The organism is Bacillus cereus group sp. N24 (assembly GCF_016483345.1).
GTDB lineage: Bacteria > Bacillota > Bacilli > Bacillales > Bacillaceae_G > Bacillus_A > Bacillus_A toyonensis.
The window spans coordinates 172,662-230,332 of the sequence record NZ_JAEHCA010000005.1; the positions used below are offsets into that span (position 1 = coordinate 172,662).

Below are 57,671 nucleotides of genomic sequence, written 5' to 3' on the forward strand. Positions count from 1 at the left end.
AAGATGCAATAACGTGACAAGAATAAGTAAAAAAGAGTTGGTGTTATACCAACTCTTTTTGTATATGTATGCTTCGTTACTACTCTGTAAATTTAGAGTGTTTGCTTAAATACTCTTGCACTCTTGGAGAAATGTTAAAGTTATTAGGACTTTTATATTCGATAGTAAACTCTCCGTCGGTACTTGTTTCAAAGGAGATTGCATAGCTATTCATTTTAGCATCGTAAGAAGTATTTTTGACTTCTGCATCTAGATTAAAATATTTTGTAATATATTCTTTTGATTCCGTAATTGCTGCTTGTTTTCCCCAAGGGGTACCATAATAGGTGAAATAAAGAGATACACTAATCACTCCAATAATAGAAGTTAGTAAAATAGTTCCCATAGCTATTTTTTTATTTTTTGTATTCAATTTGGTTACTCCTCTTCGTAATATGTATTCATTTTAACCTATCTTTTCCATAAAACAACCATTTAGAAAAAATAGTTTCACATGAAACAAGTTACAGAAAAAGACAAGATGTGTAAACACCTTGTCTTTTTTTGTTTTTACATTTTAGGAACTTCCATTCCAGCGGCAGCCCATTCTTCTTTTGCAGGACCATATACGCCAGGAACTGTTAAGCCAGCTTGCCTCATTAAAACCGTCATTTGTCCGCGGTGGTGATTTTGATGATTAATAAGTGTCATTAAAAATATAGAATTCGGCATAGGACGACCAAAGAAATCATTAATAGTTGCTAAATCTTTATCATCCCATTCGCTTTGAAGTGCTTCAACGAAAGCTGCATTCACTTTATGGTATTCATCTGCAATTTTTTTTGCAGAAGTTGGAACAGGATAATCTTTCGTTTCTCCTTCAAACTTTAGGCCTGTGCCAGATAGTATAACAGGAATTGCCGTTACGATATGCCAAGCAACTCTTCCTAATGTCCAATGCCCAGGCGCAATTTCTTGTGATAAAGATGCATCGGTTAATGAATTAAGCATTTTCTGAGTAGACTCTGTTTCGTATGTCCATGATTGAAAGAAGCCTTCAATTGTTTGGTACATTGTTATCCCTCCTATTTTTGTTCATAGATTAAATTCGTGAGAGATAATATAATCCCTGTTCCACAAGAAATAATTCATTAAGTATTTGCTACAATATGGAAACAATTAGAAAATATTTGTAAAAGTGTCAGGAAACGAATGTGTTCATTCGTATATATAATGAATAAAGAATGGGATAAAGAGTGGTGATAAGGGTGAAGGATATAGAAATAGTAGAAGGTCTTCGAAAACAAGACATGTTAGCATTACATACAGCAATTGATCGATATGGGGATTTAATTTATAAGGTGGTTCATAGTGTTTTAGATACGGCACAGAGCAAGGTATTAGTGGACGAATGTGTTGACGATATTTTATTAATCGTTTGGTACAACATTAGTAGTTATGATGAAAATCGTGGGAAGTTTAGAAACTGGCTTATATCTGTCGCTAAGTTTAAAGCTATTGATTATAAACGAAAAAGTAATAAGGCTTATCAATTACAAGAGCTTCAGCAAGAAATATATGAAGATAGAAAAAATGTCAATTTAACAAAAGAAGAGCGAGATTATAATTTTTACGTTTTAATTAAAGAATTGAATGAAGAAGATAAGAAAATTTTTATAAAAAGGTATTTAGATGAATATAGCGTACAAGAAATAGCGCTTGAATTCGGTATGACACGAGATACGGTATATAGCAGGCTTTCAAGAGGGAGAAAGAAATTGAAGAAGCTGTTGGGGGGGAAAGAAATGAATAAAGAAAAGTTACTTCAGGAATTAAATAACTTGCAGTATAGCGATAATTTTGTAGATGATTATAGAAATGATGAGAAAATAGATAAAAAGAAAATAAATCGTACAAAAGAAGTTGTAACAAAAACTATTTTAATGAAACGCTGTTATGAGGTTGTGCAAGAAGGATTGCAGGGAAGTGAAGAGGTTTTATATAGTATGTTTGCTGAAAATCCTCACGTGAAAAATTGGCAGACAGGCACAGCGATGACGTTAGGGATAGGGGTTCTTGCGATGAACTTCGGTATTAATAATGTGCTAATCGTTACAAATAAACGGTTGTATGTATTTTTTGTGGATCGTTATTATAATGAAGTTGATATAAAAGTATGTGTATTAAATGAAATAGCTTCTATGAGAACAATATCAGACCGTAAAGGTGGGAGTGAATTTCTACATATAAAGTATAAAAATGATAAGGAGTACGTATTATTGGGAAATGCTGATGATTACAGAGAGTTATTTCAAATAGTAGGTAGACTGAAAGTAGCAAATGGAATAGAACTAAAATTACAGGATAAGAAATTAAAGAGAAAGTTAACTTTAAAACGAAGTGTATTCAATATAATCATGTATGCACTTGTTATATATATTCTGTACAAAGCTTATATTAATTTTATGCCATAATAGGAAAAGACGGCTTCATATATATGAAGCCGTCTTTTAATTAACTTTCTTCCCACTCTTCCTCATCAACCATAAGAAATAAGGTGCCCCAAGTACAGCAACGACAAGGCCAGAGGGAATTTCTTTCGGATATGCGATTGTACGTCCAAGTAAGTCAGCAACAGAAAGAAGGATTGCTCCAAACAGAGCGGAACAAACGAATAATCTTTGATGATTCATACCAACAACAATTCTTGCTAAGTGAGGAGCGACAAGGCCTAAAAAGGCGATTGTACCGACAGCCGCGATATTTATAGATGCAAGAAGTGTCGCTAGTACAATTAGAGCAAGACGCGTTTTATTTACAGGCTGTCCGAGTCCAGTTGCTAAATCGTCTCCAAGTACAAGGACATCAAGTTGTTTCATTAAGAAAAAGATAATTGGTATAAGAATAAGTGATGGATATAGAATGATATTTTCTAAGTGATTCCATCCTCTTGCATACGTACTGCCTGATAGCCATGTTAAAGCAGCAGCAACATTCAAATTCGCTCTAACGATAAAGATTTGAATAATTGCTGAGCCGAGAGCCGAAATACCAATCCCTATTAAAGCAAGAGCTGTTGGACTAAATCCTGCTTTCCATGAGAAGAAGAGGACAATTCCAACTGCAAGTAGTCCGCCGATAAATGCACCAATTGGTAGGAAGAAACCTGGAAGTGCAGGGAAAACATACATAATAGTTAAAGCACCGACACCTGCTCCAGACGAAATACCAATAATCGAAGGGTCGGCAAGTGGGTTTCGTAATATTCCTTGGAAGACAAGCCCACTTATTGCAAGGCATGCGCCAGCAATAGCGGCAACGAGCATTCTTGGTAAACGAAGGTTCATCATCATATTTTTATCAAATTGCGTTAATTGCCCTGTTATAACATTTGTAATGCTTTCGATATAAGCATTACTACCGATTGTAACACCAAGGGCAATCGTCACAATACAAAGCGTGATAGATATGATGATTACCTTTTTATAAGAGTAATAGCGGGAACTAGCTCCAGCTGCATTCGCACCGTTATCATTCATATATTGTTTCGACTTCATCATACGATACACTAAATAAATAAGCCAAGGTGACCCAATCATTGCTGTGACTGCTCCAACAGGAAGTTCTGCACCAGTTGGATCTATTAATCTACCGACGGCATCTGCCCCAAGTAATAATACTGCTCCCCATAAGAATGAGGAAAGAAGAAGAGTAAAGTGTTGCCGGTAACCAATAAGGCGCATTAAGTGTGGTGCAACTAAGCCAACAAACCCAATCGGTCCAACGACAGTGACAATTACTGCTGTTAAAAAGATTGCAGCAATGAAGGCGATAAGACGTGTTACTGCTGTTTTTTCACCAAGAGAAACAGCAACATCGTCACCAAGTAAGAGGATGTTGAGTTTACGAGACATAAATAGTAAAACTAGGAAAGAAATAATGATAAATGGAAAAGCAAATTGAACGCCATCCCAGTTATTTTGGATAAGAGAGCCAGCTCCCCATAAAAATAAACCAGCCGTTTCATTTTCATAGAAAAGCTGCATCGTTCCAGTAAAAGCAGAAAGCATTAATGTAACGACCATCCCAGCTAGTGCCATTCTAAGTGGGGTTCCCTTTTTCCCACCAGAAATACGGTATACAAATAAAGCAGTAATAGCACCACCGATAAATGTGAAAAGAAGTGAGTTAATTTGCAGACCTTTCGGTAAGAAAATTGTAGCCGCTACTAGAAAGAAATATGCGCCAGAGTGAATTCCCATTGTACTTGATTCAGCAAGTGGGTTTTTTGTTAATGTTTGCAAAATGACCCCAGATGCAGCAAGAGCACCTCCAGCTAAAATAGCAATTACGGCTCTAGGTAATCGAAGCATGATTAAAGTTTGATGCTCTAGTGATTGGTTCGGTGAGATAAGAGCATCGATAATCATACTATAAGAAATGTTTGCTTGACCTTGTCCGATATGAATAAAGAAAAGGAGGAGCAAGAGAGCTGCTCCTCCTCCGAATACAAGACTTGCTCGAAGTGTATGTTGTAAGCTATTCATCGTGTAATCACTTCTTCGCTGTCATTACATCTGCTACTTGTGTTGCTAAAGATGTTGCAGACTCAGGACCACCGAAAATCCAAGTGTCGCCTTTTAATTTATACATTTTGTTTTCTTTTTTGAACTTTAATTCTTCCCAAGCAGGGTTGCCTTTTAGTTGCGTGTCAAAAATGTTATCTTCATCCGCTACAATGTAAATGAAGTTTGAATCTTGTACACTTTGTAATGATTCTACAGTTGTTTGTTTGAAACCATCTGGCTCAGATTTTCCTGCTTCAAAAGTATTTGTTAAACCTAATTTTTTTGTAACTTGTAAAGCTAAAGAATTGTCAGTTAAGATACGGAATGTTGGTACGTTTTTAGCAGTAAATGCTTGTGCCATTGCGATGTTTTTATCTTTTAAGTCTGCTTTCTCAATTTTTGCTTTTGCATCAGCGAATGCTTTATCCATATCAGCTAATACTTTTTTACCTTCTTCTTCTTTTCCAACTGCTTTTGCAATTTGTTTAAATGTTTCTGTCATTTCAGCAAAGTGATCGTTGTTGCTAGTTGATGGATCAAACATAACTGTAGGAGCAATTTGCTCTAATTCGTTTTTAATTGCCTTACCACGGAATGATGCTGTGATAATTAAATCTGGTTTTAGACGGCTAATTTCTTCTAAGTTTGGTTGTTGACGTGTCCCTACATCTACAACATCTTTACTCGGTTTTGTTTTTGTATTTACCCATTTATTATAATTCTTAATGTCTGCCATCCCTACTGGCTGAACACCAAGTGCTAATAAGTCTTCTGAATATACCCACTCAAGTACAACAACTTTTTTTGCTGGTCTATCTAACTTCGTTTCCCCTTCAGCGTGTTTAATTGTTATAGTTTGATTTTTATTGTCCGCTTTTGTTTCCTTTTTCTCCTCTGTTTGCTGTCCGCATCCAACAGCGAATAGAAGAATTACTATGAAAATACTGAGAATTTTCTTCATCTTCTGCCCCCAAATAAATTATTTAATTTGCAATGTACGATATTGAAAATCGTTATCAATTACAACATCCAAATCATACTATGATGATATTTTAAGTGTCAATATATTTTTAAAATTTTGACGAAAAATAACAAATTATACAGATTTCAATATATGAAATTGAAATCTACATGTATATGAAAATGCAGAAAAGGAATTTCGTTTAAGCAGGAAGGCGAATGTACAAGCAAAAGGGAAGGGTGTCGCATGTAATAATTATTAGAATGTACGGAATAAAGTATTTCTTTATTATTGGATAGTTGTTTTATAATTCGTTGTTTGTACTGAAAAGATTGAATTTGAAGGAAGGGATCAACATGTCTTCATGGAGCAATAACATAAATGGATATTGTGGGTGTAATAATCAAAATGGTGTACATGTTGATTCATGCTGTTTTAGTTGCGATGGGACAGTTCCTAAGGTTGGTCCAACAGGCCCAACGGGGGCGACAGGAGTAACAGGCGACACAGGTCCGACGGGGGCAACAGGAGCAACAGGTGGCACAGGCCCAACGGGGGCGACAGGAGTAACAGGCGACACAGGTCCAACGGGGGCGACAGGAATAACAGGCGACACAGGTCCAACGGGAGCGACAGGAATAACAGGAGCAACGGGTCCGACGGGAGCAACCGGTGATACAGGCCCAACAGGAGCAACGGGAGCGACAGGGATAACAGGAGCAACGGGTCCAACAGGAGCGACAGGAATAACAGGAGCGACGGGAGCAACAGGAGCAACAGGAGCAACAGGAGCAACAGGAGCAACAGGAGCAACAGGAGCAACAGGAGCAACAGGTCCAACGGGGGCAACCGGTGATACAGGCCCAACAGGAGCAACCGGCACAAGTATAACGGCAACATACGCATTTGCAAATAATACGTCGGGTACAGCAATATCGGTACTACTTGGTGGAACAAATGTCCCGCTTCCAAACAATCAGAATATCGGCCCAGGTATTACAGTGTCTGGGGGGAACACAGTATTTACGGCTGCAAATGCAGGGAATTATTATATTTCATATTCGATTAATATAACGGCTTCATTATTAGTCAGTTCGCGAATTACAATTAATGGTGCACCGCTTGCTGGGACGATCAATTCCCCTGCAGTAGCAACCACATCGTTTAGTGCAACAATTATTACGACTCTTGCGGCGGGGAGTGCAATTAGTTTGCAATTATTTGGCTTGTTAGCTGTTGCGACGTTATCAACGACTACTCCAGGAGCGGTATTAACAATTATAAGACTAAGTTAAATAATAACTCTCTTACTCTTTTAAGAGTAAGAGAGTTTGTACATATAATAAGAAGTTAATGAGGTAAAGCATAGTTGTATAAAAGTCAGAATATTATGATTGTAACGTTGTTATGACTATAATATAATGAAAACAACCATCATGAATGAACATTCATTTATTTTTTATGTATTTGAAGGGGGAATGAAGGTGGAAAAACCTTGGTTAAAAAGTTATCCAGAGGAAATTCCTAGTACTATTTCTTATGATATTCAGCCACTTCATGGATATTTAGAGAAAATAGCTTCTCGTTATCCAGAAAAGAAAGCGCTTCATTTTTTAGGTAAAGATGTTACATTTTCAGATTTCCATGACAAGGTAAAGAAGTTTGCGAATTATCTGCAAAGGCTTGGTGTTGAAAAGGGAGATAGAGTTGCGATTATGTTGCCGAATTGTCCGCAATCTGTAATCGGTTATTATGGTACTTTGCTTGCGGGGGGGATTGTCGTACAAACGAATCCTCTTTATACAGAAAGAGAGCTTGAGTACCAACTTCATGACTCTGGGGCAAAAGTCATTCTTTGCCTTGATTTAGTGTTTCCGAGAGTTACTAATGTTCAAAATGCCACAAAGCTGGAGCACATTATCGTAACTCGTATTGCAGATTTCTTACCATTCCCTAAAAATTTACTTTATCCATTTGTACAAAAAAAGCAGGCGAATCTTGTTGTGAATGTGTCGGAAAGCGAAACGATTCATCTATGGAAATCAGTAGAAAGGGAAAGTACTGCTGATGTTGAGGTTCCCTGTGATCCTGAAAATGATCTAGCTCTTTTGCAGTATACGGGGGGAACGACAGGATTTCCAAAAGGGGTTATGCTGACGCATAAAAACCTTGTTTCGAACACTTTAATGGGAGCACATTGGTTATATAATTGTAAAGAGGGAGAAGAAGTGATCCTTGGTGTCCTTCCGTTTTTTCATGTATACGGAATGACAGCTGTAATGAATTTAAGTATTATGCAAGGGTATAAAATGGTGCTTATTCCGAAGTTTGATATGAAAATGGTTTTTGAAGCAATTAAAAAACATAAAGTTACACTATTTCCAGGAGCGCCGACCATTTATATTGCTCTATTAAATAGCCCTCTTTTAAAAGAATATGATATTTCTTCTATTCAGGCTTGTATTAGTGGCTCTGCACCGCTTCCTGTAGAAGTACAGGAGGAGTTTGAGAGCGTTACAGGTGGTAAACTGGTAGAAGGTTATGGATTAACGGAGTCATCACCCGTTACACATGGGAATTTCTTGTGGGAAAAACGTGTGCCAGGAAGTATTGGGGTACCGTGGCCAGATACGGAGTCAATCATCATGTCACTTGAAACAGGAGAGGCATTACCTCCAGGTGAAATCGGTGAAATAGTTGTTAAAGGCCCACAAATTATGAAAGGGTATTGGAATAAGCCAGAAGAAACGGCGGCTGTATTGCAAGATGGCTGGCTTCATACAGGTGATGTAGGATACATGGATGAGGATGGCTTTTTCTATGTGAAAGATCGTAAGAAAGATATGATTGTTGCTAGCGGTTTTAACGTATATCCTCGGGAAGTAGAAGAAGTATTATATGAACACGAAAAGGTGCAAGAGGTAGTGACGATCGGTGTTCCTGATCCGTACAGAGGAGAAACTGTAAAAGCATTTGTTGTTTTGAAAGAAGGCGCTGAATGTTCTGAAGAGGAATTAGATCAGTTTGCACGTAAATATTTAGCGGCTTATAAAGTACCAAAAGTATACGAGTTCAGAGATGAATTGCCGAAAACGACAGTAGGGAAAATTTTGCGCCGCGTCCTAATAGATGAAGAGAAGAGAAAGAATGAGGATGAGCAAACGGGCTAAGGCCCTTTCTTTTTGAAAAAATAGGATTGACACTTTTCTAAATAGTCAGTATTATAAGAATATGAATGACTATTCATTCAGTCATCTTCTTGAAGGGGACAGTAAAGTGAAGAAAAATAGACCGAAATACAATCAAATTATTGATGCGGCAGTCATTGTGATTGCAGAGAATGGATACCATCAAGCGCAAGTTTCTAAAATTGCAAAGCAAGCTGGGGTAGCAGATGGCACGATTTATTTATATTTTAAAAATAAAGAAGATATATTAATATCCTTATTCCAAGAGAAGATGGGAGAATTTGTTGAAACAATTCGTCAAAAAACAGCAGGAATTGAAAGCGCTGTAGCGAAGTTATTCATGTTGGTAGAAACGCACTTCTTGCTGTTATCACAAAATGATCCTCTTGCTATCGTTACGCAATTAGAGCTAAGACAGTCCAATCAAGACTTGCGCCTTAAAATAAATGAAGTATTAAAAGGCTACTTACAAGTTATGGATGAAATTTTAGAGACAGGTATAAAGCAAGGTGAGTTTCAGGCGGACTTAAATGTTCGTGTGGCAAGACAAATGATCTTTGGAACAGTAGATGAAGTTGTGACCAATTGGGTAATGAGCGATCATAAGTATGATCTGGTCGCACTTTCAAAAACGGTACATGGGCTACTTATTGCAGCTTGTGGTTATCGTCAATAATGGGAGGGATCATGTTGAAATTCCTATCTGTAAGAGTTGAAGACCATATTGCGGTGGCGACGTTAAATCACGGGCCAGCGAATGCGATGTCTTCACAAGTTATGCATGACGTTACTGAGTTGATTGATCAAGTGGAGAAGGATGATAACATTCGTGTTGTTGTTATTCACGGTGAAGGGCGATTCTTCTCAGCAGGAGCAGATATTAAAGAATTTACATCTGTTACTGAAGCGAAGCAAGCGACAGAATTAGCACAGCTTGGACAAGTTACATTTGAGCGTGTTGAAAAATGTTCAAAACCAGTTATCGCGGCAATTCATGGAGCGGCACTTGGCGGCGGCCTTGAGTTTGCTATGTCTTGCCACATGCGCTTTGTAACTGAAAGTGCAAAACTTGGTTTACCTGAATTAACACTTGGATTAATTCCTGGTTTTGCAGGTACACAGCGCTTACCACGTTATGTTGGGAAAGCGAAAGCTTGTGAAATGATGTTAACGAGTACACCAATTACTGGTGCAGAAGCATTAAAATGGGGACTTGTTAACGGGGTGTTTTCTGAAGAAACACTTTTAGACGATACACTTAAAGTTGCAAAACAAATTGCTGGAAAAAGTCTAGCAACAACTCGTGCTGTGTTAGAGTTATTGCAAACGACAAAATCGTCTCATTATTACGAAGGTGTACAGCGCGAAGCTCAAATCTTCGGTGAAGTATTTACGAGTGAAGATGGAAGAGAAGGTGTAGCAGCGTTTTTAGAAAAACGTAAGCCTTCGTTTAGTGGTAGGTAGTTCAATTATTTTTTTAATATAAATTAACAGAATTTTAAAATTGATAGAATCTTTCTGAAAAATAAGGGGGTAAATGGAATGAACATCTACGTACTCATGAAACGAACATTTGATACAGAAGAAAAAATCGTAATTAAAAACGGTGCAATTTACGATGGCGAAGCGGAATTCATCATCAACCCTTACGATGAATATGCGATTGAAGAAGCAATTCAAGTAAGAGACGCACAAGGTGGAGAAGTTACTGTCGTAACAGTTGGTGGCGAAGATAGTGAGAAAGAACTTCGTACAGCATTAGCGATGGGCTGTGATAAAGCGGTATTAATTAATATTGAAGATGATGTTGAAAATGGCGATCAGTTTACAACAGCAAAAGTACTTGCTGAATATTTAAAAGATAAAGATGCAGATTTAATTTTAGGCGGAAACGTTGCGATTGACGGTGCATCTGGACAAGTTGGTCCACGCGTAGCTGAAGCGCTAAATATTCCGTACGTAACGACAATTACAAAACTTGAGATTGATGGTACAAACGTGAAGATTGAGCGTGACGTTGAAGGTGATACAGAAGTTATTGAAACGTCATTACCAGTTTTAGTAACAGCACAACAAGGTTTAAACGAACCGCGTTATCCATCGCTTCCAGGTATTATGAAAGCGAAGAAAAAGCCACTGGAAGAAGTAGAATTAGATGATTTAGATTTAGAAGAAGATGATGTGGAAGCAAAGACAAAAACAATTGAAATCTATTTGCCTCCTAAGAAAGATGCAGGAAAAGTGTTACAAGGCGAGCTGCAAGATCAAGTAAAAGAACTTGTATCGTTGCTCCATACAGAAGCGAAAGTAATCTAATAAAATACGAAATTATATATGCAGGAGGGAAAATCTATGGCTCGTAAAGTATTAGTAATGGGTGAAGTTCGTGACGGATCGCTACGTAACGTTTCGTTTGAAGCGGTAGCAGCAGCAAAAACAATTGCAGAAGGCGGTGAAGTGGTAGGTCTTCTAGTTGGAGACAGCGTTGCCTCTTTTGCAAATGAATTGATTCATTACGGTGCAGATCGCGTTGTGACAGTTGAAAATGATAAATTAAAATCATATACATCTGATGGTTACGCACAAGCGTTTTTAGCTGTATACGCTGAAGAAAAGCCAGAAGGTATCGTATTTGGACATACAGCACTTGGTAAAGATTTATCACCAAAATTAGCAGCGAAACTTGAAGCTGGTCTAATTTCTGATGTAACTGCTTTAGAAGTTGAAGGTGGAAATGTTATCTTCACTCGCCCGATTTACTCTGGTAAAGCGTTTGAGAAGAAGATTGTAACAGATGGTATCTTATTTGCGACAGTGCGTCCAAATAACATTGCAACTCTTGAAAAAGACGAGTCTCGCACAGGTGACGTGTCTTCTATTACAGTAGATGTGAAAGATTTACGTACAATTATTCAAGATGTTGTCCGTAAAACTGCAGAAGGCGTTGATCTTTCAGAAGCAAAAGTTATTATCGCTGGCGGACGTGGTGTGAAGAGTGAAGATGGATTTAAGCCATTAAAAGAGTTAGCTGATGTACTAGGCGGCGCTGTTGGAGCATCTCGTGGTGCTTGTGACGCTGAGTATTGCGATTACTCATTACAAATTGGTCAAACGGGTAAAGTCGTTACGCCAGATCTATACATTGCATGCGGTATTTCTGGTGCGATTCAGCATTTAGCTGGTATGTCTAACTCAAAAATAATCGTTGCAATTAATAAAGATCCAGAAGCAAGTATTTTCAAAGTAGCTGACTATGGTATTGTTGGTGACTTATTCGAAGTTTTACCTCTTTTAACAGAAGAGTTTAAAAAGTTAAAAGTACATTCATGATTTGAGTACCCTTGAGTTCCAAGTGAAGTACCCCTATATATAGAAAAAGGTGAGGGATCCCCTGTCCCTCACCTTTTTAGTATTTCATCCATATTTTTATATAGTATAAAGGAACATTTTTTTGTTACAATACATAACGATACATATTATTCGCCACGTATATAAGTTAATGATATACTCTTGGTAGAATATACTTGAAGGAGGAAATAAAATGGCAATTATAAACGCAAATGACCAAAGCTTCGCAGCTGAAACTAGCGAAGGTGTTGTATTATTAGATTTCTGGGCACCTTGGTGTGGACCTTGTAAAATGATCGCTCCTGTATTAGAGGAAATCGATTCAGAACTAGGTGAAAAAGTAAAAGTAGTAAAAGTAGACGTTGATGAAAACCAAGAAACTGCTCGTCAATTTGAAGTAATGAGCATTCCAGCTCTTTTCGTATTAAAAGACGGTAAAGTAGTTGATCAAGCGTTAGGTTACAAACCGAAAGAAGCGTTAGTAGAATTAGTTTCTAAACACTTCTAAAAGAAAGAAGCTACCATTTGGTAGCTTTTTTTATTTTCCTTTTTTAAACCTTTCCGTTACAATAAAAGAACGTATGTTGGGTGTTTTGTCATTGTATGTTTTTATTTTGAATTTGCAATGATAAGCATGTAGAAATGGAGGTAGGCGAGTGCACGAACATTTGAAAGAGAAATTAGCTATTTTACCAGATCAACCTGGTTGTTATTTAATGAAAGATAAGCAAGGAACGGTTATATATGTCGGGAAGGCAAAAGTGTTAAAAAATCGTGTGCGCTCGTACTTTACTGGTTCGCATGATGGGAAAACACTTCGGCTTGTAGGAAAAATTGTAGATTTTGAATATATCGTAACCTCTTCAAATTTGGAGGCTCTTATTTTAGAGTTAAATTTAATAAAAAAGTATGATCCAAAATATAATATTCAATTAAAAGATGATAAAACATATCCTTTTATTAAAATTACCGCTGAAAAACAGCCGCGCTTACTCATTACGCGTAACGTAAAAAAGGATAAAGGAAAGTATTTTGGCCCTTATCCGAATGCACAATCAGCTCATGAAACGAAAAAACTATTAGATCGCATGTATCCGCTTCGCAAATGCTCAAACATGCCCGATAAAGTGTGTTTATATTATCATATGGGCCAATGTTTAGCACCTTGTGTGAAAGAAGTGACGGAAGAACAAAATAAAGAAATTGTGGATGAAATTATTAAGTTTTTAAATGGTGGACATAAAGAAATTCGTTCAGAATTAGAAACAAAGATGTATGAGGCTTCAGAGAAACTAGAATTTGAACGTGCGAAAGAATTGCGAGATCAAATTGCTCATATAGATGCAATTATGGAAAAACAAAAGATGATTATGAGTGACTTAGTGGACCGTGATGTATTTGGATATGCAGTTGATAAAGGATGGATGTGCGTTCAAGTTTTCTTCGTTCGAAAAGGAAAGCTAATTGAACGTGATGTTTCTATGTTTCCAATCTATGATGAACCAGAAGAGGGATTTTTAACGTTTATCGGTCAATTTTATGAAAACAGCAGTCATTTTAAACCGAAAGAAATTGTTGTTCCAGGAAGTATAGACTCAGAATTAGTAGAGCGCTTTTTAGAAGTTGAAGCGACGCAGCCGAAACGTGGTAAGAAAAAAGATCTTGTAGAATTAGCAAATAAAAATGCGAAAATTGCACTTGAAGAGAAATTCTACTTAATTGAACGTGATGAAGAGCGAACGATTAAAGCTGTAGATCAGTTAGGAAAGCAGCTCGGGATTGAAACACCGTATCGTATTGAAGCGTTTGATAACTCAAATATTCAAGGAACAAATCCCGTTTCTGCAATGATTGCTTTTATCGATGGGAAACCAGCGAAGAAAGAGTACAGGAAATATAAAATTAAAACGGTTCAAGGACCAGATGATTATGAGTCTATGAGAGAAGTTGTGAGGCGCCGTTATACAAGGGCGCTTAAAGAGAATTTACCATTACCAGATTTAATCATTATTGACGGGGGAAAAGGTCATCTGGCAGCTGTAAGTGATGTTCTAGAAAATGAGCTTGGGTTATATATTCCGATGGCAGGCCTTGTAAAAGATGACAAACATAAAACATCCCATTTAATTATTGGGGATCCACCTGAACCGGTGATACTTGAGAGGAATAGCCAAGAATTTTATTTATTGCAGCGCATTCAAGATGAAGTGCATCGATTTGCGATTACATTCCATCGTCAATTACACGGGAAATCTGTCATTCAATCAGCACTGGACGATATTCCAGGAATCGGTGATAAACGGAAAAAGGTATTGTTAAAACATTTTGGTTCATTAAAGAAGATGAAAGAAGCTTCTGTAGCAGAATTTGTCGAAGCGGGTATGCCGAAAAATGTCGCGGAAACAATTTATACGTATTTAACAGATAAGAAGACGTTGTAGTTTACAACGTCTTCTGTTTTTTGGTATAATTTCTGAAGATTTAAAATAAACTCATCTGAATGAAAATACAAAAAAGTCAACTAAACTTATATGTCTAGTTGACTGTAGGTAAGGCTACACTTCAATGAGATCTTTTATATCCCATTTCACAAGAAATGTAATAGAGTCTGAACGTTTTTTCTTTTCTTCGTATGACTCTGCTACGACGTTTCGTTGCTTCTGAATTTGCTCAGCAATGAATCCAGCTTCTAATTGATAAGAAGAATGTCTGTTTTGTTTTTGACGTTCAGCAATGAGAGTGCCTTTAAGTTGGAACTGCATTTCACGACGTTTATGTTCAATAATACTTAAAGTGCCCCAACCAGCTTTTTCAAAGAACTGAATGACTTCTTCAATTGTTTCTAGCGGATATTTTCTTGCAAGGTTTCTACCGGACCAGTATAAAATACCATCTAAATCGTTACCAATTAAATCAGGTAGTAATTCTTCACGTAGCAATTCATAAGCGAAGGCGTTCAACGAAACATCTTCTAAAGATGTTATATCGATTGTATTTTTGCTCACAATATTCCCCTCTTTCTATAGGGCTTATTATATAACATTTCTCATTTATAAAAACAGATTTTTCTTTAGGAAAATCTGAATATATAAGAAGAAAAAAAGAATTGGCAAATTATATGCAAATTATGTATACGTTTTCTTGACGCTTCGACAAAAATAGGAGTAAAATGAACTTGGTATCAAATTATGCTGAAATATTTCGAATAATTTTTTCAGTTTTTCTTATGCCAATAGTGAAAAAACATTATTGTTGTAAATTAATCTGAAAACAGCAGTCAAACATTCAAGGGGGTAATGGGGACATGAAAGGCCGCGAGTATACGTTTCGTAAGTGGCACTCATTAATGGGGGTCATCCCGGTTGGTGTCTTTTTGACGCAACATCTAATTGTAAACAACTTTGCAACAAGAGGAGCAGAGGCTTTTAACAAAGCTGCAGGCTTTATGGAGCTCCTTCCATTCCGGTATGCGCTAGAAATTTTCATCATCTTTTTACCTATACTGTACCATGCTATATATGGCTTATATATTGCATTTACAGCTAAGAACAATGCGGTATCTTACGGTTATTTCCGTAACTGGATGTTCGTCTTCCAACGAATTTCAGGTATCGTTACGCTGATCTTCATTTCTTGGCACGTCTGGGAAACTCGTATTCAAGCAATGTTAGGTAAAGAGGTAAACTACGATATGATGGCAGATATTTTAAACAATCCAGCTATGTTTGCATTCTATTTAGTTGGTGTTGTTTCAACAATTTTCCACTTTGCAAATGGACTATGGACATTCTGCATTAGCTGGGGAATTACAGTGTCTCCACGTTCACAAAGAATCTCTACTTATGTAACATTAGCTATTTTCTTAGGTCTATCTTATGTAGGTGTGAGTGCATTATTAGCGTTCATCGATCCACAGCTAGCAAACCAGTAAGGAGTGGGAGAGCATGAAAGGGAAACTTATAGTAGTCGGCGGTGGCTTGGCTGGCTTAATGGCAACGATTAAAGCGGCAGAAGCAGGAGTAAATGTTGAACTGTTTTCATTAGTACCAGTAAAACGTTCACATTCTGTATGTGCTCAGGGCGGAATTAACGGTGCCGTAAATACGAAAGGTGAAGGGGATTCTCCATGGATCCACTTTGACGATACAATTTATGGTGGGGATTTCTTAGCGAACCAACCACCAGTTAAAGCAATGTGTGAAGCAGCACCTGGTATTATTCATTTAATGGACCGTATGGGTGTTATGTTCAACCGTACGGAAGAAGGACTTCTTGATTTCCGTCGTTTTGGTGGAACACAACATCACCGTACAGCATTTGCTGGTGCAACAACTGGACAGCAATTACTATACGCATTAGATGAGCAAGTACGTCGTCACGAAGTAGCAGGACTTGTAACGAAATATGAAGGTTGGGATTTCTTACGAGCTGTTGTTGATGATGAAGGTGTGTGCCGAGGAATCGTTGCACAAGACTTACAAACTATGGAGATTAAAAGTTTCCAAGCTGATGCCGTGATTATGGCAACAGGGGGCCCTGGTATCATCTTTGGAAAATCAACTAACTCTATTATCAATACAGGTACAGCAGCGTCTGCTGTATATCAACAAGGTGCATATTATGCGAACGGTGAGTTTATTCAAATCCATCCAACGGCAATTCCTGGAGACGATAAGTTACGTCTTATGAGTGAATCTGCACGTGGTGAAGGTGGGCGTGTTTGGACATATAAAGATGGTAAGCCATGGTACTTCTTAGAAGAGAAATATCCTGCTTACGGAAACCTTGTACCTCGTGATATTGCAACGCGTGAAATCTTTGATGTTTGCGTAGAGCAAAAACTAGGTATTAACGGTGAAAACATGGTGTACCTAGATCTTTCTCATAAAGATCCGAAAGAACTAGATATTAAACTTGGTGGAATTATTGAAATCTATGAGAAGTTTACAGGAGATGATCCTCGTAAACTACCAATGAAAATCTTCCCAGCGGTTCACTATTCAATGGGCGGGCTATGGGTTGATTATAAGCAAATGACAAGCATTCCAGGTTTATTTGCAGCAGGTGAGTGCGATTATTCTATGCACGGTGGTAACCGCCTTGGTGCGAACTCACTATTATCAGCAATTTACGGTGGTATGGTAGCAGGACCGAACGCAATTGAGTATATGAAAGGTCTTTCTAAATCATCTGATGCTGTTTCATCTAGTGTATATGAGCAAAATGAATTAATCGAAACAGAGAAATTTAACAATATTTTAACGCTTGATGGTAACGAAAATGCATATGTTCTTCACAAAGAGCTGGGAGAATGGATGACAGATAACGTTACAGTAGTTCGTGAAAATAAAAAGTTATTAGAAACAGATGCAAAAATTGAAGAGTTAATGGCGCGTTACAAACGCATTAACATTAACGATACAGCAAGATGGAGTAACCAGGGTGCTTCATTTACACGTCAACTTGCAAATATGTTTGAGCTAGCTCGTGTTATTACAATTGGGGCATATAACCGTAATGAAAGCCGCGGAGCGCATTACAAACCGGAATTCCCAAATCGTGATGATGCAAACTTCTTAAAAACTACAATGGCAAAATTTGAGGGAGAAGGAAATGCACCAGCATTCCATTACGAAGAAGTGGATGTTTCATTAATTAAACCACGTAAACGTGACTATTCTTCAAAACATGATGTAGCTGCTAAGGGTGAAGAGAAGGGGGATAAGCAACATGTCTGAGAAAACAATCCGCCTCATCATTACGAGACAAGATGGACCAGATGCACAAGAGTTTGACCAAGAGTTTGAAATTCCATATCGTCCAAATATGAATATTATTTCGGCACTTATGGAAATTCGCCGTAATCCTGTTGATTCAAAAGGGAACCAAACAACTCCGATTGCATGGGATATGAACTGTTTAGAGGAAGTATGTGGCGCTTGCTCGATGGTTATTAACGGAAAACCACGTCAATCATGTACAGCGCTTATTGATCAATTAGAACAGCCAATTCGCTTAAAACCGATGAAGACATTCCCGGTTGTACGTGATTTACAAGTTGACCGTAGTCGTATGTTTAACGCATTAAAACGCGTTAAGGCTTGGATTCCAATCGATGGTACGTATGACCTAGGTCCAGGACCAAGAATGCCGGAGAAGAAACGTCAATGGGCTTATGAGCTTTCAAAATGTATGACATGTGGTGTTTGCTTAGAATCATGTCCAAACGTAAACAGTAAATCTGACTTTATTGGACCAGCACCGTTATCACAAGCTCGTTTATTCAACTCGCATCCAACAGGTGAAATGCACAAAGCAGATCGCTTACGTGCAATTATGGGAGATGGAGGGCTTGCAAACTGTGGTAACTCTCAAAACTGTGTGCAATCATGTCCGAAAGGTATTCCATTAACAACTTCAATCGCAGCATTAAACCGCGATACAACAATTCAATCGTTCAAAGATTTCTTTGGTAGCGATAATAACTATTAATAAATATGCCTCTTCATTTGAAGGGGCAATATTTATAAGGTTATTTTTCAGTTTATTCTGTATATTTGTAATTGAAAAGGAGAGAAAACGATGAAGAGAATTTCTTATATTGAAGACTTTAAGCAATGGGAAAGTGGTTTTTCGTTTTACAATCCTGTAAAAGTTCGTTTCGGTGAAGTAGATATGTTTGGACATGTAAATAATGTCATTGCTTTTACATATTTTGAAGAAGCACGTATCGCATTGTTTAAAGAACTTGGATTTATGCAAGAATGGACAAATGAATCATCAGAAACGATGATCGTTGTTGCAGATTTACAATGTAATTTCATCAAACAAATATATTTTGATGAGCAGTTGAAAGTATATGTAAAGGCAGGAACAGTTGGGAATTCTTCTTTAGATTTGCACTATATGGTCAAAAATGCAGAAGGAGAAGTTTGTTTAGTTGGACGCGGTATGATGGTACAAGCATCGAAAAAAACAGGAAGAGGCGAGCCGTGGCCTGAAGAATGGAAGATGAAATTACTAAAATAATAGAAGAGAATACAAAAATAAGAGAGCGAATCGCTCTCTTATTTTTTATCCTTCATTGCCTCTTCTAATGTTAGATGGTGTTTATATATGTATGTGGCATATGGATTACCAACGTAGCGTAAGTGCCATGGTTCGTATGCGTACTCTGTTGTTTCTGTTTTATCTTCTAAATAACGAATGACAAATCCAAACTCATGGGCGTGTTTTGCAACCCATTTCCCTTCTGTTGTCTCGCCAAAGATTGGTTCTAATTGGAATTTAGCAGATTTTGAGCTAATATCCATTGCTAGACCAGTTTGATGCTCACTTGTTCCCGGAATTGCACTTACCGAATTAGCCTCAGTTTTTCCTTGGCGCTTAATATAGGTATTATGTAATGACTGTTGACGTTTGTAAGAACGGTAACCTGAAACTGCTGTAAGTTCTATCCCCTCGTTTTTCGCTGCTTGGAACATTTTCTCAAGCGCATCTGCAGCATCTTTACGAAGTAATGTTTTCTCTTTATCTTTTGGACTAGTAAATGGTACGTTTGGTTTCTTTAAATCTTCTGGAATATACCCATCTGGTAATTTACGATGTTTATTGACTAATACAAGAGCAGAATCTGGATTTGTTACAACGGAAAAATTATCATCTAGTTTTTTTTCATTATGATCAGCTTTTGGAAAAGCAGGAATCTCTTCTTTTGGATGGTTACTATGTTTTTGACTTTCGACAGCTTTTGCCCCATTTTGTAATGGTGATTCAGAACTGAAATAAGTGAAAGATGTGATACCGATTACAATAGTAGCGGCAGAAATAATTATTATTTTTTTCATGATGCCTTGTAATCACAGTCCTTTCTTAATAAAATATGTATTGTTTTTATTATAAGTTTAGTTTGTTGAAAAAGAAATATAAGAGCCGTAACGTAATGAAAATGCAAAGAAAATGTCAGAAAATGTGTGAAATTGTAGTATTTTTTCATATAATTCATTTCTTATCTTTCATGAATTGAATTTTTTATGTAATATATATACATAAGAAGATGTAGCGATTATCGAGAATAAAGAACTTCTTGTATAGACTAGGAGTGAATGGGAATGGATTTTGCAACAATTATTGGACTCATTTTAGGATTTGTAGCGGTAGTAGTAGGGATGGTCGTCAAGGGCGCTGACGTAACAGCCTTATTGAATCCTGCCGCAGCATTAATTATTTTCATCGGTACATTTGCCGCAGTTTGTATTGCATTTCCGATGAATCAACTAAAAAGGGTTCCAAAATTATTTAAAGTTCTTTTTGGTTCAAATAAAAAGGATTTAAGTTATGAACAGTTGCTAGAATTATTTGTTCATTGGACATCTGAAAGTAGAAAATACGGTATTTTGTCTTTAGAGCAACAATTAGACAAAATTCAAGATGAATTTCTTTTACGTGGTATGAAATTTGTGATTGATGGCGTATCCGCAGAAGATTTAGAGCAGATTTTAGAAGCTGAATTAGAAGCAATTGAAGAAAGGCATGCAAAAGGAGCGGCGATTTTTTCACAAGCTGGTACGTATGCACCGACATTAGGGGTTTTAGGTGCTGTTATTGGTCTTGTAGCTGCGCTTGGTAATTTAACTGATATTGACAAGTTAGGACATGCTATTTCAGGTGCGTTTATTGCAACGATTTTTGGTATTTTTTCAGGTTATGTACTATGGCATCCATTTGCAAATAAGTTAAAGCAAAAATCTGCAGCTGAAATCGAGAAAAAACGTTTAATTATTGATTGTTTATTAATGTTACAAGAAGGTACATATCCGTTTATTATGAAGAACCGTATTTTAGGTGCACTTTCTGCAACTGAGCGTAAAAAGCTAGAAATAGGAGCAGAAAAAAATGCGGAGTAAAAAAAATAGAAGAGGTAAAAAGAAAAAACATGATGAACATATCGATGAAACGTGGTTAATTCCGTATTCTGATATGTTAACGTTGTTATTTGCATTATTCATCGTATTATTCGCAATGAGTAGTATAGATGCTGCGAAGTTTAAACAGATGGCAGTAGCTTTTCGGAGTGAACTAGCAGGTGGAACAGGAAATAAAGAGTTTTTAAGTGATCAGAAGCCGAATGAAGAGAAAGAGTTGTCAGCAAATAGTTTAGAATCTGAGCAGATTAAAAAGAATGCTGAGGCTGAAGTAAAGCAGCAAGAAATGAATGAATTAAAAGCGGTACAAAAAGGTATTGATAAATATATTGAGGAAAAGCAATTATCGTCTTCTTTTAAAACCGATTTAACTGAAAAAGGATTAATGGTAACAATATTAGAAAATGTACTATTCGACTCGGGGAAAGCAGATGTGAAATTAGAATCGTTAGGGATTGCAAAAGAGATGTCTAACCTGCTTGTTTCCGCATCACCTCGTGAGATTACAGTATCTGGTCATACAGATACTGTTCCTATCGCAAATGCTCAGTTTGCATCAAACTGGGAGTTAAGTACACAGCGTGCCGTTAATTTTATGCAGGTATTACTTCAAAATAAAGATTTGCAACCAGGAAAATTTAGTGCAATTGGTTACGGAGAATACCGTTCGATTGCACCAAATGATACACCGGAAGGAAAAGCAAAAAATAGACGTGTAGAAGTGTTTATTTTACCTTTAACGAGAAATATGCAATAAAGAAAGAGGATGGCAAATGCCATCCTCTTTTATTTTGCTTCAAATGATTTTAAGTTGTCACGACGGACTTTATCTTTTTCCGTATCTGATTTTTTGAAATCATAGTCATACAAAGCGCCTTCCCAATCGCCGTACATTGGATTAGGGAAAATGATGAATTTCTCACCAAATTGTGCTTTTGAATCTGCAACTGTTTGATTGCGATCTTTTACCGATTTACCATCAAAACCAGTGAAATCAGATAAGTTATCACCGAAGAATAAGACAATATCATGTGTTTGAGAAACGAGTTCACGGCGTTTCTCTTTCCCTTTTTCTTTCGGATCTTGTAATAATATATGTTCTTTCGTTGCTTGAGGAGCACCTACGCGCTCAAGATTTTTAATAGTTGCATCTAGTTGGTTCGTTTTACGATTTGAGATGTAGTAAATATCTACACCTTTAGACTCTGTATATTTTAAGAAATCAATTGCGCCTGGAAGGGCTTCAGCTTCAGCCTTATTAATCCAATCATCCCATTTGTAAGGATAGCCTTTTCCTGTCTTTACACTCATTGCTTGATGAGGACTGTTGTCTAAAACAGTTTCATCTAAATCAAGTACGATAGCAGGTTTTTTTGCTGTCCCTTTTGCAAGAGCTGCATCCAGCTTCAATTGACCGATATTGTACCCTTGGTAGTAAAGTGCTTTCGTTTCACCAGCTGTTTGATACCATAAATCAGCCATCAATTGCTGTTCTGTTAATTTTACTTTTTCTTCTTTGGCCGCTGTTTTCTCTGTCGTTCCTGAACATGCTACAAGCGATGTAGATAGAACCGCTACAGATAATAAAGTGGTAATGCCCCTCTTCATCTTCATATGTATCCTCCTTGATGTTAGAAAATCATCTTATATTATATATTAAAATATAAAAAATTTTTATGAACATTTGCATATTGTCTTTTGTATATATAGTAGTGTGTCCTATATTAGAAAGATGAGCAAAATAATGATAGTCATTTTGACAGGTTTTATTGTCGTAATGACAATTATAATTGACAAATAAACCTTTGTTATTTACAATTTTAACTAAATAGAACAAATGATGGATTAAAGGTAATGTTATATATAAGAGGATGAAGCGTAGTGCTATATTTTATCCTAAATAAACATAATCTTTGAAAGAGAGTACGAATGATAATAAAGGGGAGGCTTTATACTTTGAGTTTACAAATTCAAAACTTAACGAAACTATTTGGGGAATCAAAAGCAGTTAACGGTTTGCAAATTTCGTTACCAAAAGGTGAAGTGCTAGGATTACTTGGACGAAATGGTGCAGGGAAAACAACTACAATCAAAATGCTTCTCGGATTATTAACGCCTAATGAAGGCTCTATTACATGGGATGGAAAATCATTTGGGACTAGTGGGGTAACGATTGGTTATTTACCAGAAGAAAGAGGTTTATATACAAAAAGTAGAGTAATAGACCAGCTGCGATATTTTGGTAGATTAGAAGGAATGACGAAAAAAGAAGTAGATCTTGCCATTGACCACTGGTTAGAGCGATTAGCAATTCCAGAATACAAATTTAAAACGGCAGGAGAGCTTTCAAAAGGGAATCAGCAAAAAATTCAATTAATTGCTGCTCTTCTTCATAATCCTGAACTTCTCATCTTAGATGAACCGTTTAGCGGACTTGACCCAGTCAATGCTGGGATGTTAGCTAGTATTATTGAAGAACAAGTACAGAGCGGGAAGACAATTATTTTATCCAGTCATCGTATGGAACAAGTAGAAGCTTTTTGCCAACATGTATGTATTTTGAAAAAAGGCGAAGCAGTTGTCAAAGGACAGTTAAGTGATATTAAGAAAGAATATGGTTTCCGTAATTTAACGATTGAAGATACAGCTGAGAATGAAAAGGGATTAGAAGCTATACATGTTTCATATGAAAAACAACAAGGCCTTCTTTATATAAAAGTACAAGACGATGCAGAAGCTCTAAAGATTTTACAACAATTGCAAGAACAAGGTGTTACCTTGCGCCAATTTAAAATGTTAGAGCCGACGTTAAATGAAATCTTTGTAGAGAGGGCGAAATAACGATGCGTAAATTTTCTCATGTATTTTCATTTTATTTTAGAGAAGCGTTTTTATCTAAAAAATCATTAATTACGAGTGCGATATTATTTTTAGTTGTGTTTGGGATTTTTGCATTTAATCATTTTACTTCAGGGAATGATAAAAGTAAGGATAAAGATAAAATTGCAGTTGTAACAGAAAGTTCCACATACAACGTACAAAAAGAAGAGTTAACTAAGCTATTACCATCAGCAAAAATAACGGTTGGTTCAAAAGCAGATTTTGATAAACTGCATAAACAAGTAGAAGACGGTGAGCTGGATGGTTTGTTTCATGTAATAGAAAAGAATGGAGCTCCAGAGGTTACGTATATGTATAATGGATTTCCTAGCCAAGCAACTTCTGCAATCATGGCAAGTTATTTCAAACAACAATATACAATGGTGACAATTGCAAAGCATAATGTTTCACCAGAAATTGCACAGCAATTGCAAACTGAAATTTCAGTGAAACAAGAAGCAATAAAAGATCGCTCTTCTTCTTTCGGAATTGCCTATTTCTTTACATTTGCTTTATATATGTTTATTGTCGCGTTCGGAAATACAATTGCAATGAATATTGCATCAGAAAAGGCGTCACGTGTAATGGAAGTCATGCTGCCGAAAGTAAAACCGCTTACGATGATGTATGCGAAAATATTAGCAGTTGTTTCAACAGCTTTATTACAACTGGTCATATTAGCGTGCGGTTATCTTATTCCTTATTTGTTAGGGTGGGTCGATTTAGAAAACGCCTCATTATTTGGAATTCCAATTGACTTTACAAAATTAGATGCAAAAGTTATAAGTATGTTCCTTGTTTATTTCATTACGGGATATTTACTTTATGCGATGATGTACGCTGCAGCTGGCGCTGTTGTTTCTAAGACGGAGGATTTACAAGCTGTATCTTTCCCGATAATGATTTTAATTATGGCTGCATTCTTCATTAGTATTAAATCATTAAGTGATCCGAATAGTACTATCGTTGTTGTAAGTTCTTACGTTCCGTTCTTTACACCGATGGTTACCTTCTCACGTATTGTAGCCGGTGAAGCAGGCATGTTAGAAATTACGATAACATTAGTAGTCTTATTGGCGACGATTGGTATATTAAACGCTGTTACAAGTCGTATCTATGTAAATGGTGTAATGAATTACTCAGACAAAGTGAAATTTAAAGATTTAGCAAAATTTATTAAGCGTCAATAATGAGAGAAAAGCATGATTTTCTATTGAAATCATGCTTTTTCTTTATGTATAAATTAAAAATAGTATATAATAGTAAGAGTTGTCTTTTAATAGAATGAATACAAAGGAGGGTGTGCAGATGGGAATTAGTAGTCGTTTTACAGTAGGTGTTCATATGTTGACTTTACTTGCGATAGATCGAAACTCTCGCTGTACCTCTGAATGGATTGCTGGTAGTGTGAATACAAATCCAGTTGTGATTCGTCGCATTACAGGAATGTTGAAGAGAGCAGGACTTGTTGATGTACAAGCCGGTAAAGGTGGTACGACACTTGCTCGTGATTTAGAAGAAATTACATTACTTGATGTATATAAAGCAGTGGAAGTTGTAGAAGAAGGACATCTATTTTCCTTCCATGAAAATCCCAACATTGAATGTCCAGTAGGAGCTAATATTCAATCAGTATTAGAAATTATTTTAATGCAAGCGCAAGAAGCGATGGAAAACGTACTTGCAAATGTAACGGTAGAGCAATTAGTTACAAATTTAAAGTCTAAAATAAAAGAATAAAAAAGCGAGCTTCCTCATAATGAGGGCTCGCCTTTTTTTATTCAGAAATATTAAAAATTCTATTTTTCAGTATTTAAAATGAATTTACCTACGATAGCTGCTACGATACCACCAAGAATTGGTGCTACGATGAATACCCATAGTTGAGAAAGTGCTTCTCCACCAACAAATAAAGCTGGTGCGATACTACGAGCAGGGTTAACAGATGTTCCAGTTAAAGGAATTCCTAATAAGTGAATTAAAACTAATGTGAAACCAATTACTAGTCCCGCTAAAGAAGAACTTCCTTTTTTACCTGTTACAGCCATGATAACTAAAATAAATACGAAAGTTAAAACGAACTCAACTAAAAATGCTCCAGATAAACCAAGAGTTCCGAAACCATTTTGTCCTAAATTATCTAAAGGTGTTTTAGCAGAGCGTAAAATCGTTACTAACGTTGCAGTTCCTAATAAACCACCTAAAATTTGAGCTAATACATAATAACAAAGTTCCATAGCGTTCATTCTTTTGTTAATGAACATAGCTACCGATACTGCTGGGTTAATGTGACATCCAGAAATTGTTCCAATGCTATATGCCATAGCTACAATAGATAGACCGAAAGCCATAGCGATCCCTAATGTTCCAATTCCTTCAATACCGCCGCCAGTGACAGCTACTCCAGTTCCGAATAATACAAGTACAAATGTACCAATAAATTCAGCGATTGCTTTTTTTAACATAATTTACCTCCTATTAATGCGCATGAAACGTATTATAACATAGGTTTTAGTATAAACAGCCAATGAAATACTATTCTGATAAGGCGAAATAGGGGGACAATAAAAAAGATATGGTTCTATGAAGAAGAACCATATCTTTTTTTATGCTGACTTTTTCTGTTTAATGACTGGAACAGAACGGTTTAAAATACTATTTGCAACCATTCCTAACATAATAATAATCATTCCAAATAGGGAAAGGCCACCAGGGAATGAACCGTTCAAGAACACAATTTCACCAAGTACTGTAAAGACCATCGTTCCAGCTTGTGTTGCTTCAACGGCACCAAGTAAAGCGAGGTTGTCTTTTGCTAAGTCAGTGGCGAAGAAAAATGTCATTGTTGCAATAACGCCGGAACATAAAGCTAACAAAAACCCTTGCAGCATTTGGCTGGATGTTGGAATACCAGTAGTAGAAAATCCGTATATACCAAGTAAAATTGTAATAGGAAGACTGCCTATTGCCATTCCTAATACACGCTGGAATGTATCAAGACGTCCCCCCACAAGTTCCATCATTTTTCGGTTGCCGAACGGATATAAGAAAGCAGCTAATACGACAGGTAAAAACCCTGAAATGAACTGAGTTATTGTAATGTGTCCAGCTGCAGTTGTTTGCATACAAATTACACCTAGTAAAATAAATAATGCTACATATAAACTACGAAGCGGAATTTTTCCGCGTACAAGTTTTGTACCTGACTTCGTTTCTATTTTTACGAAAAATAGTGGTGATAAAAGTAAACCTGCTAATATCGTAACTTGCCAAGTTCCGGCAACGAGCCAAGCCGGAGAGAAGACAGCTGCGAAACTTAATAAAGAATAGAAACCAATCCCTGCAACGGAACCCCATCCGATCCATGCGAATGGATGTTTTTTTAACTCTGCCCATAACCCACCTAAGTTTTTGCGAAATAAAACGATAAGGAATAAAATAGGGAGAGCGAATAAAAAGCGGAAGGAAGCTGTCCAAGCCCAGCTCGTTCCAGATACATTCATTGCTCTATTAATAATAAAAGTTGCAGAAAAAAAGGCTGATGATAAGAGGCCTAATAATATTGCACGCATTAAATATAACACTCCTTTTGGAAATAAATAATTATGTATAGTATAATATACTTTAAGGTGATAAAAGTAAACTATTTTATACTTTAAGGTGGTTTTGTAGATGAAAGAACATGAAGATATGCAAACGAAAGAAGTCATTCAGCAAGTAGGTCAGCTATTAAGACAAATTCGAAATGAACAAAAATTAAGTTTAGAAGAATTAGCCCAAAAAACAGGAGTTAGTAAATTAACATTAGGGAAAATTGAGAGAGGTGAAACGAATCCAACGTTAGCTGTCATTTGGAAAATAACGAAAGGGTTATCGATACCTTTATCGAGATTAATGGTTGTTGGAGAACCTGTAGCTGTTGCGCGCTGCGGAGAAGGATTTGCAGTAGATGTAGGACAAGCATGGCATTTAGAAACGATGTTCCGTTACACGAAAGAAACAGGAATGGAAATGCACCGTGCTTGTTTAAGAGCGAATAGTATATATGAACCGGAAGCTCATCATGAAGGTGCTATTGAGCTTGTAACGGTAATGAAAGGGAAAGTATCCATTCAAGTGGAGAATGATGTATACGAATTAAACGAGTTCGACTCCATTCAATTTGAAGCGAATAAGAAACATAGCTATAAAAATGAAGAAGATGAAGTGGCTGTATTACATTTAACGATGAAATATTCTTCATGAAAAAATCACCTATAGAATTCTATAGGTGATTTTTTATATGCTCTTCTTAAGTATAGGAAGTGATGCCATTAGTACGAACGTGGCATAAGTAATAAACAAATAAAGTAAACTAAAAATCCCGTTCCAAAACATAAAATAGCAATGACCCAAAGGATACGAATGAGAGTAGAACTAATATCAAAATATTCTCCTAAACCACCACATATACCAAATAGCATTTTATCAGTTTCGGATTTACATAATTTTTTTGACATATAACGATCAACTCCTTTTTTATATGAAGCTATATACTTCTATTCTATATGGAAATTTATGAGAAGACTATGAGGTTGTATTACATTTTTTTAGAGAAACGATCATATTAATTGTCTTAATTTTCAGCGGATATTAAAATTATAGTAAGAGGTATGAGGCGATTTTTAATAAAGGGTGGGGAGATAGAAATGACAGTATATTGGTTGACTAATGTAATGCTTGAATCAAGGTATACATATGAAGAAGGGGCAATTTCACGAACAGAAACAGAATTATGTAGTTTACTCATTGAAGATGGACGAATTAAAAAAATTATAGAAGGGATTGTTCAAGAGGAAGGGATAGTAACTCTTGATGCGAATCGCTTATTAATTTTACCGTCTTTCGAAGAGATGCATATTCATATTGATAAAACATATTATAGTGGGCCTTGGAAAGCTTGTATGCCAGCAGACAGTATTTTTACACGTTTTAACGAAGAAGAGAAGATTTTGCCAAAGCAATTAGCAACTGCTCAAGACAGGGCGGAAAATATGCTAGAGTTACTACTTCGAAATGGTACAACGAATATTAGAACGCATTGTAATGTTGATCCAATTATTGGACTTCATAATTTGGAGGCGACGTTAGCTGCATTAGAAACATATAAAAATCGGATGTCTGGTAGAATCGTTGCTTTTCCGCAACATGGATTATTGCGCAGTAATTCTGTACAACTTGTGAAAGATGCGATGCGTATGGGTGCGAATCTAGTCGGTGGAGTGGATCCAGCTACAGTGGATAATGATATCGAAAAATCATTACATACGATTATGGATATCGCAGTAGAATTTAATGCAGATGTTGATATTCATTTGCATGATGCGAATAATCTAGGAACGTTTACGATGAAGAGGTTGGCAAGCTTGACAGAAGAAGCAGGGTGGCAAGGTCGTGTAACAATTAGTCATGCGCTTGGACTTGGTGGTGTTACTGATAAAGAAGCTGAAGAAGTGGCAGAAAGACTAGCAGCTTTAAGTATTGATATTACTTCAACGGTGCCAATTGGTAAACAAGTAATTCCAATTCCATTATTAGATAAAAAAGGTGTTAAAGTTTTATTAGGAAATGATAGTATTACAGATCATTGGTCGCCGTTTGGAACTGGCGATATGCTTCAAAAGGCAAATCGATTAGCAGAGCGTTTTGGGTGGAGTGACGAAAGGTCTTTAGGAAAAGCACTTCGCTTTATTACGGGAGGAAAAGAAACGTTAAACAAGGAAGGGAAACGAGCTTGGCCAAATGTAGGAGATGAAGCGAGCTTTGTTTTAACGAATGCAACATGTACTGCTGAAGCGGTAGCGCGTCAAACAGAAATGCGTTTAGTCGTGTATAAAGGGGATATTGTTGTTGGAAGTTTAAATGAGGTGGGATTAAATAATCTTGTGTAGAAGAATCGTTTAAATAATTTGAGGAGGGTTCTAATTGAGAATATAGAACTCTTCTTTTTTATTCTTACAATATATTTCGTATAGGAAAGCTAGAAGGGATGAAAAATTTGGACAATCAACATAACCAAAATCATTTTATGGGAACTTTGCAATGGTTTATATTTTTATTAGCGAATTCAATCGCACTACCAATTGTCGTTGGAGGGTTATTTCATCTTACGACGGAAGAAATATTTTATTTAATGCAGCGTACGTTTTTTGTAGTTGGTATATCTTCTTTTTTACAAGGATGGATTGGACATAGACTACCAATTGCGGATGGGCCAGCTGGATCTTGGGTTGGTGTATTTACCGTACTTGCTTATGCAACCGTCGGGCAGGATCAATTACATAGTACACTGCAAATTTTGGAATTAGGAATGATCATTTCCGGTGTTATTTTAATAGGATTAGGAGTAACTGGTTTTATTGGACGTATTTTATTTTTATTTACGCCGGTTGTGACAGGGACTTTTTTACTTTTATTATGTTTACAATTAAGTGGTGTATTTTTAAAAGGAATGCTAGGAATTACAGCTACTATTTCTCAAATTGATGGATTTACAGCAATAATCGCGTTTAGTATATTTCTGTCCGTTATTATACTATCTAATTTTGGAAAAGGTTTCGTTAAAAGTTATGCCGTTTTAATAGGATTAATTAGTGGGTGGATTATTTTTCTCATTGCAGGGAAAGTGACAATCCCATCTCAAGTAACTCATTTTGTACAACTTCCACATATATTTGCTTGGGGACTTCCAAAATGGAATACAGGTATGGCAATATCAAGTTTCGTTATGGTATGTATTTTAGTTTCAAATACAGTGGCAGCTATTATAGCGATTAATCAAGCTACCATTCATAAAGCGACTATTGAACAAAAACAGTTGAAAGATGGTACATGGGTTGGAGGGATTTCACATATCATTTCTTCTGTATTTTCAACTGTAGGTGTCGTTCCATTACCAGCAACGGCAGGATTTATACGCTTAACAAAGCAAAAATATATACGATCGTTCTTAATGGCATGTGCGTTACTAGTCGTAATGTCACTTTTTCCAAGTATTATTCGTTACTTAGCATCTTTACCATCTGCTGTTGCATCTGCGGTTTTAATGGCTTCGTTCGTACAGTTAATTGGAATTGGATTTAATAATATAAAACAAGTGCCGATGAGTGAAAGGAATGTAACGATTTTAGGCGTTGCAGTATTATTTGGCAGCGGCGTTATGTTTTTACCGTCTGGAGCACTTCAATCATTGCCGTCTGTTATGCAATATATATTCGGAAATGGTTTATTTGTAGGTACTGTTGTAAGTATATTGCTAGAACAAATATGGCGCGTCGGAAAGTAAGTGGATAAAAAGAGTGTACGCACTGTATAAAAGTCTAAAATAACATAGGAAATAAAGCCCATTTTTATTCACCACCTGCACATTTCGTTCATACAATATCTTGACTAAATAAACACCCAACTTACACATACACGGCTCTGGCTTAAGCAAGGAGGGTTATACCAGTTGAAGGAAAAAGCGTATCAATCTAAACCTTTACTCACAAAGAGAGAGAGAGAAGTATTTGAATTACTGGTTCAAGATAAAACAACGAAGGAAATTGCAGGTGAACTTTTTATTAGTGAAAAAACAGTACGCAATCACATCTCAAACGCAATGCAAAAGCTAGGGGTTAAAGGACGTTCACAAGCAGTTGTTGAGCTTCTTCGCATGGGAGAGCTCGAACTATAAGAAAGCAGCCGACTTTTATAAAAAGAGTCGGCTATTTTTCTGTTTGTTTCACGTGCTATATGAATGATAAAAACGTTTCATACATAAATAGGTAATAAGGAGGGGATATGTTGAAAAGGATACTGTTAGTTTCAACAAGTGCTCATGATATGAATGGACACCCGACTGGTTTGTGGCTGGAAGAGCTCGCAGCTCCTTATCTTTTATTTAAAAAAGCTAAGTTCGATGTTGATATTGTTTCTATAAAAGGCGGAAGAGTACCGATTGATAGAGTGTCTATTCCGAATGGCATACCTCGTGAATTTAAGCATGTCGCTTCTTTATTGCAAAATACGAGGGCGATTTCAACTGTCCATTCTTCAGAGTATGATGCGGTATTATTTGGTGGTGGACACGGGGCGATTGTAGATTTTTCAGGTAATCCATATATAGCAAATTTAATTGAGAATATGTATAACAATAACCGGATCGTAGCGGCTGTTTGTCACGGGGTAAGTTCTTTAGTTGGTGTGAAAAATAAAGATGGTTCATTTTTTGTTGCCGGTAAGCGTATAACAGGTTATACAAACGATGAAGAAAAAGCTGTACATTTAGAAAAGCGAGTTCCATTTTTGCTAGAAAGTAAATTGAAAGAAGAAGGGGCCTTGTTTTATGTAGCTCCTAATTTTACGCCACATGTTGTAGTGGATGGTCGTTTAATTACAGGGCAAAATCCGCAGTCTAGTGTGGAAATAGGTAAAGCTATAAGAAGAGCTGTAAATAAATTATAGAAAAAATACCCGCTACTAATAAAGGGAGTGGGTATTTTATTGCGAAAGGAACATTTTTTGTATAGTGTAGATTGAAAATACAATAAACTAAAAAGACATAATGAGTATAATAACTTCATTTATAATCATTCATGAATTTGCTATACTATTTTGTATGAACAAAAGGGGAGGCTCTTTTAAATGAGAAAAGTTGCGTGTGCAAATACTTATATTAATAAAATAAAGCCTATTATTCGAAAAACGAGTTTTAGCCAATTAAAAATAGATGAAATCGCGAAATATATGGATATTAGTAAAGCTACTTTATATAAACGTTTTTCTTCGAAAGATGAGATTATTGAAGCGGTAGTAGAGGATTTCATAAACTATCTTCTTGAAGGTGATGCGGATAATCAAGATGAAAGTCTGTCCTTTGCAGAACGTTTCCAAAAGACGTTTATCCATTCTTTAAAATGTGTGACGTATATTTCGGATATCTTTTTGCAAGATTTGAAAGAAGCGTATCCGCATTTGTCAGATCAGTTAGTCGCTGCACAACAAAATCGTAATCGTAATTTACAAATGTTTTTTGAGTCGGGTATGGGACAAGGATACTTTAATAAAATGAATGCGCAATTATTTATGGTACAAGATGATGTGATGTTAAGGCGTATTATAGATCATTCTTTTTGTATTCAATACGATATTACGTTAAAGAAAGCGATACTGGATTTTTATCAATTAAAGAAGTATCAACTTTTTAAGCCGGACTATATAGAAGCAATTGATGATTCTGAAATTGAAAAAGAAATTATTGCTATTTTGCAAATGATTTCGTAAAAAAGCAGGTTTTCCTATACGAATGGAAAACCTGCTTTTTTATTACATGTTATTTTTTACGTGTTGTAATACGAATTCAGCTACTAGGCCACCTGAAGCTGGATTTTGACCAGTGATAACACGATTATCTTCTACAGCGTAAGCTTCCCAAGGCTGCGCAGCTTTTTCGTAAAGCCCTCCATTTTTAATGAGTTCATCTTCTGTTAAAAATGGAACAAATTGATCCAATTCAGCTAGTTTTTCTTCTTCATTTGAGAATCCTGTTACTTTTTTACCGCTAATTAAACGTTCCCCATTACTTAATGTGATATGAAATAAACCAGCAGCTCCGTGACAAACAGAGGAAACAATTCCGCCATTTTCATAAATGTTGCGGCTAATCATTTGAAGTTCTTTATTTTCTGGGAAGTCCCAAATCACACCGTGACCGCCTGCGTAATAAATAAGAGCATAGTCTTCTGGATTCACTTCACTCGGTTTCATTGTAGAGCCGAGACGATTCATAAACTCTTTCTTTTGATACCATTCCCAATCGATGCTCTCCGCCATTGCTAAACTATGCGGATCAATCGGTGTATAACCACCTTGTGGGCTGACATAATCTACTTCGTAACCAGCTTCTTCAACTTTTTTAACGAAATGGACAGCTTCACCAAGCCAAAGTCCAGTAGCTCGATTTAAATTTGGATATTTTTCTACGCTCGTTAACACAACTAACATTTTTTTCTTCATCATAATCCTCCTGTAATGTTTCTTCTATATAAAAGTTCTTTATTTACTTCATTTTATTAAGTTAGAAATTGCAAATTTGAATAACCATGTCAGTCCTCCTTATATCGGATTCGAAATTAGTGTATAATAATTTTTGAACAAAGTAAACTAAAAACACTAAATTAGTTTACTTTGTATATTTTTCGTTGACAAACTGTAATGCTGAAACTATGATAGTTCCATGCATATCGAACAACATACATGTTTCGAATTCAATTTGTCGCGCGATAAATTTATATATTTAATGAAGTTGTTTAGTGGTGATAGAGGAGCTAAATAACTGTATTTTTTCATTTGCAGTTACTACAATCAGGAGAGGTGTTACACATGGGGGAAGATATAAGTAACCATTCAAAATGGTTTGTTTTCACATTATGTTTTATCGTTTTATTAGGACCGATGAACGCGGTTTTATTTAATGTAGCGTTAGAAGATATTGCTAGTGATTTGTCGATTAGCCAATCGAAAGTCAGTTGGGTTGTAGTAGGGTATTCCTTAGTTGTCGGTATTGGTTCGATAATATATGGGAAACTGGCGGACCGTTACAGTGTAAAAAAACTATTAATAACTTCCATTATCATATTTGTAGCTGGTTCAATTATTGGATTTGTAAATCAATCTTATGCGATTATCATTTTCGCAAGATTAGTGCAGGCGAGTGGGGGAGCGGCGTTTATTGCGCTTAGTATGATTGCGGTGGCAAAATTAGTTAATCCTGCTAAGAAAGCGGGTGTGCTAGCAATGATTAGTTCTTCTATTGCATTAGCAGTTGGTATCGGTCCTTTAGTTGGTGGAGCAATTACGAATACGTTAGGATGGCCGTATTTATTTTTATTTATGGTTATTTCAGTTGTTGGAATTTTTTTACTTGTGAAATTTATGCCGGAAGAATCACAGCATTCGGAAGAAGCGTTTCATTTTGATTATATTGGAGCGGTGTTATTATTTGCATTAATTGCGACCGTTTTATTAGGTGTAAATATGAATAGTTGGCTATTTGTGCTATCTGCTGCTTTCTTATTTTTATTCACGGTTCGTGTGAAGAACGCGGAGAATCCCTTTATTGATATTGAGTTATTTACGAATAAACCATTTCTTCGTTTAATTGCGGTTGGATTTATAATTAATGTGGCGCTATGTGCTAGTTTGTTATTATTACCATTACTGCTAGGGAGAGAGCATAGTTTATCTCCGTTCGTTATCGGGATTGTATTGTTTGTTGCATCTCTCTTTGGTATTGTATCTAGTTTTGTTACCGGAAAGATTGTTCCTTCGTTTGGGAATGTGAGACTGATTAATATAGCGTCTGTAGTTATGATCGTTGGTTTTTTAATTTTAGGGTTTATTCCGAACGAGAGCTTTATTGTTATTTTAGTAGCGATTATTTTAACATTTATGAGTTATTCAGCTATTCAAGTATCATTAAACACATTTATACCGAAAACATTACATCCAGCTAAAGTTGGAGTGGGACTTGGTTTATATAATTTAATTAACTTTTTCGGTATGGCATTTGGACCAGCTGTAGCGAGCAAAATTATAGAGTCTACAAATAGTTATCGTTTGAATTTTAGTTTAATCGTCATTTTAATTTCTGCTCATTTCTTCTTATTAATAGGAATGTCTTCTTTCCAAAAAAAGATGGAGCAATAAAGTGAAACTTTAATTAGTGGGGGTCTTACTGCCCGGCAAATAGCGAGGTAAACATGCACTTTATATAGAAGAAACCGACTTTCGTATAGAAGGTCGGTTATTTTTCTGTCTTGCAAATTATGAAAAAAAGGAGCAAAATAAAAAAGGTCCTAGTCTATACAGGTACAAATGAAAATTTTCATACAGAAGCAGTTTAAGTGAGCGAACTTAAAGTGTGTAAAATATAATGATAAAATAAGATGATGAATGAGAAAACGGGTGATGAAGTTGAATAGAGCAATCGGTGTTATCGATTCAGGAGTTGGTGGTTTAACTGTAGCGAAGGAATTAATTCGTCAGTTGCCGAAAGAGCGTATTATATATTTAGGGGATACAGCGCGTTGCCCTTATGGTCCACGTTCTCGAGAAGAAGTGCGTCAATTTACGTGGGAAATGACGGAGCATTTACTAGATTTAAATATCAAGATGTTAGTTATTGCGTGTAATACAGCAACTGCGGTTGTATTAGAAGAAATGCAGAAACAATTACCAATTCCGGTAGTGGGAGTTATTCACCCAGGATCACGTACAGCTTTAAAAGTGACAAATACGTATCATGTTGGGATTATTGGTACGATTGGAACGGTGAAAAGTGGTGCATACGAAGAAGCGTTAAAGTCTATTAATAACCGTGTTATGGTAGAAAGTTTAGCATGTCCGCCTTTCGTCGAACTTGTAGAAAGTGGGAATTTCGAAAGTGAAATGGCGTATGAAGTTGTAAGAGAAACATTGCAACCGCTGAAAAATACCGATATTGATACACTTATTTTAGGTTGTACACATTATCCAATTTTAGGTCCTGTTATTAAAAAGGTAATGGGAGATAAAGTGCAACTAATTAGTTCTGGTGATGAAACAGCGCGTGAAGTAAGTACAATTTTATATCATAGTAAAATGTTGAATGAGGGAGAGGAACAAAGTGATCATCTCTTCTTAACAACAGGGAAAATAGGTCTATTTAAAGAAATTGCATCAAAATGGTTCGGTCAGCCGATTGAAAATGTGAAGCATATTCATTTAGAAGAATAATAATAGTAGAATTCATATAAGTGAACTCCTGAGAAATTAGGGGTTTTTTGTTTATCCCGCTATTTGCCGGGCAGTAAGACCCTGCTGATTAAAGTTTCACTTTATAAGAAGCACAGCTTGTTCTAAAACGTGAAATAGCTCGTATACATAATAGTACAAACTTAGTTTTTAGGGGGGGAAGGCATGCCTAAATCCACTTTTAAATGGGTTATTGGTGCTACGGTAAGTGCTGTTTTATTAACAGGGTGCGGCTTCATAAATCAGGAGAAAGCGACCGAACAAATTGATCCACCAAAAAAAGTTACGTATACAGATGGTGAAAAGAAAGGGACGGCTAAAAATAAACAAGGGCAAACGATAAATAGAGAAATATACTTAGTTGATAAAAATGGATATGTTGTACCGCAAACAATCGCAATGCCTACTCCGAAAGCGAATGAAGTAATACAGCAAACGCTAGAATACCTTGTGAAAGATGGGCCGGTAACTGATTTATTACCGAATGGGTTCCGTGCAGTCATTCCAGCAAATACATCGATGACTCTAGATTTGAAAAAAGATGGGACAGCAGTAATTGATTTCTCTAAAGAAATGAAAAACTATGCAAAAGAAGAAGAGCGTCAAATTGTTGAGTCAGTAGCGTGGACTTTGACTCAATTTAAAGAAATAAAACAAGTGCAGTTTCAGATAAATGGTGAAAAGTTAGCGAAGATGCCTGTCGCGGGTACACCGCTTGGAGAAGGGGTGAGTCGTGCGAATGGTATTAACTTTGATGATGAACAAGTAGCAGATGTAACAAATACAAAACCAGTTACGCTTTACTTTATGGCGCAAAATAATAATAAACAGCAATATTATGTACCGGTAACACGCCGCGTTGTAGAAGGAAAAGAAAATGATTACGCAGCCATTATAGATGAACTTGTAAAAGGACCGATTCATCAATCGCTCCTGAATGATTTTAATCCAGGAGTTAAGCTTATTACGAATCCGAAATTGCAAGACGGAAATCTAACATTAAACTTTAATGAAAATATATTTGTAAACCCAGATAAAAATATGGTTTCAAATTACGTATTGAAGTCGTTAGTTTTATCTTTGACAGAAAAGAAAGGCGTAAAAAGTGTTTCTATTGAAGTAAATGGTAAAGCAAATCTTATAGATGAAAAGGGCGGAAAGTTAATAAAACCTGTAGATCGTCCAGAAAACGTGAATACAGGTAGTTTTTAATCGTGGATAATTTGATATACTTAAGTAAGAAAGGGGAATTGCTTTTTGGGTTCCCCTTCTTTTATTGTATACATATCATACATTTAAATTTGGCTATACTAACAAGTAGTTATGAGGAGGTTATTTTTATGCGAGTAGATGGTAGAGAGAAAACAGAATTACGCCATATACATATTCATACGAATTATTTAAAACACCCAGAAGGATCAGTATTAATTGAAGTTGGGGATACAAAGGTAATTTGCTCAGCGACAATTGAAGAGCGTGTCCCGCCGTTTATGCGCGGGGAAGGAAAGGGCTGGGTAACAGCTGAATACGCGATGATTCCGCGTGCAACAGAACAACGTACAATCAGGGAGTCAAGTAAAGGGAAAGTAACTGGACGTACAATGGAAATCCAGCGTTTAATTGGACGAGCATTACGTGCGGTAGTTGACTTAGAAGCACTTGGCGAGAGAACAGTTTGGATTGACTGCGATGTTATTCAAGCAGATGGTGGAACGAGAACAGCTTCTATTACAGGTGCATATGTAGCGATGGTATTAGCGTTTGAGAAGTTATTACAAGCAGAAAAAGTATCTAAAATTCCAGTAAAAGATTATTTAGCAGCAACGTCAGTAGGAATTGTGGAAGAGCAAGGTGTTGTTTTAGATTTAAACTATGCAGAAGATTCTAAAGCGGACGTTGATATGAACGTGATTATGACTGGAAAAGGTCAGTTTGTCGAAGTGCAAGGAACTGGAGAAGAAGCGACGTTTAGCAGAACACAGTTAAATGAACTACTTGATGCTGCGGAACAAGGCATTTTCCAACTAATTGACATGCAAAAAGAAGCGTTAGGTGACATCGTATCTCATATAGAGTAGAGGTGGAAAATATGAAACAGGTTGTTGTTGCGACAAAAAATATGGGGAAAGTGCGTGAGTTTGCTGAGTTATTTGAGCGCTTTGATTTAGAAGTGAAATCATTACACGATTTTCCTCATATTGAAGAAGTCGAAGAAACTGGTGAAACGTTTGAAGAAAATGCAATCTTAAAAGCAGATAGTTTGAGTAGACAGTTGGATTCTATCGTAATTGCGGATGATTCAGGTCTGATCATAGATGCTCTAAACGGAAAACCAGGCGTGTATTCAGCCCGGTTTGCAGGAGAGCCGAAAGATGATCAAGCGAACATGGATAAAGTGTTACAAGAATTAAATGGAATTGACTTTGAAAAACGTAAAGCGCGTTTCTACTGTGCATTAGCAGTTGCATTCCCAGAAGCGGATAAAGAACCGGTCATTGTGAATGGAACGTGTGAAGGGTACATTTTAGAACAGCGCCGCGGGGAAAACGGCTTTGGATATGATCCAATCTTTTATGTAGAAGAATATAAAAAAGCGATGGCAGAACTAAGTTCAGATGAGAAAAATGCCATTAGTCACCGCGGACGTGCTCTTCGTAAGTTAGAAGAAAAAATTCCGGAATGGTTTTTAGGAGAATGAGGGAGAGAGATTGATGAAAGCTTTAATCGTAAGCGATAGTCATAGCTCTGTGAAGGAATTACAGCAGTTAAAAGAGAATTATGAAGGGAAAGTAGATGTCATGATCCATTGTGGTGATTCGGAGTTAACGCCTGCTCATGAAGAACTGCAAGGTTTCCATGTTGTAAAAGGAAATTGTGATTATGCTAACTTTCAAGATGAAATTGTAACTGACGTAGATGGCATTCGCTTCTTAGTTGTGCATGGACATCGTCATAACGTGAAAATGACTTTACAAACGTTAGCGTACTATGCAGAAGAAGTGGGGGCACAAGTTGCATGCTTCGGACATTCTCACGTATTAGGTGCGGAATTTATTGATGGAGTTTTATTTATCAATCCAGGAAGTATTTTATTACCACGTCAGCGTGTAGAAAAGACATTTGCCTTATTAGAAATGAATGAAAAACATATAGATGTTCGCTTTGAAACATTAGACGGACAACTAGTTGAACAAGCAGTTTTTAAAAGAGGATAAGAAAAATTATCCTCTTTTAAAAAAGGTGTTGACTTTATGTATGGATATACATATAATAAATATTGTCGATAGGGCAACAGCGCTAACGAAGAAAAATAAAATAATATATGCGGGTGTAGTTTAGTGGTAAAACAAGAGCCTTCCAAGCTCTGGTCGAGAGTTCGATTCTCTTCACCCGCTCCATGTCCCAGTAGCTCAGCCGGATAGAGCATACGCCTTCTAAGCGTACGGTCGGGAGTTCGAATCTCTCCTGGGACGCTAAAAAAACCTTGTTATCTTTTGATAACAAGGTTTTTTGTTTAGTTATTAATAAACTTCTCAAAGACAAAACCATAATCTTTCACATTATATTGTTTCTTCGTATCAACGAGCCAGTTAAAGGCGATTTCATTCATCTCTTTAAATTGCTCTGCTAAATTTACTTGTGCATTTGAAATACGGCTAAAAGTGTTAGATGCCATATCTAGACTTTTATGTGCATACTGCAATGTAATATCGTTGTCGTATGAAATTTCTTCTATTTTAAGTAAAGCCTTATATAAATCTTTTAATTCTTCAATGTGTTTTTTATGAACATCAATTGAATAATGCTCATCTCCCATTTGAAACTTAATTTCTACATCTAAATCAATCGTTCCGGCAGTTTCAAGTGCTACGTTTTTAATTTGATATTTACTATAGCTAAAGCGGCGTAGTGTACGTTTTTTACTTGTTGCGCTTGTGCCATCTAGGTGGATTAATCCTTTGTTTGTGAAACAATATTCATCTGATTTTGATTTAATTAGAAAATAAATTTTCTCTCCATCTTCATGCATCACGTAATCATCAGCATCAACCTTATCGTAATCTTTCGGTGTAATGACAGACCCTACATCGCTTAGTCCTAATACATCTGCAGCCATTTTTTTAAACATATATAATCCCCCTTTTAAATTCTTAATTGTACAAAAATATATTAACATGATTTTAACAAAATGTTTTCTTGTAAGGCGAAAATATTTGAAGGTAAGTTAAGAAAAATAACGAATATTATTTCGATCCTAAATTATTTAATAAATCCATTAGTTTGAGAGTTGATTCTCCGAAAAATTATCAAGAGAAAAAGTTAATATTGCAAGTGATTATAGAGAAATTCCATGAAAGCACCTCAAGCGATAGGAGGTGTTTTTCTAACCCTTTTGAAATCTTACAATTCTGTAAGGTAACTGTAAGGTAGTTCGATGGTAAGAAATTGCTAATCTTTTATAATGAAGGTAACAACGATAAAACGAGGAGGAAGAAATGATGAAGGGATTAGTTGTAACAGGCTTAACAGTTGCTTTTGGATTTGTAGCGTATGAGAAATTAACGTATGTAGTTGATGTTGTAAAACATTTAATCGCTTAGTAAAAAAAACTACCATGAGAGGGAAAGGGAATGAGTGAATGAATGGAATGGTTATTTGGAATTATAGGTACTTGTAGTGTAGTGTTATTGTTCTTTGTCCCGAGTGGTATACTTAGTTCGACAACGAGTTTGTTTTTCTTAAGTTTGTTTGCTTGCACGATGCTTATTATTATGTTTTTAATGAAGCGAAGTAAGCCAATCTTCTATTTTAGCATGATTGTTATGGCAATTATTGTTCTCCAAATTATTACCCTTGTAATATACCCCACAATTATAAAAGCTTTCCATTAATGATGAATCCTCTGCGTCTGTTGCTGAGGATTTTTATTTGTATAATTTTGATTTTTTAATAAAGATTTAGCTGTATTGAAATATAAAAATAGAATATTTTTATATTTCAAACAAAAGGTTTTAGATTGTTGTGTTCTTATTACGCATTTGATATATTTACTTTGAAGATCATTAAAATCTAGAAAAAGAGGCGGACGTATGGATAAAAAAGAAAATACGGTCGTATTGTTTCCGCAACTATCAGAACGCTATATTGATGAAGGTTTTTTAGCACTGAAAGAGCGGGAATTCGAAGATGCATTGCGCTGCTTTGAAATATTACGTCAGTATAATGCAGAAACGGAACAAACGGAATTAGCTTCCGTTATTTGTTTGCTGGAATTAAAACGTATGGAAGAAGCGAAAGACAAATGTGAACAGCTGCTTGAAACAGGAGCTGTCTTATTTGGTGATATTCTTGAAACGTATGTGACGATTTTAGTTCAAACAAATGATTATGAAGGCGTTATTGAAACTGTTGAAAAAGTTTTGCGAACGAAAGATATAAAGCCTGAGCAAAAGGAAAAATTAGCGCAACTCGCTTTATTTGCAGAAGGTATGCTAAATGAAGAAGACACGTCGCTAATTGATTCAAATTTCGAATTGGATGAATTTACTAAGGATATTTTTGGAGAAAACTTTGGGCAAAAGCTGAGAGCGATTCAACAGATTTCGTTAAAAGACTTGGATCTTGCATTACCTGTTTTAAAGAAATTTTTAATAGACGAAAAGCAACATCCTTATTTGAAAACTTCTATTTTGTATAAAATGATAGAAAATCAAGTAGAAGAAGAGATGGAAGTAGAGAAATTTGGAAATATAGTTAAAGTGATTCCAGCATTTACAGGTCATAATGAGGAGCAATCCGATAACATTATACATACATTATCAAGCCGATTGGAGCAAAATTATCCCGATATATTTAGTGCGATGGTTGCGTATTGGAAAGAATTACAAATTAGCGTTTTCCCATTTGCACTATTAATGGATAAAGTAGAGATTTGGGCTGCTGTTTTAGAGAGAATTGGAAGAAAACGTTTCGGATTGGCTATTGATGAAGAAGAACTTATGACAGCATATAATATTGAATTAGAAGAGTTTCATATTGCCTATCAATGGTTATTGCGTGTTGAAAGAGAAGGATATTTGCCCGTATAATTATGAAAAAGAATCGTTCAGTTCTTGAAACGAGCATATTCTATGTTATAATGTAAGGGTTGCAAAAGGCAGAAATCTGCCTGTTTGTAAGAGAAGAGAAGTGTAATTCTCTTACTTAATATGTTTCATATTAGTCTCGAACAAAATATACCGTAGTTGTCTTTTAGACAACTAGTAGATTGGAACATTATATCTGAAAGCATTTGCTAGAGGATTATTTGTACATTTATTATTTCGAAAGAGAGATAATGAATATTTTAATCTATAGAGGTATGTGCATACATTATTATAGTTGGAGGGAAAGAATAAATGGCTGCAAAATGGGAAAAATTAGAAGGTAACGTAGGCGTTTTAACAATTGAAGTTGATGCTAAAGAAGTAAACAACTCTATCGACGCTGCGTTCAAAAAAGTAGTAAAAACAATCAACGTACCAGGTTTCCGTAAAGGAAAAATGCCTCGTCCGTTATTCGAACAACGCTTTGGTATCGAATCTTTATACCAAGATGCTTTAGATATCATCTTACCAAAAGCATACGGTGAAGCAATCGATGAAGCTGGTATCTTCCCAGTTGCTCATCCTGAAATCGATATTGAGAAGTTCGAAAAAAATGCTAACCTTATCTTCACTGCAAAAGTTACAGTGAAACCTGAAGTTAAATTAGGTGAGTACAAAGGTTTAGCAGTAGAGAAAGTTGAAACAACTGTAACTGACGAAGATGTAGAGAATGAAGTAAAAGCTTTACAAGAGCGTCAAGCTGAACTAGTTGTTAAAGAAGAAGGAACTATTGAAAATGGTGATACAGCTGTAATCGACTTCGAAGGTTTCGTTGATGGCGAAGCATTTGAAGGCGGAAAAGGCGAAAACTATTCTCTTGCAATCGGTTCTGGTACTTTCATCCCAGGTTTCGAAGAGCAAGTAATTGGTCTTAAATCTGGTGAGTCTAAAGACGTTGAAGTATCATTCCCAGAAGAGTACCATGCTGCTGAATTAGCTGGCAAACCAGCAACATTCAAAGTAACAATTCACGAAATCAAAACAAAAGAACTTCCTGAGTTAAACGACGAGTTCGCTAAAGAGGCTGACGAAGAAGTTGCAACTCTTGATGAATTAAAAACAAAACTTCGTACAAACTTAGAAGAAGGCAAAAAGCACGAAGCTGAGCACAAAGTACGTGACGAAGTAGTAGAATTAGCTGCTGCTAACGCTGAAATCGATATTCCAGAAGCTATGATCGACACTGAGTTAGATCGTATGGTTCGTGAATTCGAGCAACGTTTAAGCCAACAAGGTATGAACCTTGAGCTTTACTACCAATTCACAGGTACTGATGCTGACAAATTAAAAGAGCAAATGAAAGAGGATGCACAAAAACGTGTAAGAATCAATCTTGTTCTTGAAGCTATCATTGAAGCTGAAAACATCGAAGTTACTGAAGAAGAAGTAACTGCAGAAGTTGAAAAAATGGCTGAAATGTACGGTATGCCAGTAGACGCTATCAAGCAAGCTCTTGGAAGCGCAGACGCTTTATCTGAAGATCTTAAAGTGCGTAAAGCTGTAGACTTCTTAGTAGAAAACGCTGCATAATAAAATAACAAGGCGCGATTTTAATCGTGCCTTGTTTTATAAATATAGAAATATATTTATAAAACTTTTCGATGAAGAAGGAAAAGTTCCTTTATAAGTCGAATATACATATTTCAAAAGTTTTAAAAACTTTTTATTTGTACATAACTAGTCATATTATTTGTATTTCTCGCTACGTAGTGACATAATATGTATTTACATACGATACATTTATCGTGTACATACGAAGGCAAGAGGTTAGCACTTTGTAAGGGGTGTGAAAATATGTTTAAATTTAATGATGAAAAAGGGCAATTAAAATGTTCTTTCTGTGGTAAAACACAAACGCAAGTTCGAAAGTTAGTTGCAGGTCCAGGTGTTTACATTTGTGACGAGTGTATCGAGCTTTGTACTGAAATTGTACAAGAGGAGCTTGCGAAGGACGAAGAAGTAGAATTCAAAGATGTACCGAAACCGGTAGAAATTCGTGAAATCTTAGATGAGTATGTCATCGGACAAGATAACGCGAAAAAAGCACTAGCGGTAGCGGTATATAACCATTACAAACGTATTAATTCTAACAGCAAAATTGATGATGTAGAATTAGCGAAGAGTAATATTTCACTTATTGGGCCAACAGGTAGTGGTAAAACATTATTGGCACAAACATTAGCGCGTATTTTAAATGTTCCATTTGCAATCGCGGACGCAACATCTTTAACAGAAGCTGGATACGTTGGGGAAGATGTAGAAAACATTTTACTAAAACTAATTCAAGCGGCTGATTATGATGTAGAAAAAGCGGAAAAAGGAATTATTTATATTGATGAGATTGATAAAGTGGCACGTAAGTCCGAAAATCCATCAATTACACGTGATGTATCTGGTGAAGGTGTACAGCAGGCACTTCTGAAAATTTTAGAAGGTACTGTAGCAAGCGTTCCACCTCAAGGTGGTCGTAAGCATCCGCATCAAGAATTCATTCAAATTGATACAACGAATATCCTATTCATTTGTGGTGGAGCGTTTGATGGCATTGAGCCAATTATTAAACGTCGCCTTGGTGAAAAAGTAATTGGATTTGGTTCAGAGAAGAAAAATGCTGATGTAAATGAAAAGCATGTTCTATCTCACGTATTACCAGAGGACCTTTTAAGATTTGGTTTAATTCCAGAGTTTATCGGTCGTCTTCCAGTTATTGCGAACCTAGAGCCACTTGATGAAGATGCTCTTGTTGATATTTTAACGAAACCGAAAAATGCACTTGTTAAGCAATTCCAAAAACTGTTGGAGCTTGACGATGTTGAGTTAGAGTTTGAAGAAGGCGCACTGATTGAGATTGCGAAAAAAGCAATTGAACGTAAAACAGGTGCTCGTGGACTTCGTTCTATTATTGAAGGCTTAATGCTTGATGTAATGTTTGAACTTCCATCTCGCAAAGATATCGAGAAGTGTATTCTTACGAAAGAAACAGTAGCTGATAATGAGCCACCGAAATTGGTGCTACAAGACGGTACTGTACTTGATACAAAAACATCTGCATAATGCGAAAGAGAAACAGCAATTTTTATAATTGCTGTTTTTCTTTATGTTTAGCTACGTTCTTCCGCGGAAATACTAAATGATAAAACATTGCGGGAGGAAATAAATGATGAGCTGGACAAATATATTTTTACTTGTTCAACTTGTTTTTGGTGTAATTGTCGGATTATATTTTTGGCACTTACTTCGAAATCAGCGAACACAAAAAGTTTCAATTGATCGAGAATCAAAAAAAGAATTAGAACAGCTTCGTAAAATGCGTGAGATTTCTCTAACAGAGCCGCTTGCGGAAAAAGTGCGCCCTACATCCTTTTTAGATATTGTAGGGCAAGAAGACGGGATTAAGTCGTTAAAAGCGGCTCTTTGTGGTCCGAATCCGCAACATGTAATCATATATGGCCCGCCAGGTGTCGGAAAGACAGCGGCAGCGCGTCTTGTATTAGAAGAGGCGAAACGAAATCCGAAATCTCCATTTCGTACGAATGCAACATTTATCGAACTTGATGCGACGACAGCTCGGTTTGATGAACGTGGTATTGCAGATCCTTTAATTGGCTCGGTTCATGATCCGATTTATCAAGGTGCTGGTGCGATGGGGCAAGCAGGTATTCCACAACCGAAAAAAGGCGCAGTAACAGATGCACATGGTGGTATTTTGTTTATTGATGAAATTGGTGAACTACATCCGATTCAAATGAACAAAATGTTAAAGGTGTTAGAAGATCGAAAAGTATTTTTAGAAAGTGCGTACTATAGTGAAGAGAATACGATGATTCCAACGTATATACATGATATTTTTCAAAAAGGTTTACCAGCAGATTTCCGCTTAGTTGGAGCGACAACACGTTCACCAGAGGAAATTCCACCTGCTATTCGGTCTCGTTGCTTAGAGGTATTTTTCCGTGAGCTAGATACAGAAGAAATTCAAAAAGTAGCGAAGAATGCAGCCGACAAAGTGGAAATGCAAATCGGTGAGAACGGTATTGAAATGATTGGTATGTATGCAAGGAATGGACGAGAAGCAATTAATCTCGTGCAAATCTCTGCTGGTATGGCGATAAATGAAGAACGTTCTTTCATTAAAGATGAAGATATAGAGTGGGTTGTTCATTCTAGTCAGCTTACACCGAAATATGAAAAACGTATTTACCCTATTCCGAGGATCGGTCTTGTAAACGGACTTGCTGTATACGGACCGAATACAGGAGCGTTATTAGAAATAGAAGTAACAGCAATCACGGCGAAAGATAAAGGGTCGGTAAATGTTACCGGTATTGTAGAAGAGGAAAGTATTGGTAGCCAAACGAAATCAATTCGTCGTAAAAGTATGGCGAAAGGTTCTGTAGATAATGTATTAACAGTACTTCGTTCTTTAGATGTGTTACCAGAAGGGTACGATATACATATTAATTTTCCAGGTGGTATCCCGATCGATGGTCCTTCTGCAGGGATTGCTATGGCAACGGGTGTTTACTCAGCCGTGCATCGTACATACGTGAATAATGAAGTGGCGATGACAGGTGAAATAAGTATACATGGAGAAGTGAAGCCTATTGGTGGTGTGTACGCAAAAATAAAGGCTGCGAAAAAAGCAGGAGCTAAGAAAGTCATTATTCCTGCTGAAAACATGCAACCGTTTTTGTACACAATAAAGGGAATTGAAATCATTCCTGTTCGTAAGTTAAAAGAAGTATTTGAGCTAACATTTATGCAGGAAAATATGCATCGAGAGCTTGATGTACATACTACTGTAGACGAAACAGATGCACAATCCATGTGAGAATGAATGATAATAAAATTTGCCAGACTTCGTTTAAGTTTGTATGCTTAAGCGGAGTCTTTTTTTCTTTTCATAAGGGAGAAAAAACAAGGGATTTACAATTGCTCAGAATCTCTGCAATTGCATCTAGATGTATTGTAATATAAAATAGTTGAACAGGAGTTTAATTTATTATGGAGGTGCTATGTCTAGTATGAATACGAATGAAAGAATCGTACCCCTCCTACCATTAAGAGGCGTTCTCGTATATCCAACGATGGTTCTGCATCTTGATGTAGGACGTGATAAATCGATACAGGCACTAGAGCAGGCGGCAATGGATGAAAATATCATCTTTTTAGCGATGCAAAAAGAAATGAATATCGATGATCCGAAAGAAGATGACATATATAGTGTAGGTACAGTGGCGAAAGTAAAGCAAATGTTAAAATTGCCGAACGGTACGCTTCGTGTCCTTGTAGAAGGTTTACATAGAGCAGAAGTAGTAGAGTTTATCGAAGAAGAAAATGTAGTACAAGTTTCTATTAAAACGGTAACTGAAGAAGTGGAAGATGATTTAGAAGAGAAAGCTCTTATGCGTACGTTACTGGAGCATTTCGAACAATATATTAAAGTTTCGAAAAAAGTATCAAATGAAACATTTGCAACGGTAGCTGATGTAGAAGAACCAGGAAGACTAGCTGATTTAATTGCTTCTCACTTGCCAATTAAAACGAAACAGAAACAAGAAATTTTAGAGATTGTATCTGTGAAAGAACGATTACATACACTTATTTCAATTATTCAAGATGAACAAGAGTTACTTAGTTTAGAAAAGAAAATTGGACAAAAAGTGAAACGTTCAATGGAACGCACGCAAAAAGAATATTTCTTACGTGAGCAAATGAAGGCGATTCAAACTGAACTTGGCGATAAAGAAGGTAAGGGCGGGGAAGTTGAAGAACTTCGTGAGAAAATTGAACAGTCAGGAATGCCTGAAGAAACAACGAAGGCTGCACTGAAAGAATTAGATCGTTATGAAAAGCTACCAGCAAGTTCTGCGGAGAGCGGTGTTATTCGCAATTATATTGATTGGTTATTAGCACTTCCGTGGACAGAAGCGACAGAGGATATGATTGATCTTGTTCATTCTGAAGAGATTTTAAACAAAGATCATTACGGTCTTGAAAAAGTAAAAGAGCGAGTGCTTGAATATTTAGCTGTACAAAAATTGACGAACTCATTAAAAGGACCTATCCTTTGTTTAGTAGGCCCTCCAGGGGTCGGGAAAACTTCGTTAGCTCGTTCAATTGCGACATCATTAAATCGTAATTTTGTCCGTGTATCCCTTGGTGGTGTGCGTGATGAATCTGAAATTCGTGGTCACCGTCGTACATACGTTGGAGCAATGCCGGGACGCATTATTCAAGGTATGAAAAAGGCGAAAACAGTTAATCCAGTCTTCTTATTAGATGAGATTGATAAAATGTCTAACGATTTCCGTGGTGATCCATCAGCAGCATTACTTGAAGTGTTAGATCCAGAACAAAATCATAACTTCAGTGATCATTACATTGAAGAACCATATGATCTATCGAAAGTTATGTTTGTAGCAACCGCTAATACACTTTCGAGTATTCCGGGTCCATTACTTGACCGTATGGAAATTATTTCGATTGCTGGGTATACAGAACTGGAAAAGGTGCATATTGCTCGAGAGCATTTATTGCCGAAACAATTAAAAGAGCATGGCTTGCGAAAAGGTAATTTACAAGTACGTGATGAAGCGCTTCTTGAAATTATTCGTTATTATACACGTGAGGCTGGTGTTCGTACGCTAGAGCGCCAAATTGCAAAAGTTTGTCGTAAAGCAGCGAAAATTATCGTTACAGCGGAACGTAAACGTATTGTTGTGACAGAGAAAAATATTGTAGATTTACTTGGTAAACACATATTCCGTTATGGGCAAGCAGAGAAAACAGACCAAGTCGGAATGGCAACCGGGTTAGCGTATACAGCAGCGGGCGGCGATACACTTGCAATTGAAGTGTCTGTAGCGCCAGGTAAAGGGAAATTAATTTTAACAGGGAAACTTGGGGATGTTATGAAAGAATCAGCACAAGCTGCGTTTAGCTATATTCGTTCTCGTGCCGAAGAGCTTCATATCGATCCAAATTTCCATGAGAAAAATGATATTCATATTCACGTTCCAGAAGGAGCAGTTCCAAAAGATGGACCGTCAGCAGGTATTACGATGGCAACGGCACTTATTTCTGCACTAACAGGTATTCCTGTAAGTAAAGAAGTTGGTATGACAGGTGAAATTACACTTCGTGGCCGTGTATTACCAATTGGTGGATTGAAAGAAAAAACATTAAGTGCTCATCGCGCAGGCTTAACAAAAATTATTTTGCCAGCAGAGAACGAGAAAGATTTAGATGATATTCCAGAAAGCGTAAAAGAAAATCTTACGTTTGTGCTTGCATCTCATTTAGACGAAGTATTGGAGCACGCATTAGTAGGAGTGAAACAATGAAAGTAACAAAAGCAGATATTGTAATTAGTGCTGTTAAACCAGAACAATATCCAGACAGTGATTTACCAGAAATTGCATTAGCAGGTCGTTCAAATGTCGGGAAGTCTTCCTTTATTAATAAAATTTTAAATCGTAAAAAGTTAGTACGTATTTCTTCTAAACCAGGAAAAACGCAAACGCTGAACTTTTTCTTAATCAATGAAATGATGCATTTTGTTGACGTTCCAGGTTATGGATATGCGAAAGTATCTAAAACGGAACGTGCAGCATGGGGCAAGATGATTGAAACGTACTTTACAACACGTGAGCAATTAGATGCAGCTGTATTAGTAGTAGATTTACGTCACCAACCAACAAACGATGATGTGATGATGTATGATTTCTTAAAGCATTATGAAATTCCAACAATTATTATTGCGACGAAAGCCGATAAAATTCCGAAAGGGAAATGGCAAAAGCATTTAAAAGTTGTAAAAGAAACGCTTGCTGTTGAAATTGGCGATGAAATCGTTCTATTCTCTTCTGAAACAGGACTTGGAAAAGAAGAAGCGTGGAAGGCAATTCATAAAATGACAAAAACAAAAAACGCGTGACGAATGTCGCGCGTTTTTTTGTTTGTATAAATTTTTAGCGTACGTTTAATGTTACTTCAATATTCCCTCGTGTTGCTTTAGAGTACGGACATACACCGTGAGCGGCTTCTACAAGTTCTTGTGCTTCGGCATGAGAAACGCCAGCGACATGTACGTCAAGTACAGCAGATAGTCCAAAACCACCATCTGTATCTTTTCCGATAGAAACGTGAGCAGTTACTTCTGTACTTTCCACTTTCACTCGTTTTGTACGAATGACAAGTTGCAATGCACTATCAAAACAAGCGGCATAACCAGCGGCAAATAGTTGCTCAGGGTTTGTTGCTTCCCCGCCAGCACCACCTAATGCTTTCGGCATTTTTACATCAAGATTTAATATGCCATCATCTGAAACTACTTTCCCGTTTCTTCCACCTGTTGCTGTTACTGAAGCAGTATATAATTTATCCATGTTTATTCCCCTTTTCTATCATTTATTGTTTTCATTGTTTCAATTAGTTTATTTAATTGGATTAATAAAGAACGATACTCTTGCTCTGTAATTCCTAAATTTGTAGCCATCGTTTTCGGTAATGAACAAGCCTTTTCTTTTAAATCTTTACCTTGTTCTGTTAATTCAATACAAACTTTTCGCTCATCTTCTTTTGAACGAACACGTTTTACAAGGTTTAATGATTCCATCCGTTTTAACATAGGTGTTAACGTGCCGGAATCTAGAAATAGACGTTCTCCAATTTCTTTTACTGTTAGTCCGTCTTGTTCCCATAGTACGAGTAAAGTAATGTACTGAGGGTACGTAATACCTATTTCGTCTAAATACGGTCGATAAAAACGTGTAACCTCTCTAGAACAGGCGTAAATAGAAAAACAAAGTTGGTTATCTAGATGCAAAGAATCTTCTATCATGAATAACTCCTTTCTTTTTAAATTGTGCACAATTTAATTTTGTAAAACCAATATAACGAAAAATAAATACAATGTCAAATACATTGTATTGAGAAAGTGTGTGCTACATTTTGGAACAATCATACATATTTTCCTTCATGATGAAAGAAGATAGGAAAGATGATGTTATAATTTATATGGAATAGTTTCCATCACTTGATTATGAGGACTTTTTTTGGTAACGTACAAATAGAGTTATTAATTTATAATCATTATAAAGTAGGGAGCTTTTTATTAGTTTTACTGAATCTCCTTTATTACATACGGAGAATATATAAAAAATAATCGGTTGTTCACACGATTGTCAGATTCATAAGAGGAAAGTTGTATTATGATAGTAGATAAAGTGATAAAACGGGTGAAGGGGGACATGCTGCGTGCATATTCTTGTTGTTAGTGTAAATTATCGAACAGCCCCTGTAGAATTTCGTGAGAAACTCACATTTCAGGCAGCAGAGCTAGAACAAGCAATGACTACATTACAAAGTCAAAAGAGCGTGTTAGAAAATGTCATTGTATCAACTTGTAATCGCACTGAGATTTATGCTGTTGTCGATCAATTACACACGGGACGGTATTATATTAAGAAGTTTTTAGCTGATTGGTTTCAGCTTGAAATAGAAGAAGTCGCACCATATTTAACTATTTTTGAACAAGATGGTGCAATAGATCATTTATTCCGCGTAACATGCGGTTTAGATTCTATGGTAGTTGGAGAAACGCAGATTTTAGGTCAAATAAAAGATAGCTTTTTAGAAGCGCAACAAGTAAAAGCGACAGGTACAATTTTTAATGAATTGTTTAAGCAAGTCATTACGTTAGCAAAACGTGCTCACTCAGAAACAACAATTGGTGAGAGTGCAATGTCTGTTAGTTATGCTGCTGTTGAACTTGGAAAGAAAATATTTGGTGAGTTAACAGATTGTCATGTACTTATTCTTGGTGCTGGTAAAATGGGAGAACTTGCATTACAAAATTTATACGGAAGCGGTGCTCGTAAAGTAACGGTTATGAATAGAACGCTTTCAAAAGCGGAAGTAATGGCTGAGAAATATATGGGACATGCAAAGTCTTTAAGTGAATTACAATGTGCATTATTAGAAGCGGACATTTTAATTAGTTCCACTGGTGCATCAGAGTATGTCATTACGAAAGAGATGATGACAAAGGTAGAGAAAATGCGCTCTGGTCGTCCTTTATTTATGGTTGATATTGCAGTGCCACGTGATATTGATCCAGCAATTGATGAGTTAGAAGGTTCTTTCTTATATGACATTGATGATCTGCAAGGAGTAGTGGAAGCAAATCGTGCTGAGCGTTTGAAAGAAGCAGAGAAAATTCAATTTATGATTGAAGAGGAAATTGTTCTATTTAAAACGTGGTTAAGTACACTTGGTGTTGTTCCGTTAATAGCAGCTCTTCGTGATAAGGCACTTGTAATTCAAAGCGAAACGATGGAAAGTCTTGAACGAAAAATACCAAATCTTAGTGATCGTGAGAAAAAAGTAATTAGTAAGCATACGAAAAGTATTATTAACCAATTATTAAAAGACCCAATTTTAGTAGCAAAAGAAATAGCTGCTGAAGAGGGGGCGGGCGAAAAATTAGCGTTATTTGCAAAGATTTTTGATTTAGAAACGGAAGAAGTAGAGAGTCGTGCGGAAGAAGTAGAACATAAAAGAGTGTGGACACCATCCGTTCCATCTTTATAATTTGGAAGGATGATCGGATGAGTTTTTTAAATAACAGTATTATTTATCATATTGCAATTATTTTATATGCTTGTAGCATTAGTTTATATTTTATAGATTATTTCCAAAGTAACCGAAAGGCGAACCGATTTGCTTTTTGGTTACTTTCGATTGTATGGGTATTGCAGTCTATTTTTATGTTGCTTAGGGCGACAGATTCAGAAACGAATCCCATTTTAACTTTATTATCAGGGATTTATTTTTATGTTTGGTTATTGATTACGATGTCGTTAGTCATAAATCGATTTATGCGCGTTGACTTTTTAGTCTTCTTTACAAATGTTGTAGCATTTGGCGTAAGCGCTTTTTCTATTTTTACACCGCTCGGAAAGATGTCGCCAGTACTTGCAGAGCAATTAGTTTCAGAACTTGTATACGTGCATGTTGGAATGGCGATTATTTCTTATGCAACGTTTACGGTATCGTTTATTTTTTCTATTATGTATTTACTGCAATATCGCCTATTAAAAAAGAAAAAGTGGAATGCGAGATTAAGAAGGTTAGGGAATTTGCCGAAGCTTGAATCTACGTCTTACGGGTTAAATTTATTTTCTGTTCCCTTTTTCTTACTAGCAATTTTATTAGGATGCATATGGGGATATACAAAATTGGACAATTTTCATTGGTATGATACGAAAGTAATCGGTTCGTTTGTCGTTCTATTTGTATATTGTACGGGCTTGTATTTACGAGCGGCAGATGTGTTGCAAGGGAAGAAAATTGTAATGTGGAATGTAGGGGCCTTTCTCGTAATGCTAGTTAACATTTTTCTATTAAGTAGTTTATCTAATTTCCACTTTTGGTATTTATAATGAGGAGAGAGAATTATGCGCAAAATTATTGTAGGTTCACGAAAGAGTAAGCTAGCATTGACGCAAACAAACTGGTTTATTGATCAGTTAAAAGCACTTGGTTTACCATATGAATTTGAAGTGAAAGAAATTGTCACTAAAGGTGATGTGATTTTAGATGTTACTCTTTCAAAAGTAGGCGGAAAAGGTTTGTTCGTTAAAGAAATTGAACATGCGTTACTTACGAAAGAAATCGATATGGCTGTACATAGTATGAAAGATATGCCAGCCGTACTTCCAGAAGGATTAATGATTGGCTGTACACCAAAGCGTGTTGACCCTCGTGATGCTTTTATTTCTAAAAGCGGAGAATCATTTAAAGATTTAGCAGAAGGTGCGATTTTAGGAACGAGTAGTTTAAGACGTAGTGCACAGTTATTAGCTGCGAGACCAGATTTACAAGTGAAATGGATTCGCGGAAATATCGATACACGTTTACGTAAATTAAAAGAAGAAGATTATGATGCAATTATTTTAGCTACAGCTGGATTACAAAGAATGGGCTGGGATGATGAAGTGATTACAGAACATTTAGATGAAACGTTATGTGTACCAGCTGTAGGACAAGGTGCATTAGCGATTGAATGTCGTGAGGACGATAACGATTTATTACAGTTGTTATCGCATATGAATGATGCTGTAACAGAGAGAACAGTGGCAGCGGAGCGAGTATTTCTTCATAAACTTGAAGGTGGATGCCAAGTTCCGATCGCTGGATATGCAACTCTTACAAAGGATGATGCAATCGAATTAACAGCTCTTGTCGGTTCTATGGACGGCTCTGTTTTATTAAAAGAGACAGTGGTAGGCGTTGAACCAAAGGAAGTAGGGCTAGAGGCTGCGGACCGTTTAATTAAACAAGGCGCAAAAGAACTCATTCTTGCTGCAAATAAGGGACAACAATAAATATGAATGCTCTTGCTGGCAAAACAGTATTGATTACACGTGCCCAGCATCAAGCGAAACAAATGAGTGTAGCAGTGAAAGAACGGAGCGGAATTCCATTGGAAATTCCGCTTTTGCGTATGGAAGGCACATCTCATAGGCGAATTCACCATACAGCAAGGCAGCTACATTCGTATGACTGGGTTATTTTTACGAGTAAAAATGGTGTAACTTTTTTTCTAGATGGTTTAGAAAAGAAACTACCATTAACTATTAAAATCGCTGCGGTAGGCGTGAAAACAAAATTAGAGTTAGAAAAAAGGGGTTATCAAGTTCATTTTGTTCCAACCTCATTTGTTGCAGAAGTGTTTGCAGAAGAGTTTCTAAAAGAATTAAGTGGAAACGAGCGTATTTTATTTCCGAAAGGGAATTTAGCGAGAGATGTAATTCCAGTTAAACTTCGGGGAATTGGTGTTTCTCTAGATGAGCTAATCGTATACGGTACGAAAGTAAATGTAGAGAAAAAACAAGAACTTATAACAGCATTGAAAGTAAGGAAAGTAAATATTATTACATTTACGAGTCCTTCAACTGTTGATAGTTTTGTTCGTTTACTGGAGGGCACAAACTGGAGAGAATGGACAAAAAAATGTACAATTGCTTGTATAGGGCCTATTACGGAAAAAGAAGCGAACCTTTATTTTCCGCATGTTATTGTGCCGAAAGAGTACACTGTAGAAGCATTACTACAATGCATTTGTGAATCTATAAAGTGAAATTTTAATTAGTGGGAGGTTCATTTCGCACTAATTATTAGCCCTCACCAATTGGGTGTTTATGGGCAGTTGATTTCCCATCTAACTTCTTTGCTCTAGCCGAATTTTGAGATGGAAGTCTTACTGCCCGTTAACGCGGGACAAAATAAAAGAATGGGGATAGAAATTTATGAACTCTTTACAATTTAATCGTCATCGTCGCTTAAGACAAAGCGGGGGCATGCGTGCGCTTGTGCGTGAAACGTTTTTACATACGGAAGATTTTATTTACCCTATTTTTGTATTAGAAGGAGAGAATGTTCGTAATGAAGTTCCTTCTATGCCGGGCGTATATCAAATCTCTTTAGATTTATTGCAAGCTGAAATGCAAGAGGTTGTTGATTTAGGTATTCGTTCTGTTATTGTATTTGGTTTACCTGCTGAAAAGGATGAAGTTGGATCATCAGCATATTGTGATCATGGAATTGTACAGCGTGCCATTAAGCAAATTAAAGGTGAGTTCCCTGAGTTAGTAGTAGTTGCAGATACATGTTTATGTCAATTCACAAGCCATGGTCATTGCGGTGTAATTGAAGATGGTATTATTTTGAATGACGAGTCTCTTGCAGTACTTGCGAAAATAGCTGTAAGCCAAGCGAAAGCAGGAGCGGACATTATTGCACCATCAAACATGATGGACGGATTCGTAACAGCAATTCGCCATGCGTTAGATGAGAATGGTTTTGGACACGTACCGGTTATGTCGTACGCTGTGAAATATTCATCAGCATTTTATGGACCGTTCCGTGATGCTGCACACGGCGCGCCGCAATTTGGTGACCGTAAAACATATCAAATGGACCCAGCGAACCGTATGGAGGCATTCCGTGAAGCAGAATCAGATGTAATGGAAGGTGCTGATTTCTTAATTGTAAAGCCAGCTCTTTCTTACTTAGATATCATTCGTGATGTGAAAAATAACTTTAATTTACCAATCGTTGCTTACAACGTAAGTGGTGAATATTCAATGATTAAAGCGGCAGCGCAAAATGGTTGGATTAATGAAAAAGAAGTTGTGCTTGAAAAATTAATTAGCATGAAACGTGCAGGAGCAGACTTAATTATTACGTATCATGCAAAAGATGCAGCAAAATGGTTACAAGAAGGAGGCGCTAAATAATGAAAAAGTTTGATAAATCGATTGCGGCGTTTGAAGAGGCACAAGACTTAATGCCTGGTGGCGTAAATAGCCCTGTTCGTGCCTTTAAATCTGTTGGTATGAATCCATTGTTTATGGAGCGTGGAAAAGGCTCTAAAGTATATGATATTGATGGGAATGAATACATCGATTACGTATTATCATGGGGTCCTTTAATTCATGGTCATGCAAATGATCGTGTTGTTGAAGCGTTAAAATCTGTTGCTGAAAGAGGTACAAGCTTCGGTGCGCCGACAGAAATCGAAAATAAATTAGCGAAACTTGTTATTGAGCGTGTACCATCGATTGAAATTGTCCGCATGGTTAACTCTGGAACAGAAGCGACAATGAGTGCACTACGTTTAGCTCGTGGTTATACAGGCCGTAACAAAATTTTAAAATTTATTGGTTGTTACCACGGTCATGGTGATTCGTTATTAATTAAAGCTGGTTCTGGTGTGGCGACTCTAGGTTTACCAGATAGTCCTGGCGTACCAGAAGGTGTAGCGAAAAATACGATTACAGTAGCTTATAATGATT

58 protein-coding genes, 2 tRNA genes and 2 pseudogenes (2 of these 62 cut by a window edge) are annotated in these 57,671 nt (G+C 36.5%); 48 read left to right on the forward strand and 14 right to left on the reverse strand.

Annotated features, from left to right (window positions below; genetic code table 11):
- Positions 1-17: the 3' portion of an ABC transporter permease gene (locus tag JDS95_RS10495; protein WP_000945189.1), read on the forward strand. Its footprint begins 679 nt before the window's first position; the window shows 17 of its 696 coding nt (coding positions 680-696); its start codon lies beyond the left edge, outside the window; its stop codon occupies positions 15-17.
- 62 nt (positions 18-79) lie between these two features.
- Here the strand turns inward: JDS95_RS10495 and JDS95_RS10500 are convergent, their stop codons facing one another.
- Entirely contained in the window at positions 80-412 is a 333-nt protein-coding gene (locus JDS95_RS10500; protein WP_085450557.1) for a YfjL-like protein, read from the reverse strand.
- Positions 413-549: 137 nt separating this feature from the next.
- The gene (locus tag JDS95_RS10505; protein ID WP_000284959.1) at positions 550-1,053 is read right to left on the reverse strand and encodes a DinB family protein; all 504 of its coding nucleotides are present in this window, start codon (positions 1,051-1,053) and stop codon (positions 550-552) included.
- Positions 1,054-1,238: 185 nt separating this feature from the next.
- Between JDS95_RS10505 and JDS95_RS10510 the strand changes: the two are divergent.
- Together JDS95_RS10510 and JDS95_RS10515 are read left to right on the forward strand one after the other, a co-directional pair.
- Positions 1,239-1,781: pseudogene (locus JDS95_RS10510) on the forward strand (sigma-70 family RNA polymerase sigma factor); the annotation flags it as partial.
- Between the two features lie 3 nt (positions 1,782-1,784).
- Complete coding sequence (locus tag JDS95_RS10515) at positions 1,785-2,453, forward strand: septation ring formation regulator EzrA (RefSeq protein WP_199690469.1); 669 nt, start codon at positions 1,785-1,787, stop codon at positions 2,451-2,453.
- Positions 2,454-2,489: 36 nt separating this feature from the next.
- Here JDS95_RS10515 and fhuB read toward each other — a convergent pair whose 3' ends face one another.
- Positions 2,490-4,526 carry a Fe(3+)-hydroxamate ABC transporter permease FhuB gene (fhuB, locus tag JDS95_RS10520; RefSeq protein WP_085450558.1) on the reverse strand — a complete coding sequence of 679 codons (2,037 nt, stop codon included), beginning with the start codon at positions 4,524-4,526 and terminating at the stop codon, positions 2,490-2,492.
- Positions 4,527-4,533: 7 nt separating this feature from the next.
- On the reverse strand, positions 4,534-5,508 hold the full coding sequence (locus JDS95_RS10525) for an ABC transporter substrate-binding protein (protein ID WP_000722818.1): 975 nt from the start codon (positions 5,506-5,508) through the stop codon (positions 4,534-4,536).
- A gap of 356 nt (positions 5,509-5,864) precedes the next feature.
- Between JDS95_RS10525 and JDS95_RS10530 the strand changes: the two genes are divergently transcribed.
- The 8 genes from JDS95_RS10530 to uvrC all read left to right on the forward strand — a co-directional run bounded on the left by JDS95_RS10530 (position 5,865) and on the right by uvrC (position 14,485).
- Positions 5,865-6,803: a BclA C-terminal domain-containing protein gene (locus tag JDS95_RS10530; RefSeq protein ID WP_002045103.1), complete on the forward strand. Its 939-nt coding sequence runs from the start codon at positions 5,865-5,867 to the stop codon at positions 6,801-6,803.
- A gap of 189 nt (positions 6,804-6,992) precedes the next feature.
- Complete coding sequence (locus tag JDS95_RS10535; protein ID WP_000414725.1) at positions 6,993-8,678, forward strand: long-chain-fatty-acid--CoA ligase; 1,686 nt, start codon at positions 6,993-6,995, stop codon at positions 8,676-8,678.
- A gap of 106 nt (positions 8,679-8,784) precedes the next feature.
- The gene (locus tag JDS95_RS10540; RefSeq protein WP_000742218.1) at positions 8,785-9,372 is read left to right on the forward strand and encodes a TetR/AcrR family transcriptional regulator; all 588 of its coding nucleotides are present in this window, start codon (positions 8,785-8,787) and stop codon (positions 9,370-9,372) included.
- An 11-nt stretch (positions 9,373-9,383) separates the two neighbouring features.
- Entirely contained in the window at positions 9,384-10,160 is a 777-nt protein-coding gene (locus tag JDS95_RS10545) for an enoyl-CoA hydratase (RefSeq protein ID WP_000911298.1), read from the forward strand.
- Between the two features lie 78 nt (positions 10,161-10,238).
- The gene (gene etfB, locus JDS95_RS10550) at positions 10,239-11,012 is read left to right on the forward strand and encodes an electron transfer flavoprotein subunit beta (RefSeq protein WP_001029031.1); all 774 of its coding nucleotides are present in this window, start codon (positions 10,239-10,241) and stop codon (positions 11,010-11,012) included.
- Positions 11,013-11,048: 36 nt separating this feature from the next.
- The gene (etfA, locus tag JDS95_RS10555) at positions 11,049-12,026 is read left to right on the forward strand and encodes an electron transfer flavoprotein subunit alpha (RefSeq protein ID WP_000101960.1); all 978 of its coding nucleotides are present in this window, start codon (positions 11,049-11,051) and stop codon (positions 12,024-12,026) included.
- Positions 12,027-12,237: 211 nt separating this feature from the next.
- A complete protein-coding gene (gene trxA, locus JDS95_RS10560; RefSeq protein ID WP_000974757.1) occupies positions 12,238-12,552 on the forward strand; it encodes a thioredoxin in 315 nt (104 codons plus the stop codon).
- Positions 12,553-12,700: 148 nt separating this feature from the next.
- On the forward strand, positions 12,701-14,485 hold the full coding sequence (gene uvrC / locus JDS95_RS10565; RefSeq protein ID WP_199690455.1) for an excinuclease ABC subunit C: 1,785 nt from the start codon (positions 12,701-12,703) through the stop codon (positions 14,483-14,485).
- Positions 14,486-14,599: 114 nt separating this feature from the next.
- Here the strand turns inward: uvrC and JDS95_RS10570 are convergent, their stop codons facing one another.
- Positions 14,600-15,049, reverse strand: a complete 450-nt coding sequence (locus JDS95_RS10570; protein WP_000042215.1) for a YslB family protein — start codon at positions 15,047-15,049, stop codon at positions 14,600-14,602.
- 299 nt (positions 15,050-15,348) lie between these two features.
- Here JDS95_RS10570 and sdhC point away from each other — a divergent pair, with 299 nt between their 5' ends.
- The 4 genes from sdhC (at position 15,349) to JDS95_RS10590 (ending at position 19,073) form a co-directional block, all read left to right on the forward strand.
- On the forward strand, positions 15,349-15,975 hold the full coding sequence (sdhC, locus tag JDS95_RS10575; RefSeq protein ID WP_000678354.1) for a succinate dehydrogenase cytochrome B558: 627 nt from the start codon (positions 15,349-15,351) through the stop codon (positions 15,973-15,975).
- Positions 15,976-15,988: 13 nt separating this feature from the next.
- On the forward strand, positions 15,989-17,782 hold the full coding sequence (gene sdhA / locus JDS95_RS10580; protein WP_000676745.1) for a succinate dehydrogenase flavoprotein subunit: 1,794 nt from the start codon (positions 15,989-15,991) through the stop codon (positions 17,780-17,782).
- Entirely contained in the window at positions 17,775-18,536 is a 762-nt protein-coding gene (sdhB, locus tag JDS95_RS10585; RefSeq protein ID WP_001291830.1) for a succinate dehydrogenase iron-sulfur subunit, read from the forward strand. Before sdhA ends, sdhB begins: the two co-directional genes overlap by 8 nt.
- A gap of 90 nt (positions 18,537-18,626) precedes the next feature.
- A complete protein-coding gene (locus JDS95_RS10590) occupies positions 18,627-19,073 on the forward strand; it encodes an acyl-CoA thioesterase (protein ID WP_000822754.1) in 447 nt (148 codons plus the stop codon).
- 38 nt (positions 19,074-19,111) lie between these two features.
- On the opposite strand, the gene JDS95_RS10595 is transcribed toward JDS95_RS10590, so the two are convergent.
- Entirely contained in the window at positions 19,112-19,891 is a 780-nt protein-coding gene (locus JDS95_RS10595; RefSeq protein ID WP_199690457.1) for a M15 family metallopeptidase, read from the reverse strand.
- Positions 19,892-20,155: 264 nt separating this feature from the next.
- Between JDS95_RS10595 and motA the strand changes: the two genes are divergently transcribed.
- Together motA and motB are read left to right on the forward strand one after the other, a co-directional pair.
- A complete protein-coding gene (gene motA / locus JDS95_RS10600; protein ID WP_000344856.1) occupies positions 20,156-20,950 on the forward strand; it encodes a flagellar motor stator protein MotA in 795 nt (264 codons plus the stop codon).
- On the forward strand, positions 20,940-21,725 hold the full coding sequence (motB, locus tag JDS95_RS10605; protein ID WP_001256738.1) for a flagellar motor protein MotB: 786 nt from the start codon (positions 20,940-20,942) through the stop codon (positions 21,723-21,725). Before motA ends, motB begins: the two co-directional genes overlap by 11 nt.
- A gap of 29 nt (positions 21,726-21,754) precedes the next feature.
- Here motB and JDS95_RS10610 read toward each other — a convergent pair whose 3' ends face one another.
- Positions 21,755-22,582, reverse strand: a complete 828-nt coding sequence (locus tag JDS95_RS10610; RefSeq protein WP_000782780.1) for a 5'-nucleotidase, lipoprotein e(P4) family — start codon at positions 22,580-22,582, stop codon at positions 21,755-21,757.
- Between the two features lie 342 nt (positions 22,583-22,924).
- On the opposite strand from JDS95_RS10610, the gene JDS95_RS10615 reads away from it, so the two are divergent.
- From JDS95_RS10615 to JDS95_RS10625, 3 genes are all read left to right on the forward strand, one after another.
- Entirely contained in the window at positions 22,925-23,809 is an 885-nt protein-coding gene (locus tag JDS95_RS10615; protein WP_000058105.1) for an ABC transporter ATP-binding protein, read from the forward strand.
- A 2-nt stretch (positions 23,810-23,811) separates the two neighbouring features.
- Entirely contained in the window at positions 23,812-25,038 is a 1,227-nt protein-coding gene (locus JDS95_RS10620; RefSeq protein WP_001224992.1) for an ABC transporter permease, read from the forward strand.
- 118 nt (positions 25,039-25,156) lie between these two features.
- Positions 25,157-25,588 (forward strand): Rrf2 family transcriptional regulator, encoded by a 432-nt coding sequence (locus tag JDS95_RS10625; RefSeq protein ID WP_000512996.1) that lies wholly within the window; start codon positions 25,157-25,159, stop codon positions 25,586-25,588.
- Positions 25,589-25,647: 59 nt separating this feature from the next.
- On the opposite strand, the gene JDS95_RS10630 is transcribed toward JDS95_RS10625, so the two are convergent.
- Positions 25,648-26,313: an aquaporin gene (locus JDS95_RS10630; RefSeq protein WP_000913214.1), complete on the reverse strand. Its 666-nt coding sequence runs from the start codon at positions 26,311-26,313 to the stop codon at positions 25,648-25,650.
- Between the two features lie 141 nt (positions 26,314-26,454).
- Positions 26,455-27,420 carry a DMT family transporter gene (locus tag JDS95_RS10635; RefSeq protein WP_001201643.1) on the reverse strand — a complete coding sequence of 322 codons (966 nt, stop codon included), beginning with the start codon at positions 27,418-27,420 and terminating at the stop codon, positions 26,455-26,457.
- Positions 27,421-27,520: 100 nt separating this feature from the next.
- Between JDS95_RS10635 and JDS95_RS10640 the strand changes: the two genes are divergently transcribed.
- Positions 27,521-28,093, forward strand: a complete 573-nt coding sequence (locus tag JDS95_RS10640; RefSeq protein ID WP_000658048.1) for a helix-turn-helix domain-containing protein — start codon at positions 27,521-27,523, stop codon at positions 28,091-28,093.
- Between the two features lie 68 nt (positions 28,094-28,161).
- Here the strand turns inward: JDS95_RS10640 and JDS95_RS10645 are convergent, their stop codons facing one another.
- Positions 28,162-28,347 (reverse strand): PspC domain-containing protein, encoded by a 186-nt coding sequence (locus JDS95_RS10645; protein WP_000038412.1) that lies wholly within the window; start codon positions 28,345-28,347, stop codon positions 28,162-28,164.
- A 189-nt stretch (positions 28,348-28,536) separates the two neighbouring features.
- Between JDS95_RS10645 and JDS95_RS10650 the strand changes: the two genes are divergently transcribed.
- The 5 genes from JDS95_RS10650 (at position 28,537) to JDS95_RS10670 (ending at position 33,151) form a co-directional block, all read left to right on the forward strand.
- Complete coding sequence (locus JDS95_RS10650; protein WP_000219578.1) at positions 28,537-29,778, forward strand: amidohydrolase family protein; 1,242 nt, start codon at positions 28,537-28,539, stop codon at positions 29,776-29,778.
- A 98-nt stretch (positions 29,779-29,876) separates the two neighbouring features.
- The gene (locus JDS95_RS10655; RefSeq protein WP_002045124.1) at positions 29,877-31,172 is read left to right on the forward strand and encodes a purine/pyrimidine permease; all 1,296 of its coding nucleotides are present in this window, start codon (positions 29,877-29,879) and stop codon (positions 31,170-31,172) included.
- 165 nt (positions 31,173-31,337) lie between these two features.
- Entirely contained in the window at positions 31,338-31,562 is a 225-nt protein-coding gene (gerE, locus tag JDS95_RS10660) for a spore germination transcription factor GerE (RefSeq protein WP_000659484.1), read from the forward strand.
- Positions 31,563-31,669: 107 nt separating this feature from the next.
- A complete protein-coding gene (locus tag JDS95_RS10665) occupies positions 31,670-32,332 on the forward strand; it encodes a type 1 glutamine amidotransferase domain-containing protein (RefSeq protein ID WP_002045125.1) in 663 nt (220 codons plus the stop codon).
- A gap of 180 nt (positions 32,333-32,512) precedes the next feature.
- Complete coding sequence (locus JDS95_RS10670; RefSeq protein WP_001233002.1) at positions 32,513-33,151, forward strand: TetR/AcrR family transcriptional regulator; 639 nt, start codon at positions 32,513-32,515, stop codon at positions 33,149-33,151.
- Between the two features lie 42 nt (positions 33,152-33,193).
- Here JDS95_RS10670 and JDS95_RS10675 read toward each other — a convergent pair whose 3' ends face one another.
- The gene (locus JDS95_RS10675) at positions 33,194-33,883 is read right to left on the reverse strand and encodes a type 1 glutamine amidotransferase domain-containing protein (RefSeq protein ID WP_085450561.1); all 690 of its coding nucleotides are present in this window, start codon (positions 33,881-33,883) and stop codon (positions 33,194-33,196) included.
- A gap of 366 nt (positions 33,884-34,249) precedes the next feature.
- On the opposite strand from JDS95_RS10675, the gene JDS95_RS10680 reads away from it, so the two are divergent.
- The 8 genes from JDS95_RS10680 to JDS95_RS10715 all read left to right on the forward strand — a co-directional run bounded on the left by JDS95_RS10680 (position 34,250) and on the right by JDS95_RS10715 (position 40,134).
- On the forward strand, positions 34,250-35,575 hold the full coding sequence (locus JDS95_RS10680; protein WP_199690459.1) for an MFS transporter: 1,326 nt from the start codon (positions 34,250-34,252) through the stop codon (positions 35,573-35,575).
- A 261-nt stretch (positions 35,576-35,836) separates the two neighbouring features.
- Positions 35,837-36,643: a glutamate racemase gene (gene racE, locus JDS95_RS10685; protein ID WP_000773999.1), complete on the forward strand. Its 807-nt coding sequence runs from the start codon at positions 35,837-35,839 to the stop codon at positions 36,641-36,643.
- Positions 36,644-36,826: 183 nt separating this feature from the next.
- Positions 36,827-37,873, forward strand: a complete 1,047-nt coding sequence (locus JDS95_RS10690) for a GerMN domain-containing protein (protein WP_085450563.1) — start codon at positions 36,827-36,829, stop codon at positions 37,871-37,873.
- A gap of 128 nt (positions 37,874-38,001) precedes the next feature.
- The gene (rph, locus tag JDS95_RS10695; protein WP_001261767.1) at positions 38,002-38,739 is read left to right on the forward strand and encodes a ribonuclease PH; all 738 of its coding nucleotides are present in this window, start codon (positions 38,002-38,004) and stop codon (positions 38,737-38,739) included.
- An 11-nt stretch (positions 38,740-38,750) separates the two neighbouring features.
- A complete protein-coding gene (locus tag JDS95_RS10700; protein ID WP_000815931.1) occupies positions 38,751-39,359 on the forward strand; it encodes an XTP/dITP diphosphatase in 609 nt (202 codons plus the stop codon).
- 13 nt (positions 39,360-39,372) lie between these two features.
- Complete coding sequence (locus tag JDS95_RS10705; protein WP_000645520.1) at positions 39,373-39,876, forward strand: metallophosphoesterase; 504 nt, start codon at positions 39,373-39,375, stop codon at positions 39,874-39,876.
- Between the two features lie 109 nt (positions 39,877-39,985).
- A tRNA-Gly gene (locus JDS95_RS10710) sits at positions 39,986-40,059 on the forward strand.
- 1 nt (position 40,060) lies between these two features.
- Positions 40,061-40,134, forward strand: a tRNA-Arg gene (locus tag JDS95_RS10715).
- Between the two features lie 41 nt (positions 40,135-40,175).
- Here the strand turns inward: JDS95_RS10715 and JDS95_RS10720 are convergent.
- A complete protein-coding gene (locus JDS95_RS10720; protein ID WP_000473870.1) occupies positions 40,176-40,790 on the reverse strand; it encodes a PH domain-containing protein in 615 nt (204 codons plus the stop codon).
- A 113-nt stretch (positions 40,791-40,903) separates the two neighbouring features.
- Between JDS95_RS10720 and JDS95_RS32110 the strand changes: the two are divergent.
- The 8 genes and pseudogenes from JDS95_RS32110 to ysxC form a co-directional block, all read left to right on the forward strand.
- Positions 40,904-41,016 (forward strand): annotated as a pseudogene (locus JDS95_RS32110) (group I intron-associated PD-(D/E)XK endonuclease); the annotation flags it as partial.
- A gap of 288 nt (positions 41,017-41,304) precedes the next feature.
- Entirely contained in the window at positions 41,305-41,553 is a 249-nt protein-coding gene (locus JDS95_RS10725; RefSeq protein WP_001983650.1) for a hypothetical protein, read from the forward strand.
- A gap of 198 nt (positions 41,554-41,751) precedes the next feature.
- Complete coding sequence (locus JDS95_RS10730; RefSeq protein WP_199690461.1) at positions 41,752-42,750, forward strand: hypothetical protein; 999 nt, start codon at positions 41,752-41,754, stop codon at positions 42,748-42,750.
- A gap of 309 nt (positions 42,751-43,059) precedes the next feature.
- On the forward strand, positions 43,060-44,337 hold the full coding sequence (gene tig, locus JDS95_RS10735) for a trigger factor (RefSeq protein ID WP_000729257.1): 1,278 nt from the start codon (positions 43,060-43,062) through the stop codon (positions 44,335-44,337).
- A gap of 264 nt (positions 44,338-44,601) precedes the next feature.
- A complete protein-coding gene (clpX, locus tag JDS95_RS10740; RefSeq protein WP_000472286.1) occupies positions 44,602-45,861 on the forward strand; it encodes an ATP-dependent protease ATP-binding subunit ClpX in 1,260 nt (419 codons plus the stop codon).
- Positions 45,862-45,967: 106 nt separating this feature from the next.
- Complete coding sequence (lonB, locus tag JDS95_RS10745; protein WP_033661375.1) at positions 45,968-47,638, forward strand: ATP-dependent protease LonB; 1,671 nt, start codon at positions 45,968-45,970, stop codon at positions 47,636-47,638.
- 184 nt (positions 47,639-47,822) lie between these two features.
- Positions 47,823-50,153 (forward strand): endopeptidase La, encoded by a 2,331-nt coding sequence (lon, locus tag JDS95_RS10750; protein ID WP_000097313.1) that lies wholly within the window; start codon positions 47,823-47,825, stop codon positions 50,151-50,153.
- On the forward strand, positions 50,150-50,746 hold the full coding sequence (ysxC, locus tag JDS95_RS10755) for a ribosome biogenesis GTP-binding protein YsxC (RefSeq protein ID WP_000869123.1): 597 nt from the start codon (positions 50,150-50,152) through the stop codon (positions 50,744-50,746). The genes lon and ysxC overlap by 4 nt, the downstream gene beginning before the upstream one ends.
- 34 nt (positions 50,747-50,780) lie before the next feature.
- Here the strand turns inward: ysxC and JDS95_RS10760 are convergent, their stop codons facing one another.
- Positions 50,781-51,197 carry an organic hydroperoxide resistance protein gene (locus tag JDS95_RS10760; RefSeq protein WP_000359777.1) on the reverse strand — a complete coding sequence of 139 codons (417 nt, stop codon included), beginning with the start codon at positions 51,195-51,197 and terminating at the stop codon, positions 50,781-50,783.
- 2 nt (positions 51,198-51,199) lie between these two features.
- A complete protein-coding gene (locus JDS95_RS10765; protein WP_000568748.1) occupies positions 51,200-51,652 on the reverse strand; it encodes a MarR family winged helix-turn-helix transcriptional regulator in 453 nt (150 codons plus the stop codon).
- A gap of 416 nt (positions 51,653-52,068) precedes the next feature.
- Between JDS95_RS10765 and hemA the strand changes: the two genes are divergently transcribed.
- From hemA to hemL, 6 genes are all read left to right on the forward strand, one after another.
- Positions 52,069-53,403, forward strand: a complete 1,335-nt coding sequence (gene hemA / locus JDS95_RS10770) for a glutamyl-tRNA reductase (protein WP_000547854.1) — start codon at positions 52,069-52,071, stop codon at positions 53,401-53,403.
- Positions 53,404-53,420: 17 nt separating this feature from the next.
- A complete protein-coding gene (locus JDS95_RS10775; RefSeq protein WP_000009004.1) occupies positions 53,421-54,254 on the forward strand; it encodes a cytochrome c biogenesis protein in 834 nt (277 codons plus the stop codon).
- Positions 54,255-54,269: 15 nt separating this feature from the next.
- Positions 54,270-55,199 carry a hydroxymethylbilane synthase gene (gene hemC / locus JDS95_RS10780; protein ID WP_001226434.1) on the forward strand — a complete coding sequence of 310 codons (930 nt, stop codon included), beginning with the start codon at positions 54,270-54,272 and terminating at the stop codon, positions 55,197-55,199.
- Positions 55,200-55,201: 2 nt separating this feature from the next.
- A complete protein-coding gene (hemD, locus tag JDS95_RS10785) occupies positions 55,202-55,954 on the forward strand; it encodes a uroporphyrinogen-III synthase (RefSeq protein WP_000992363.1) in 753 nt (250 codons plus the stop codon).
- Positions 55,955-56,123: 169 nt separating this feature from the next.
- Positions 56,124-57,113 (forward strand): porphobilinogen synthase, encoded by a 990-nt coding sequence (gene hemB / locus JDS95_RS10790; RefSeq protein WP_001087053.1) that lies wholly within the window; start codon positions 56,124-56,126, stop codon positions 57,111-57,113.
- Positions 57,113-57,671, forward strand: the 5' end (the start) of a protein-coding gene (gene hemL, locus JDS95_RS10795; RefSeq protein ID WP_000712944.1) for a glutamate-1-semialdehyde 2,1-aminomutase. Its footprint extends 731 nt past the window's final position; only the first 559 of its 1,290 coding nucleotides appear in the window; its start codon is at positions 57,113-57,115; the stop codon falls past the right edge of the window. The genes hemB and hemL overlap by 1 nt, the downstream gene beginning before the upstream one ends.

Bases quoted from the DNA above. Each gene is read 5' to 3' on its own strand.
- motB (WP_001256738.1), top strand. From the start codon at position 20,940: ATGCGGAGTAAAAAAAATAGAAGAGGTAAAAAGAAAAAACATGATGAA.
- rph (WP_001261767.1), top strand. From the start codon at position 38,002: ATGCGAGTAGATGGTAGAGAGAAAACAGAATTACGCCATATACATATT.
- motA (WP_000344856.1), top strand. From the start codon at position 20,156: ATGGATTTTGCAACAATTATTGGACTCATTTTAGGATTTGTAGCGGTA.
- JDS95_RS10530 (WP_002045103.1), top strand. From the start codon at position 5,865: ATGTCTTCATGGAGCAATAACATAAATGGATATTGTGGGTGTAATAAT.
- JDS95_RS10590 (WP_000822754.1), top strand. From the start codon at position 18,627: ATGAAGAGAATTTCTTATATTGAAGACTTTAAGCAATGGGAAAGTGGT.
- JDS95_RS10650 (WP_000219578.1), top strand. From the start codon at position 28,537: ATGACAGTATATTGGTTGACTAATGTAATGCTTGAATCAAGGTATACA.
- etfA (WP_000101960.1), top strand. From the start codon at position 11,049: ATGGCTCGTAAAGTATTAGTAATGGGTGAAGTTCGTGACGGATCGCTA.
- hemD (WP_000992363.1), top strand. From the start codon at position 55,202: ATGAATGCTCTTGCTGGCAAAACAGTATTGATTACACGTGCCCAGCAT.
- JDS95_RS10665 (WP_002045125.1), top strand. From the start codon at position 31,670: ATGTTGAAAAGGATACTGTTAGTTTCAACAAGTGCTCATGATATGAAT.
- sdhB (WP_001291830.1), top strand. From the start codon at position 17,775: ATGTCTGAGAAAACAATCCGCCTCATCATTACGAGACAAGATGGACCA.
- trxA (WP_000974757.1), top strand. From the start codon at position 12,238: ATGGCAATTATAAACGCAAATGACCAAAGCTTCGCAGCTGAAACTAGC.
- JDS95_RS10675 (WP_085450561.1), bottom strand. From the start codon at position 33,883: ATGAAGAAAAAAATGTTAGTTGTGTTAACGAGCGTAGAAAAATATCCA.
- hemC (WP_001226434.1), top strand. From the start codon at position 54,270: ATGCGCAAAATTATTGTAGGTTCACGAAAGAGTAAGCTAGCATTGACG.
- JDS95_RS10765 (WP_000568748.1), bottom strand. From the start codon at position 51,652: ATGATAGAAGATTCTTTGCATCTAGATAACCAACTTTGTTTTTCTATT.
- JDS95_RS10655 (WP_002045124.1), top strand. From the start codon at position 29,877: ATGAAAAATTTGGACAATCAACATAACCAAAATCATTTTATGGGAACT.
- JDS95_RS10705 (WP_000645520.1), top strand. From the start codon at position 39,373: ATGAAAGCTTTAATCGTAAGCGATAGTCATAGCTCTGTGAAGGAATTA.
- JDS95_RS10690 (WP_085450563.1), top strand. From the start codon at position 36,827: ATGCCTAAATCCACTTTTAAATGGGTTATTGGTGCTACGGTAAGTGCT.
- JDS95_RS10760 (WP_000359777.1), bottom strand. From the start codon at position 51,197: ATGGATAAATTATATACTGCTTCAGTAACAGCAACAGGTGGAAGAAAC.
- JDS95_RS10515 (WP_199690469.1), top strand. From the start codon at position 1,785: ATGAATAAAGAAAAGTTACTTCAGGAATTAAATAACTTGCAGTATAGC.
- JDS95_RS10630 (WP_000913214.1), bottom strand. From the start codon at position 26,313: ATGTTAAAAAAAGCAATCGCTGAATTTATTGGTACATTTGTACTTGTA.
- hemB (WP_001087053.1), top strand. From the start codon at position 56,124: ATGAACTCTTTACAATTTAATCGTCATCGTCGCTTAAGACAAAGCGGG.
- JDS95_RS10595 (WP_199690457.1), bottom strand. From the start codon at position 19,891: ATGAAAAAAATAATAATTATTTCTGCCGCTACTATTGTAATCGGTATC.
- JDS95_RS10505 (WP_000284959.1), bottom strand. From the start codon at position 1,053: ATGTACCAAACAATTGAAGGCTTCTTTCAATCATGGACATACGAAACA.
- JDS95_RS10775 (WP_000009004.1), top strand. From the start codon at position 53,421: ATGAGTTTTTTAAATAACAGTATTATTTATCATATTGCAATTATTTTA.
- JDS95_RS10725 (WP_001983650.1), top strand. From the start codon at position 41,305: ATGGAATGGTTATTTGGAATTATAGGTACTTGTAGTGTAGTGTTATTG.
- JDS95_RS10525 (WP_000722818.1), bottom strand. From the start codon at position 5,508: ATGAAGAAAATTCTCAGTATTTTCATAGTAATTCTTCTATTCGCTGTT.
- JDS95_RS10720 (WP_000473870.1), bottom strand. From the start codon at position 40,790: ATGTTTAAAAAAATGGCTGCAGATGTATTAGGACTAAGCGATGTAGGG.
- JDS95_RS10670 (WP_001233002.1), top strand. From the start codon at position 32,513: ATGAGAAAAGTTGCGTGTGCAAATACTTATATTAATAAAATAAAGCCT.
- JDS95_RS10635 (WP_001201643.1), bottom strand. From the start codon at position 27,420: ATGCGTGCAATATTATTAGGCCTCTTATCATCAGCCTTTTTTTCTGCA.
- JDS95_RS10640 (WP_000658048.1), top strand. From the start codon at position 27,521: ATGAAAGAACATGAAGATATGCAAACGAAAGAAGTCATTCAGCAAGTA.
- JDS95_RS10730 (WP_199690461.1), top strand. From the start codon at position 41,752: ATGGATAAAAAAGAAAATACGGTCGTATTGTTTCCGCAACTATCAGAA.
- JDS95_RS10620 (WP_001224992.1), top strand. From the start codon at position 23,812: ATGCGTAAATTTTCTCATGTATTTTCATTTTATTTTAGAGAAGCGTTT.
- etfB (WP_001029031.1), top strand. From the start codon at position 10,239: ATGAACATCTACGTACTCATGAAACGAACATTTGATACAGAAGAAAAA.
- racE (WP_000773999.1), top strand. From the start codon at position 35,837: ATGAAGTTGAATAGAGCAATCGGTGTTATCGATTCAGGAGTTGGTGGT.
- sdhC (WP_000678354.1), top strand. From the start codon at position 15,349: ATGAAAGGCCGCGAGTATACGTTTCGTAAGTGGCACTCATTAATGGGG.
- tig (WP_000729257.1), top strand. From the start codon at position 43,060: ATGGCTGCAAAATGGGAAAAATTAGAAGGTAACGTAGGCGTTTTAACA.
- JDS95_RS10545 (WP_000911298.1), top strand. From the start codon at position 9,384: ATGTTGAAATTCCTATCTGTAAGAGTTGAAGACCATATTGCGGTGGCG.
- lonB (WP_033661375.1), top strand. From the start codon at position 45,968: ATGAGCTGGACAAATATATTTTTACTTGTTCAACTTGTTTTTGGTGTA.
- JDS95_RS10700 (WP_000815931.1), top strand. From the start codon at position 38,751: ATGAAACAGGTTGTTGTTGCGACAAAAAATATGGGGAAAGTGCGTGAG.
- JDS95_RS10645 (WP_000038412.1), bottom strand. From the start codon at position 28,347: ATGTCAAAAAAATTATGTAAATCCGAAACTGATAAAATGCTATTTGGT.
- JDS95_RS10610 (WP_000782780.1), bottom strand. From the start codon at position 22,582: ATGAAGATGAAGAGGGGCATTACCACTTTATTATCTGTAGCGGTTCTA.
- sdhA (WP_000676745.1), top strand. From the start codon at position 15,989: ATGAAAGGGAAACTTATAGTAGTCGGCGGTGGCTTGGCTGGCTTAATG.
- JDS95_RS10625 (WP_000512996.1), top strand. From the start codon at position 25,157: ATGGGAATTAGTAGTCGTTTTACAGTAGGTGTTCATATGTTGACTTTA.
- clpX (WP_000472286.1), top strand. From the start codon at position 44,602: ATGTTTAAATTTAATGATGAAAAAGGGCAATTAAAATGTTCTTTCTGT.
- ysxC (WP_000869123.1), top strand. From the start codon at position 50,150: ATGAAAGTAACAAAAGCAGATATTGTAATTAGTGCTGTTAAACCAGAA.
- fhuB (WP_085450558.1), bottom strand. From the start codon at position 4,526: ATGAATAGCTTACAACATACACTTCGAGCAAGTCTTGTATTCGGAGGA.
- JDS95_RS10680 (WP_199690459.1), top strand. From the start codon at position 34,250: ATGGGGGAAGATATAAGTAACCATTCAAAATGGTTTGTTTTCACATTA.
- lon (WP_000097313.1), top strand. From the start codon at position 47,823: ATGTCTAGTATGAATACGAATGAAAGAATCGTACCCCTCCTACCATTA.